The organism is Prescottella equi (assembly GCF_020171745.1).
GTDB classification, from domain to species: domain Bacteria; phylum Actinomycetota; class Actinomycetes; order Mycobacteriales; family Mycobacteriaceae; genus Prescottella; species Prescottella equi_A.
On record NZ_JAIVAH010000018.1, the window covers coordinates 57,242 to 114,912 of the forward strand.

At 67.8% G+C, this 57,671-nt stretch carries 52 protein-coding genes and 1 tRNA gene (2 of these 53 running past the window's edge); 23 read left to right on the plus strand and 30 right to left on the minus strand.

What is annotated here, in order from left to right:
- From LCL87_RS15125 to LCL87_RS15135, 3 genes are all read right to left on the minus strand, one after another.
- Positions 1–591, minus strand: partial view of a 2-keto-4-pentenoate hydratase gene (locus tag LCL87_RS15125; protein ID WP_225020988.1) — the 5' portion only. 189 nt of this gene lie to the left of the window's left edge; 591 of the gene's 780 nt are visible here — the first part of the coding sequence; its start codon is at positions 589–591; the stop codon falls past the left edge of the window.
- An 18-nt stretch (positions 592–609) separates the two neighbouring features.
- On the minus strand, positions 610–2,085 hold the full coding sequence (locus tag LCL87_RS15130; protein WP_225020990.1) for a 2-hydroxymuconic semialdehyde dehydrogenase: 1,476 nt from the start codon (positions 2,083–2,085) through the stop codon (positions 610–612).
- 104 nt (positions 2,086–2,189) lie between these two features.
- The gene (locus tag LCL87_RS15135) at positions 2,190–2,948 is read right to left on the minus strand and encodes a TetR/AcrR family transcriptional regulator C-terminal domain-containing protein (protein WP_225020992.1); all 759 of its coding nucleotides are present in this window, start codon (positions 2,946–2,948) and stop codon (positions 2,190–2,192) included.
- 121 nt (positions 2,949–3,069) lie between these two features.
- On the opposite strand from LCL87_RS15135, the gene LCL87_RS15140 reads away from it, so the two are divergent.
- Both LCL87_RS15140 and LCL87_RS15145 read left to right on the plus strand, forming a co-directional pair.
- Positions 3,070–4,827: a DEAD/DEAH box helicase gene (locus tag LCL87_RS15140; protein WP_225020994.1), complete on the plus strand. Its 1,758-nt coding sequence runs from the start codon at positions 3,070–3,072 to the stop codon at positions 4,825–4,827.
- Positions 4,827–5,384, plus strand: coding sequence for an SWIM zinc finger family protein (locus LCL87_RS15145; RefSeq protein WP_225020996.1), 558 nt, complete (start codon positions 4,827–4,829; stop codon positions 5,382–5,384). Before LCL87_RS15140 ends, LCL87_RS15145 begins: the two co-directional genes overlap by 1 nt.
- 19 nt (positions 5,385–5,403) lie before the next feature.
- Here the strand turns inward: LCL87_RS15145 and LCL87_RS15150 are convergent, their stop codons facing one another.
- Together LCL87_RS15150 and LCL87_RS15155 are read right to left on the minus strand one after the other, a co-directional pair.
- Positions 5,404–6,189, minus strand: coding sequence for an MBL fold metallo-hydrolase (locus LCL87_RS15150; protein WP_225020999.1), 786 nt, complete (start codon positions 6,187–6,189; stop codon positions 5,404–5,406).
- 126 nt (positions 6,190–6,315) lie between these two features.
- Positions 6,316–7,080, minus strand: a complete 765-nt coding sequence (locus LCL87_RS15155) for an SDR family oxidoreductase (RefSeq protein ID WP_225021001.1) — start codon at positions 7,078–7,080, stop codon at positions 6,316–6,318.
- A 131-nt stretch (positions 7,081–7,211) separates the two neighbouring features.
- On the opposite strand from LCL87_RS15155, the gene LCL87_RS15160 reads away from it, so the two are divergent.
- On the plus strand, positions 7,212–7,862 hold the full coding sequence (locus LCL87_RS15160) for a TetR family transcriptional regulator (RefSeq protein ID WP_225021002.1): 651 nt from the start codon (positions 7,212–7,214) through the stop codon (positions 7,860–7,862).
- Between the two features lie 47 nt (positions 7,863–7,909).
- Here the strand turns inward: LCL87_RS15160 and LCL87_RS15165 are convergent, their stop codons facing one another.
- Both LCL87_RS15165 and sp36 read right to left on the minus strand, forming a co-directional pair.
- Positions 7,910–8,380 (minus strand): RidA family protein, encoded by a 471-nt coding sequence (locus LCL87_RS15165; RefSeq protein ID WP_225021004.1) that lies wholly within the window; start codon positions 8,378–8,380, stop codon positions 7,910–7,912.
- Between the two features lie 5 nt (positions 8,381–8,385).
- Complete coding sequence (sp36, locus tag LCL87_RS15170) at positions 8,386–8,550, minus strand: Sp36 family protein (protein WP_005515911.1); 165 nt, start codon at positions 8,548–8,550, stop codon at positions 8,386–8,388.
- A gap of 55 nt (positions 8,551–8,605) precedes the next feature.
- On the opposite strand from sp36, the gene bagA reads away from it, so the two are divergent.
- A complete protein-coding gene (gene bagA, locus LCL87_RS15175; protein WP_510850778.1) occupies positions 8,606–9,646 on the plus strand; it encodes an ATPase BagA in 1,041 nt (346 codons plus the stop codon).
- Positions 9,643–10,782: an ATPase BagB gene (gene bagB / locus LCL87_RS15180; protein ID WP_225021006.1), complete on the plus strand. Its 1,140-nt coding sequence runs from the start codon at positions 9,643–9,645 to the stop codon at positions 10,780–10,782. The genes bagA and bagB overlap by 4 nt, the downstream gene beginning before the upstream one ends.
- A gap of 99 nt (positions 10,783–10,881) precedes the next feature.
- Here the strand turns inward: bagB and LCL87_RS15185 are convergent, their stop codons facing one another.
- Positions 10,882–11,205, minus strand: a complete 324-nt coding sequence (locus LCL87_RS15185) for a WhiB family transcriptional regulator (protein ID WP_064066863.1) — start codon at positions 11,203–11,205, stop codon at positions 10,882–10,884.
- A 326-nt stretch (positions 11,206–11,531) separates the two neighbouring features.
- Here LCL87_RS15185 and LCL87_RS15190 point away from each other — a divergent pair, with 326 nt between their 5' ends.
- The 4 genes from LCL87_RS15190 (at position 11,532) to LCL87_RS15205 (ending at position 15,358) form a co-directional block, all read left to right on the plus strand.
- On the plus strand, positions 11,532–13,835 hold the full coding sequence (locus LCL87_RS15190) for a penicillin-binding protein (protein ID WP_510850787.1): 2,304 nt from the start codon (positions 11,532–11,534) through the stop codon (positions 13,833–13,835).
- Between the two features lie 95 nt (positions 13,836–13,930).
- The gene (locus LCL87_RS15195; protein ID WP_225021008.1) at positions 13,931–14,086 is read left to right on the plus strand and encodes a DUF6131 family protein; all 156 of its coding nucleotides are present in this window, start codon (positions 13,931–13,933) and stop codon (positions 14,084–14,086) included.
- A gap of 70 nt (positions 14,087–14,156) precedes the next feature.
- Positions 14,157–14,798, plus strand: a complete 642-nt coding sequence (locus LCL87_RS15200; RefSeq protein ID WP_225021010.1) for a DUF2231 domain-containing protein — start codon at positions 14,157–14,159, stop codon at positions 14,796–14,798.
- Positions 14,795–15,358 carry a type 1 glutamine amidotransferase domain-containing protein gene (locus tag LCL87_RS15205; RefSeq protein WP_225021011.1) on the plus strand — a complete coding sequence of 188 codons (564 nt, stop codon included), beginning with the start codon at positions 14,795–14,797 and terminating at the stop codon, positions 15,356–15,358. Before LCL87_RS15200 ends, LCL87_RS15205 begins: the two co-directional genes overlap by 4 nt.
- Positions 15,359–15,361: 3 nt before the next feature.
- Here LCL87_RS15205 and LCL87_RS15210 read toward each other — a convergent pair whose 3' ends face one another.
- From LCL87_RS15210 to LCL87_RS15240, 7 genes are all read right to left on the minus strand, one after another.
- The gene (locus LCL87_RS15210) at positions 15,362–16,153 is read right to left on the minus strand and encodes a hypothetical protein (protein WP_225021013.1); all 792 of its coding nucleotides are present in this window, start codon (positions 16,151–16,153) and stop codon (positions 15,362–15,364) included.
- A 117-nt stretch (positions 16,154–16,270) separates the two neighbouring features.
- Positions 16,271–18,709 (minus strand): LuxR C-terminal-related transcriptional regulator, encoded by a 2,439-nt coding sequence (locus tag LCL87_RS25905; protein ID WP_225021015.1) that lies wholly within the window; start codon positions 18,707–18,709, stop codon positions 16,271–16,273.
- Positions 18,710–18,837: 128 nt separating this feature from the next.
- Positions 18,838–20,856 carry an FUSC family protein gene (locus LCL87_RS25910; protein ID WP_225021017.1) on the minus strand — a complete coding sequence of 673 codons (2,019 nt, stop codon included), beginning with the start codon at positions 20,854–20,856 and terminating at the stop codon, positions 18,838–18,840.
- A 63-nt stretch (positions 20,857–20,919) separates the two neighbouring features.
- Positions 20,920–22,302 carry a glutamate decarboxylase gene (gad, locus tag LCL87_RS15225; protein ID WP_225021019.1) on the minus strand — a complete coding sequence of 461 codons (1,383 nt, stop codon included), beginning with the start codon at positions 22,300–22,302 and terminating at the stop codon, positions 20,920–20,922.
- Between the two features lie 86 nt (positions 22,303–22,388).
- A complete protein-coding gene (locus LCL87_RS15230; RefSeq protein WP_225021021.1) occupies positions 22,389–24,374 on the minus strand; it encodes a YhgE/Pip domain-containing protein in 1,986 nt (661 codons plus the stop codon).
- A gap of 3 nt (positions 24,375–24,377) precedes the next feature.
- On the minus strand, positions 24,378–25,058 hold the full coding sequence (locus LCL87_RS15235) for a hypothetical protein (RefSeq protein ID WP_225021023.1): 681 nt from the start codon (positions 25,056–25,058) through the stop codon (positions 24,378–24,380).
- Between the two features lie 158 nt (positions 25,059–25,216).
- Positions 25,217–26,497, minus strand: a complete 1,281-nt coding sequence (locus LCL87_RS15240; RefSeq protein WP_225021572.1) for a metal-dependent hydrolase family protein — start codon at positions 26,495–26,497, stop codon at positions 25,217–25,219.
- Positions 26,498–26,710: 213 nt separating this feature from the next.
- Between LCL87_RS15240 and LCL87_RS15245 the strand changes: the two genes are divergently transcribed.
- Positions 26,711–27,352, plus strand: a complete 642-nt coding sequence (locus LCL87_RS15245) for a hypothetical protein (protein ID WP_225021026.1) — start codon at positions 26,711–26,713, stop codon at positions 27,350–27,352.
- A gap of 54 nt (positions 27,353–27,406) precedes the next feature.
- On the opposite strand, the gene LCL87_RS15250 is transcribed toward LCL87_RS15245, so the two are convergent.
- Positions 27,407–27,883, minus strand: coding sequence for a GatB/YqeY domain-containing protein (locus LCL87_RS15250; protein WP_225021028.1), 477 nt, complete (start codon positions 27,881–27,883; stop codon positions 27,407–27,409).
- 64 nt (positions 27,884–27,947) lie between these two features.
- Here LCL87_RS15250 and LCL87_RS15255 point away from each other — a divergent pair, with 64 nt between their 5' ends.
- The 3 genes from LCL87_RS15255 (at position 27,948) to LCL87_RS15265 (ending at position 30,211) form a co-directional block, all read left to right on the plus strand.
- Complete coding sequence (locus tag LCL87_RS15255) at positions 27,948–28,928, plus strand: metallophosphoesterase (protein ID WP_225021030.1); 981 nt, start codon at positions 27,948–27,950, stop codon at positions 28,926–28,928.
- A 55-nt stretch (positions 28,929–28,983) separates the two neighbouring features.
- Positions 28,984–29,060: transfer RNA gene (locus tag LCL87_RS15260), tRNA-Pro, on the plus strand.
- 110 nt (positions 29,061–29,170) lie between these two features.
- A complete protein-coding gene (locus LCL87_RS15265; RefSeq protein ID WP_225021032.1) occupies positions 29,171–30,211 on the plus strand; it encodes an iron-siderophore ABC transporter substrate-binding protein in 1,041 nt (346 codons plus the stop codon).
- A gap of 178 nt (positions 30,212–30,389) precedes the next feature.
- Here the strand turns inward: LCL87_RS15265 and LCL87_RS15270 are convergent, their stop codons facing one another.
- From LCL87_RS15270 to LCL87_RS15285, 4 genes are all read right to left on the minus strand, one after another.
- A complete protein-coding gene (locus tag LCL87_RS15270; protein WP_225021034.1) occupies positions 30,390–31,991 on the minus strand; it encodes an ABC transporter substrate-binding protein in 1,602 nt (533 codons plus the stop codon).
- A 98-nt stretch (positions 31,992–32,089) separates the two neighbouring features.
- The gene (locus LCL87_RS15275; RefSeq protein WP_225021036.1) at positions 32,090–33,079 is read right to left on the minus strand and encodes an alpha/beta hydrolase; all 990 of its coding nucleotides are present in this window, start codon (positions 33,077–33,079) and stop codon (positions 32,090–32,092) included.
- An 85-nt stretch (positions 33,080–33,164) separates the two neighbouring features.
- Entirely contained in the window at positions 33,165–34,352 is a 1,188-nt protein-coding gene (locus LCL87_RS15280) for a helix-turn-helix domain-containing protein (protein ID WP_225021038.1), read from the minus strand.
- 230 nt (positions 34,353–34,582) lie between these two features.
- Entirely contained in the window at positions 34,583–36,337 is a 1,755-nt protein-coding gene (locus tag LCL87_RS15285) for a cholesterol oxidase substrate-binding domain-containing protein (protein ID WP_225021574.1), read from the minus strand.
- A 287-nt stretch (positions 36,338–36,624) separates the two neighbouring features.
- Between LCL87_RS15285 and LCL87_RS15290 the strand changes: the two genes are divergently transcribed.
- The gene (locus tag LCL87_RS15290) at positions 36,625–37,734 is read left to right on the plus strand and encodes an Rv3169 family protein (RefSeq protein ID WP_225021040.1); all 1,110 of its coding nucleotides are present in this window, start codon (positions 36,625–36,627) and stop codon (positions 37,732–37,734) included.
- Positions 37,735–37,782: 48 nt separating this feature from the next.
- On the opposite strand, the gene LCL87_RS15295 is transcribed toward LCL87_RS15290, so the two are convergent.
- Complete coding sequence (locus LCL87_RS15295) at positions 37,783–38,598, minus strand: metal-dependent hydrolase (protein WP_225021042.1); 816 nt, start codon at positions 38,596–38,598, stop codon at positions 37,783–37,785.
- Positions 38,599–38,754: 156 nt separating this feature from the next.
- Between LCL87_RS15295 and LCL87_RS15300 the strand changes: the two genes are divergently transcribed.
- The 3 genes from LCL87_RS15300 to LCL87_RS15310 are packed head-to-tail and all read left to right on the plus strand — an operon-like array spanning position 38,755 to position 42,642.
- Positions 38,755–40,125: an MFS transporter gene (locus LCL87_RS15300; RefSeq protein WP_225021044.1), complete on the plus strand. Its 1,371-nt coding sequence runs from the start codon at positions 38,755–38,757 to the stop codon at positions 40,123–40,125.
- Complete coding sequence (locus LCL87_RS15305; protein ID WP_225021046.1) at positions 40,125–41,591, plus strand: aminotransferase class V-fold PLP-dependent enzyme; 1,467 nt, start codon at positions 40,125–40,127, stop codon at positions 41,589–41,591. Before LCL87_RS15300 ends, LCL87_RS15305 begins: the two co-directional genes overlap by 1 nt.
- A 49-nt stretch (positions 41,592–41,640) precedes the next feature.
- The gene (locus tag LCL87_RS15310) at positions 41,641–42,642 is read left to right on the plus strand and encodes an ABC-2 transporter permease (RefSeq protein ID WP_225021048.1); all 1,002 of its coding nucleotides are present in this window, start codon (positions 41,641–41,643) and stop codon (positions 42,640–42,642) included.
- 166 nt (positions 42,643–42,808) lie between these two features.
- Here LCL87_RS15310 and LCL87_RS15315 read toward each other — a convergent pair whose 3' ends face one another.
- On the minus strand, positions 42,809–44,275 hold the full coding sequence (locus tag LCL87_RS15315; protein ID WP_225021050.1) for a catalase: 1,467 nt from the start codon (positions 44,273–44,275) through the stop codon (positions 42,809–42,811).
- 20 nt (positions 44,276–44,295) lie between these two features.
- On the minus strand, positions 44,296–44,826 hold the full coding sequence (locus tag LCL87_RS15320) for a Fur family transcriptional regulator (protein ID WP_225021052.1): 531 nt from the start codon (positions 44,824–44,826) through the stop codon (positions 44,296–44,298).
- Positions 44,827–44,998: 172 nt separating this feature from the next.
- On the opposite strand from LCL87_RS15320, the gene LCL87_RS15325 reads away from it, so the two are divergent.
- Complete coding sequence (locus tag LCL87_RS15325) at positions 44,999–46,255, plus strand: DUF6578 domain-containing protein (RefSeq protein ID WP_225021054.1); 1,257 nt, start codon at positions 44,999–45,001, stop codon at positions 46,253–46,255.
- A gap of 65 nt (positions 46,256–46,320) precedes the next feature.
- On the opposite strand, the gene LCL87_RS15330 is transcribed toward LCL87_RS15325, so the two are convergent.
- Complete coding sequence (locus LCL87_RS15330) at positions 46,321–46,746, minus strand: SRPBCC family protein (RefSeq protein WP_225021056.1); 426 nt, start codon at positions 46,744–46,746, stop codon at positions 46,321–46,323.
- A gap of 47 nt (positions 46,747–46,793) precedes the next feature.
- Positions 46,794–47,423, minus strand: a complete 630-nt coding sequence (locus LCL87_RS15335) for a TetR family transcriptional regulator (protein WP_225021058.1) — start codon at positions 47,421–47,423, stop codon at positions 46,794–46,796.
- A 130-nt stretch (positions 47,424–47,553) separates the two neighbouring features.
- On the opposite strand from LCL87_RS15335, the gene LCL87_RS15340 reads away from it, so the two are divergent.
- Together LCL87_RS15340 and LCL87_RS15345 are read left to right on the plus strand one after the other, a co-directional pair.
- On the plus strand, positions 47,554–48,330 hold the full coding sequence (locus LCL87_RS15340) for an SDR family oxidoreductase (protein ID WP_225021060.1): 777 nt from the start codon (positions 47,554–47,556) through the stop codon (positions 48,328–48,330).
- A gap of 42 nt (positions 48,331–48,372) precedes the next feature.
- Positions 48,373–49,179 carry an IclR family transcriptional regulator gene (locus LCL87_RS15345; protein WP_225021062.1) on the plus strand — a complete coding sequence of 269 codons (807 nt, stop codon included), beginning with the start codon at positions 48,373–48,375 and terminating at the stop codon, positions 49,177–49,179.
- Between the two features lie 82 nt (positions 49,180–49,261).
- Here the strand turns inward: LCL87_RS15345 and LCL87_RS15350 are convergent, their stop codons facing one another.
- Complete coding sequence (locus LCL87_RS15350; protein ID WP_225021064.1) at positions 49,262–50,563, minus strand: HNH endonuclease signature motif containing protein; 1,302 nt, start codon at positions 50,561–50,563, stop codon at positions 49,262–49,264.
- A gap of 489 nt (positions 50,564–51,052) precedes the next feature.
- On the opposite strand from LCL87_RS15350, the gene LCL87_RS15355 reads away from it, so the two are divergent.
- From LCL87_RS15355 to LCL87_RS15365, 3 genes are all read left to right on the plus strand, one after another.
- The gene (locus tag LCL87_RS15355; RefSeq protein ID WP_225021066.1) at positions 51,053–51,838 is read left to right on the plus strand and encodes an alpha/beta fold hydrolase; all 786 of its coding nucleotides are present in this window, start codon (positions 51,053–51,055) and stop codon (positions 51,836–51,838) included.
- Between the two features lie 236 nt (positions 51,839–52,074).
- The gene (locus LCL87_RS15360; protein ID WP_225021068.1) at positions 52,075–52,416 is read left to right on the plus strand and encodes a periplasmic substrate-binding domain-containing protein; all 342 of its coding nucleotides are present in this window, start codon (positions 52,075–52,077) and stop codon (positions 52,414–52,416) included.
- 109 nt (positions 52,417–52,525) lie between these two features.
- Positions 52,526–53,125, plus strand: a complete 600-nt coding sequence (locus tag LCL87_RS15365) for a hypothetical protein (RefSeq protein WP_225021070.1) — start codon at positions 52,526–52,528, stop codon at positions 53,123–53,125.
- 25 nt (positions 53,126–53,150) lie between these two features.
- Here LCL87_RS15365 and LCL87_RS15370 read toward each other — a convergent pair whose 3' ends face one another.
- The 4 genes from LCL87_RS15370 to LCL87_RS15385 form a co-directional block, all read right to left on the minus strand.
- Positions 53,151–54,083, minus strand: a complete 933-nt coding sequence (locus LCL87_RS15370) for a formylglycine-generating enzyme family protein (protein ID WP_510850779.1) — start codon at positions 54,081–54,083, stop codon at positions 53,151–53,153.
- A gap of 15 nt (positions 54,084–54,098) precedes the next feature.
- Positions 54,099–55,040, minus strand: coding sequence for an HAD family hydrolase (locus tag LCL87_RS15375; RefSeq protein WP_225021072.1), 942 nt, complete (start codon positions 55,038–55,040; stop codon positions 54,099–54,101).
- Positions 55,041–55,045: 5 nt separating this feature from the next.
- Positions 55,046–56,584, minus strand: coding sequence for an arylsulfatase (locus LCL87_RS15380; RefSeq protein WP_225021074.1), 1,539 nt, complete (start codon positions 56,582–56,584; stop codon positions 55,046–55,048).
- Positions 56,585–56,705: 121 nt separating this feature from the next.
- Positions 56,706–57,671: the 3' portion of an AI-2E family transporter gene (locus LCL87_RS15385; RefSeq protein WP_225021076.1), read on the minus strand. It continues 228 nt past the right edge of the window; 966 of the gene's 1,194 nt are visible here — the last part of the coding sequence; the start codon falls outside the window, past its right edge — the gene reads right to left on this strand; its stop codon occupies positions 56,706–56,708.

A 57,671-nucleotide genomic window follows, 5' to 3' on the forward strand; every position in this document is an offset into this window, starting at 1 on the left:
GGCGGTGGAGCCGTCGACCGTCTGCCCGCCCGCTTCGAGGCGCACCGCGAGATCGCCGACAGACCGCACCGACTGCCACCGGCCGACGACATACGCGGCCGCGGACGTGTTGTCGGCAACCACGTCGGTGTAGGTGAATCGGAAGTCCCGGTAGCGGGAGTCGATGATCTCCATCGCCGGAGCGACCGCGTCGATGCAGTCCTCGATATCGACGGTGGGGTCGTCGAGGTCGACGTCGCGCGCCAGGCGGTATGCGATCTCGGGCTCGATCTTGGGGTGGATGAAGCGGTGGAGATCCACGGTTCCACCGTCGTCGACGGTCATGGTGTCGGTGAGCCGGCCGACGATCACGTCGGACACCCCCATCTGGGCCATCTTCGCCTTGCTCGTGAAACCGAGCTTGACGCCGACGAGCGTCTCGCCGCGGTCCAGACGACGTCCGACGAGCGCCTCCTGGATGCGGTACGCGTCGTCGACGCCCAGCTCGACGTCGTCCGCGAGGCTGAGGGTGTCGTGCACCCCCACCTGCGCGCCGTCGAGTCGCTGCGCGAGCGCCTCGATCTCGTTGCTGCTCAATGTCTTCGATGTCACGGTTATCGCTCCTGAGGGTTACAGCGCCACGCACACGTTGGTCGGCTCGGTGTAGAAGTGCAACGAGGATTCGCCGCCCTCCCGGCCGATGCCGGAGAGTCCGACACCGCCGAAGGGCGATCGCAGCTCGCGGGTGAACCACGTGTTGACCCAGGAGATCCCGACGTTCATCTTCTGCGCGACACGGTGTCCGCGTCGCAGGTCGTTGGTCCACACCGACGCGGCCAGGCCGTACTTGGTGTCGTTGGCGAGCGCGATCGCTTCCGCCTCGGTTTCGAACGGCACCAGCGCCGCCACGGGCCCGAAGATCTCCTCCCGAAGAACGGGGTCCTCGTTGGTCAGCCCGGTCCACAGCGTGGGCTCGATCCACGACCCGAACGCGAACTCCTGCCCCAGATCCGGAATCCCGCCGCCGGTCAGGGTCTTGGCCCCCAACTGCTCGGCCATCTTGAAGAAGCTCATCACCTTGTCGCGGTGTCCCTGCGAGATCAGCGGCCCGGTGGTGGTGGCGGGGTCGGTCGGGTCGCCCAGCCGCAGCCGCTCGGCGCGCTCGGCGAGACCGGTGGCGATGTCGTCGAAGATGCTGCGGTGCACGTACACCCGTTCGGTGCACAGGCACACCTGCCCGGTGTTGGTGAACACGGACTTGGTGAGTCCGGTGAGCGCCTCGTCGAGATCGACGTCGTCGAACACGATCGCGGCGTTCTTTCCCCCGAGTTCGAACGAGACCGGGCGCACTCGCGGTGCAACGGTTTTCATCACGTGCGAGCCGGTCGCGGAGGAGCCGGTGAAGGTGACGCCGTCGATCCCGGGATGTGCCGTGAGGTACTCACCGGCGGAGTTGCCACCGAAGCCGTGCACGACGTTGTACACGCCGGCCGGCAGCCCGACCTCGGCGAGCACCTCCGCCAGCAGGGTCGCGGTCGCCGGGGTCTCCTCGCTGGGCTTGACCACCACGGCATTGCCGCACGCGAGCGCCGGCGCCACCTTCCAGGTGAGCAGCAGCAGCGGCAGGTTCCACGGCACGATCACCGCGACCACGCCGAGCGGCTTGCGGACCGCGTAGTTGAGCGCCTGCCGTCCGCCCGCGAGGTCGGTCATGAACGATTCCTGACCGGCGGCGGCCGCGACGTCGGCGAAGGTACGGAAGTTGGTGAGGGCGCGGGCGACGTCGAGTTCGCGGGCCTGGGTGATCGGCTTGCCGGTGTCCGCCATCTCGGCGGCGACGAATTCCTCGAAGCGCTCCTCGATACGGTCCGCGGCCCGCCGCAGGAGTGCGGCACGTTCACGGACCGGGGTGTCGGCCCAGCCGTTGTCGAGCGCCCTACGGGCGGAGTTCACGGCGCGGTCGACCAACGCCTGGTCGGCCTCGTGCACCTGGGCGAGGACGCGTCCGGTCGCCGGGTCGACCTGGTCGAATCCGCGTCGCGGATCGGGGTCGACGAAGGTGCCGTCGACGAAGTTACGGATCCAGCCGTCGAGGATTGAAGTCATGGCTCAATGGTCGAGGCCCGTTCCATGCCGAACAAATGCCAAATCAGCTGCGTGCCATGCCTGAAATGACATACGTCGCCGACGGGGCTGCGGGAGCGGGCGGTTCAGCCCCTCGACACCTCGCGCATGATCCCGTCCAGCAGTTTGGTGAGCCCGTATTCGAACGCGCCGTCCGGGTCCGCGGGCGCCTGATAGAGCTCACCGACAGCGGAACCCACCCGCGCCGACAGCGGGAACAGACTCGGCGGCATGGCCGCCGCCAGTAACGGGCCGTACACCTGCCACCACTCCGCGTCGCTCAGTTGCCGCGTGGCGTCGAGCGCCGCAACCGCCACCCGGGCGTTGCCGGTGGCGAACTCCGACAGCACCGCGATCACCCTGTCCATCGCAAGGTCCGACAGGCCGATGCCCTCGATCGCGGCGAGGTGCTGTTCGAAGCGGCGCATGCGCCCCGGACCGAGGACGTGCCGCCAGGGCGGCACCTCGAGGAGCCAGGGGTGCGCGATCAGCTCGGCGCGGACCTGGCGGGCGATGGCGGCCATGCGTTCACGCGGCCCGAGCTCACCCGAGATCAGGATGGTGTCCTCGTCCGCGACCGCGTCGACCATGAGGACCGCGAGCGCATCCTTGCTGGGGATGTAGGTGTACAGGCTCATCGGACGCAGCCCCAACTCGGCGGCGACCGCACGGATGGAGACGCTCGCATACCCCTCCCGGTCGGCGAGAACGATCGCTGCAGCGACAACGGCGTCGACACTGACCGTCTGCTTCGGGCCACGCCTGACCGGATGCGACGGAAGCTCGTGCCGCCACAACAGGTCGACCACCTGTTTTGCCTGGTCGGCGCTGATCTCCTCGGCCACGGATCCCCTTCGGAACAAATTCGGTACGGTGTACGTTGTAACCGATACTCCGTACACCATACGTCAATTTCGGGGGTCCGCTCTGCCCAGCACACACGCCACCTATCTGCCCGATCGGCACATGTTCGCGCTCTGGACGTGGACGGGCCACCGGAGCGGTCCGGCCCCGGACATCCGGGGCGACCGCGAAAAGATCGCCCTCGCACTCCCGGTCGGCCCGGGCGGCGCGATCGAGGTAGCCGACGTGGACACCAGGCTCGTCGACACCACGACCCTCGCCGGTCTGACGCTCGATCCCGCGGGAGAGTCGCTGACAATCTGGCAGGACGCTCTGCGGGCCGCCGACCCACGCGCCGGCGCGGATACCGAAAGCCCGACCCTGCCGGTCGCAGCCCACGCGGTGCCGAACGCCTCCGGCACCGCGATCGTGTCGGCGGAACACGCCGTTCGCGTCCTGCACGGCACCGAGGCCGTGGCGACGGAACTGCTTTCGACACTGCAGGCACAGCTCCGGCCCTATCAGGCACGCGGCATCGGCTGGCTCCAGGACACCGTCGCCGCACACGGCGGTGCGGTGCTCGCCGACGAGATGGGACTCGGCAAGACCGTGCAGACCATCGGCCTCCTGCTCGGGCGCGCGGAGGCCGAGCCGCAGCTGGTGGTGTGCCCGACATCGCTCACCGGGAACTGGGCGCACGAGATCGGACGGTTCGCGCCCGGACTGCATGCGACGGTGTGGCGCGGCGGGGAGATCCCCGGCGGACCGGCAACCGTCGTCGTCGTGGGATACCCGACCTTGCGCATCCACGGCGAACTGTTGGCCGGACAGCGCTGGGGCACGGTGGTCTTCGACGAGGCGCAGGCTCTGAAGAATCCGCGCACCCAGATCTCCAAGGCCGCGCGGGCGTTGGACAGCGCAGCGAAGGTCGCGTTGACCGGGACCCCGGTGGAGAACCACCTCGACGAGCTGTGGGCGCTGGTGAACCTGGTCTCCCCCCACTTTCTCGGCCACCGGGCGCAGTTCCGGCGACGATTCGTCCAACCGATCGGGGCAGGTTCAGCCGCTGCGGCAACTCGGCTGCGTGACGCGATCGAACCGATCGTGCTCGCACGCAAGAAGATCCAGGTGGCCTCGGCGCTGCCTCCGAAGATCCACAACCACATGCTCTGCGATCTCACCGCCGAACAGGAGGAGATCTACGACCTACTACTCTCGGAGGCCGTCGACGACGGATTCGGCTCCGGTATCGAACGCCACGGTCGCGTCCTCGCGGTCCTGACCTCACTGAAGCAGGTCTGCAATCATCCCGGGCTCGTCACCGGAGAGCTGGAGTCGCTCGCCGGCCGGTCCGGAAAGCTCGACCTGTGCACGGACATCCTGGCCACCAACTTGGAAACCGACAGCCCGACACTGGTTTTCACCCAGTACCGCCGGACGGGCGAGCTCCTCGTGCGCCATCTCGCCGATCAGTTCGCGATCACGGCGCCGTTCCTGCACGGCGGGCTGAGCCAGTCCGAACGCGCCGGAATCGTGTCCGGGTTCCAGGCCGAGGACGGACCGCCGGTGGTGATCCTGAGCCTGCGCGCCGCCGGTACCGGACTGACGCTGACCCGCGCCGCCGACGTGATCCACTTCGACCGCTGGTGGAATCCCGCGGTCGAGGCGCAGGCCTCCGACCGGGCACACCGGATCGGCCAGACCCGCCCGGTCACCGTCACCACACTCACCTCGACCACCACCGTCGAGGAACACATCGCGGGCATGCACGACCGCAAGGCCGCACTCACCGATCTCGGCGACACGGCGGGCATCGCCGCGCTCGCCGGGCTGAACGACGAACAGCTGATCGAGATCCTGCGCCGCAAGAGGGAGAGCTGATGGTGGACGACGAATTCGGCTACACCCCATGGGGCAGGGACTGGGTACGACTGGCACAGCCGCTGCACCAGAGCGGGCCGGCACGCCTGCTGCTTCCCCGCGCCCGCAGCTTGGCACGCAACAACCTCGTGCAGGCGACGATCGAGGGACGGTTCGTGCACGCCTCCATCCACCGTGGCGGTCAGGCATCGGTGACCCGACTGGAGGTGGCGCCGCTGAGCAGGGCGTCGATCACCGGTATCTCGGAAATCGTTCCGGACACCACCGTGCTGACCGACGACATCCACCAGGCCATCGTCTCGGCTGGGATCTCGCTCGCACCCGTTCTCGCGGACACCGACTGCTCGTGTTCGGCGCGGTCCGCGCCCTGCCTGCACCTGCTGGCGGTCCTCTACGAGATCGCGCGCCGAGTCGACGAGAATCCCCAGACAGCCCTGGAGATCCAGGGCTATACAACTGCAGCACTGCATGATTCGGATATTCCAGCGCCCACCGCGCGCTGGACACCGGTCAGCGCGCTCAATCCGGCGGCGTTCTTCGAGAGCGCGCCGGGCTGAATCGTTCGGCCGTAGGCAGTCAGCTGCGCAGATACTCCAACTGCACCCGCACCGACTGCTCGGCGGCGGGCCACAGCGTCTCGTCGACGTCGGTGTAGACGTGTTCGACGACCGCCCGCACGTCGGCGTCGGCGCCGAGAAGCGCGAGGGCGCCGCGGACCTGGGCGAGCCGTTCCTCGCGGTGGGCGAGGTAGTACTTGGCGACCGCTTCGAGGTCGGGGAGTTCCGGACCGTGTCCGGGCAGGACCGTGCGGCCGGGGCCGAGGTCGATGAGGGTCCGCATCGACTCGAGGTAGTCGCGCAGGTTGCCGTCGGACGCGTCGAGGACGGTGGTGCCGCGGCCGAGGATGGTGTCGGCGGTGAGCACCGACCCCTCCTCCTCGATCACGAACGACACCGAGTCGGCGGTGTGCCCCGGGGTGTGCAGCACCCGCAGCGTCAGTCCGGCGGCCTCGATCAGTTCGTCGTGGTCGAGTCCGCCACCGCCGCCGCGGCGGAACTCGTCGCGCACGGCACGGACCGGGGCACCGGTCAGTTCGAAGAACCGATCGATGCCGCCGGTGTGGTCGTGGTGCCGGTGCGAGATCAGCGTCAGTACGACGGTCCCGACGCCGGCGACCCGCGCCAGGTGCTCGGGGTCGTCGTCTCCGGGATCGACCACGATGCACTCGTCGCTACCCGGTGCGCGCAGGATCCAGGTGTTGGTGCCGTCGAGCGAGTACATGCTCGGGTTCTGCTCGAGCATGACGGCCGCGACGGGTGTGACCTGGCGTAGCTGGGCGTACGCGGGGTGCTGGAGCGTCATGGGCGCGCCTTTCGTGACGGACCGACAGTGGACCCGGAAAATCCGGGCACTCGAAACCGACATCACTGTACGACCCCGAGCCACTGCCGGTCGCGCCACCCGACACCTGGTGCGGCGCAGGCGCACTCACATATGCGTGCCGCCGTCGATCCGGATCTCGGTGCCGGTGACGAACTTGCCGTCGTCGGAGGCCAGCATCGCGATCACACCGGCGACGTCCTCCGGCGGCGCGAAGCCCTCGCCGATCCACGGGTAGAGCTTGCCGATCAGGCTCGGATCGACGCCCTCGGGGAAGCCCGGGTCGCTGGTCATGCCGGACGCGATGCTGCCCGGCTCGACGGCGACGGCGCGCAGGCCCTGCTTGGCGTACTCGAGCGCGATCGCGTGGGTGAAGGAGCGGATGCCGCCCTTGGTCGCGGCATACGCGGCCATGTACGGGTGCGCGAAGTGCGCGGAGGTGGAACTGAAGTTCACCACGACGCCCTTGCCGGTCGCGAGCAGCGCGGGCAGCGCCTCGCGGGTGACCAGGAACGTGCCGGTCAGGTTGACCCCGACCACCTTGTTCCAGAAGTCGAGGGTGGTCTCGTGCGTGTGCGACGAGCGCAGGATGCCGGCGGCGTTGATCAGCACGTCGAGACCACCGAGGCCCTCGATCGCGCCGCCGATGTTCTCGCGCACCGAGTCCTCGTTCGAGATGTCCACGACCGTGGTGGTCAACCGGTCGGCGGTGCCTGCCGCTGCGGCGCGCTCACGAGTGACCTCCAGCCCGGCCTCGGAGACGTCGGCGCCGACGACGATGCCGCCCTCCTCGAGGATGCGGGCGACGGTGGCCTGGCCGATGCCGGATCCGGCACCGGTGACGATTACTCGGCGGCCTTCGAATCGCTTCATGTTCTCTCCTGTTCGCTTACAGTGGTGTGGTGCAGCCCACTGGCACAGTAAGCCTTGATGGCACGTTGTGTCACGCATTTGTTCCGAACAGAACCGGTAGTCTGCGATTCGAAACGAGTGGAGGACCCGACATGCCCGGTCTGCAGCCAGTGACGTCGCTGACCGAGCGGCGCAAGGCGGCGACACAACTCGAGATCTCCCGCCGCGCGGGTGAACTGTTCTCGACGCGCGGCGCCTCCGCGGTGACCGCCGAGGAGATCGCGGCCGCGGCCGGCATCGGACTGCGCACGTTCTACCGCTACTTCCGCACCAAGGAAGAGGCCGTCGCACCCCTGCTCGCGGGCGGGGTGACCGGCTGGATCGCGTACCTCTCCGAGGACCCGGACTCCACCACCGAGACCTCGGTGCGCGACGCGATCGAAAACGCGACCCGGCGCGCCCTCACCCCGGCCGACGACGTGGCCGAGGAGATGCTGCACTGGACACGCGGTCTGCTCCGGACCGTGCACGACGAACCGGGACTGCACGCGGTATGGCTTCGGGTGCAACACGATTCGGAGGAAGGGCTGGTCGGCGCCCTCGCGGCGCTGATGGGTCCGGACGCGGACCCGATGATCGTTCGGCTCACCGCCGCGGCCGTGAACGCCGCGATGCGCATCGCCGTCGAGACCTGGGCGGCGACGGACGCGCCCACGACCGGACCGGGCGGGCCCGCCGACCTCGCCGAGCGGTGCATGCGCACGCTGCTCGATCACCCCGCACTCACCGCCGAAAACAACTGAGCCGCAACCCCTTTCCGGGGATGCGGCTCAGCGAGTGCCGGACGCGCTCAGCGCACCTCGGCGATGATCTCCACCTCGACAGGCGAGCCGAGCGGCAGTTCCGCCACACCGACGGCCGACCGGGCGTGGATGCCGGCGTCGCCGAAGACCTCACCGAGGAACTCCGACGCTCCGTTGATCACACCGGGCTGGCCCGTGTAACCCTCGGCGGAGGCGACGAAGCCGACGACCTTGACGATCCGCACGATCGAGTCGAGCCCGACGAGGGCATCGACCGCGGCGAGCGCGTTGAGCGCGCAGGTGCGGGCGGCGTCCTTGGCGTCGGCGTCGGACACGTCGGCGCCGAGCTTGCCGGTGAGCGGCAGCTTGCCGTCCACGAACGGCAGCTGGCCGGAGGTGTAGACGTGGTCACCGGTGCGGACGGCGGGCACGTAGGCCGCGACCGGCGCGGCGACCGGCGGCAGCTCGATGCCCAGTTCGGCCAGACGTGCGGTCCACGACTGCGCAGTGTCGGTCACGGGCCTCAGCCCTTCGGACGCTTGAGGTACGCGACGTGCTGCTCGCCGGTCGGGCCGGGCAGCACCGTGACCAGCTCCCAGCCGTCGCCACCCCACTGATCGAGGATCGCCTTCGTCGCGTGCGTCAGCAGCGGGACGGTCGCATACTCCCAGGTAGTCAATTCGCTCATACCGCTGAGCCTATCCCCCGCACATTCGCGTCCCGCGACTTATAGGCTCGTGCCCGTGGCAGCACCGACAGACACAGCCGCGCAGGGGCGGCCCGACGCCGACGAGCAGGCCTGGCCGCCCGTCGCCGACGCGGCGCGCCTGCATTTCGTCTCCGGTAAGGGCGGGACCGGGAAGTCGACCGTGGCCGCGGCGCTCGCGCTCGCGCTGGCCGCCGGCGGCCGACGCGTCCTGCTGGTCGAGGTGGAGGGCCGGCAGGGCATCGCGCAGCTGTTCGACGTACCCCCGCTGCCGCCGCAGGAGACCAAGGTCGCGACCGCCGAGGGCGGCGGCGAGGTGTTCGCGCTCGCGGTGGATCTCGAGACCGCGTTCCTCGAATACCTCGACATGTTCTACAACCTGGGCTTCGCGGGCCGCGCAATGAAGAAGATCGGCGCCGTCGAGTTCGCCACGACGCTCGCGCCGGGCCTGCGGGACGTGCTGCTCACCGGCAAGATCAAGGAGTGCGTGATCCGCACCGACAAGTCGGGCCGCCAGGTGTACGACGCCGTCGTGGTCGACGCGCCGCCGACCGGCCGGATCGGCAAGTTCCTCGACGTCACCCGGGCGATGTCGGAGCTGGCGAAGGGCGGTCCGATCCACTCGCAGAGCCAGGGCGTGGTGCGGCTGCTGCATTCGGAGCAGACCGTCGTACATCTCGTGACGCTGCTCGAGGCGCTGCCCGTGCAGGAGACGGCGGATGCGGTGGCCGAACTCCAGGCCGCCGACCTCCATCTCGGGACGGTGATCGTCAACCGCAACGACACCCGCTTCCTGCCGTCCGACGCGCAGGCCGACGCCGCGAAGGGGCGGATCGACGCCGACGCGGTCCGGGCCGGGCTCGCGACGGCCGGCATCACACTGTCGGACGACGATTTCGCCGGCCTGCTGACCGAGACCATCGAGCACGCGGCCACGCTGGCCGCGCAGGACGAGAGCGCAGCTCAACTCGACGAGGTGAAGGTGGCCCGCATGCATCTGCCCGCGCTGGTGGACGGCGTCGACCTCGGGGGGCTCTACGAGCTGGCCGAGCGACTCACCGAGCAGGGCGTGCGATGAACCCGCCGCGGAAGGCTCCCGCCCTCGACCTGTCCGGCATCCTGACGAACCCGAAGACGCGGATCGTCGTGTGCTGCGGCGCGGGTGGCGTGGGCAAGACGACGACGGCCGCATCGATGGCATTGCGGGCCGCCGAGCAGGGCCGACGCGTCGCGGTGCTGACGATCGATCCGGCTCGCCGGCTCGCGCAGGCGCTCGGCGTCCAGGATCTCGACAACGAGCCCCAGCTGGTGCAGCTCGCGCCCGGTTCGACCGGCGAACTGCACGCGATGATGCTCAACATGCGGCGCACGTTCGACGAGATGGTGCTCGAGCATTCGGCCCCGGACAAGGCGCAGCAGATCCTCGCCAACCCCTTCTATCAAACCGTCGCCACCTCGTTCTCCGGCACGCAGGAGTACATGGCGATGGAGAAGCTCGGCCAGCTCGCCGCCGACGACCGCTGGGACCTGGTGATCGTCGACACCCCGCCGTCGCGCAACGCGCTCGACTTCCTCGACGCACCGCAGCGGCTGGGCGCGTTCCTCGACGGGCGGATGATCCGCCTGCTCACCGCCCCGGGCCGCGGCATCGGCCGGCTCGTGACGGGCGCGATGGGGCTGGCCCTCAAGGGCGTGTCGACGGTGGTCGGCAGCCAGATGCTGTCCGACGCGTCCGCGTTCGTGCAGTCGCTGGACTCGATGTTCGGTGGTTTCCGGGAGCGGGCGAGCCGCACGTACGAGCTGCTGCGCCAGGAGGGCACGCAGTTCGTGGTGATCGCGGCCGCCGAACCGGACGCGCTGCGCGAGGCCGCGTTCTTCGTCGACCGGCTGTCCGGCGACCAGATGCCGCTCGCGGGGCTGGTGCTGAACCGGACGCATCCGACGCTGTGCTCGTTGCCCGCAGATCACGCGCTCACCGGCGCCGATCTGCTGGACGAGAAGGCGGCCGACGATCAGGCGGCCGTGCTGACGTCCGCGATCCTGCGGGTGCACGGCGATCGTGCGGTGACCGCGAAGCGGGAGGTGCGGCTGCTCGGACGGTTCACCGCGTCGCATCCACAGGTGCCCATCATCGGTGTGCCGTCGCTGCCGTTCGAGGTGTCCGATCTCGAGGCGCTGCGTGCCGTCGGCGACCAGCTGACCCGACAGGGCTGAACCCATAGAACAGGGCGCACAGCCACGGCCGTGCGCCCTTCGAGTGTTCGTGGTGTGGTCGGTCCTACTCCCCGACGAGGGCCGACACCGGTTTCGCGGTCAGACCGCGGACTGGTGGTGACGCTGGGCTTCGAAGAACTCCGCCCAGGACTCCACCTCGGGATGCTGCTTGAGCAGGGCCCGACGCTGACGTTCGGTCATGCCTCCCCAGACTCCGAACTCGACGCGGTTGTCGAGCGCATCGGCACCGCACTGCATCAGGACCGGGCAGTGGCGGCAGATGGTGGCGGCCTTGCGCTGTGCGGCGCCGCGTACGAACAGCTGATCAGGGTCCACTTCTCGGCAGCGCGCCTGCGCGACCCACTGAATGCGCGCTTCGGCCTGCTCGTAGTCGAGCCGCGTCGCGGGACTGGTCATGTGCATTCGGTTCCCCTTCGTCCGAACGCCGTTCCCCACGGCGCCCGAAATCCTCGAGCGACCCTCGCAAATAGCACGAGAGGTACACACCACATTCCTAATCCAGTGTTAGCTGTATCACACTGACCTGAGTCAATCTAGGTAAAGGAAGCGCGAAGCGCAAGATCAGCCCGACACTTTCTGGTACGAGCGTGCATACTTCGCGGCAAATGCCCGGCTCGGGCGCGAAGTTCATCCGCGGTTCATCCGTGGCCGACAGGCCCGTCCGAGCCGTCCACCAGGGCACACGGTCCGTTCGACGTACTCTGTACAGCGTGTCGAGAGCCAAAACGATCGCCAAGCTCGCGGGATGTTCCGCACTCGCCGGTGTTCTGCTCGCGGGAGCGATGTTTCCGCTGGCAGGCGGGTTCGGATTCGCGTCGAACCGTGCCGCCGACGCCGTCGACAACGTCTCCGCCGAACTCGTCGAGGGCACCGTCCCCGCGGTCTCGACGATGACCGACGTCGCCGGGAACCCGATCGCGTGGCTGTACGAACAGAGACGCTTCGAAGTCCCGAGCGAACAGATCTCCAACGAGATGAAGCTCGCGATCGTCTCGATCGAGGACAAGCGCTTCGCCGACCACGACGGTGTCGACTGGCAGGGCACGCTGCGCGCGGCGATGACCAACACCACGAGCGGCGAGGTCCAGCAGGGCGCGTCGACGATCGACCAGCAGTACGTCAAGAATTACCAACTGCTGGTGGTCGCGCGTAACGACGCCGAACGCCGGGCCGCGATCGAGACCACCCCGGCCCGCAAGATCCGGGAGATCCGGATGGCCCTCACGCTCGACAAGAAGCTGTCCAAGGACGAGATTCTCACGAGGTATCTGAATCTGGTCCCGTTCGGCAACGGGTCGTTCGGCGTGCAGGACGCCGCGCAGACGTACTTCGGCGTCGACGCGAAGGACCTGAACCTCACGCAAGCCGCGATGCTCGCCGGCATGGTGCAGTCGAGTTCGGCTCTCAACCCGTACACCAACGTCGACGGCGTGACCGAGCGGCGCAACACGGTGCTCGACACGATGATCGCGAACATCCCCGAGCGGGCGAACGAGATCCGGGCCGCGAAATCGACGCCGCTGGGCGTGCTGCCGCAGCCCAACTCCCTGCCCCGTGGATGTATTGCGGCGGGCGACCGCGGCTTCTTCTGCGACTACGCGCTGCAGTACCTGGCCGCGTCCGGCGTCAGCCGCGAGCAGATCAACAAGGGCGGCTACACGATCAAGACCACGCTCGACCCGGTCGTGCAGGACTCGGTGAAGAGGGCCCTGGTCAAGAACGCGGACCCCAAGCTCGACGGCATTGCGAACGTCATGAACGTGGTCCAGCCGGGCCAGGATCAGCACCGTGTCCTCGCGATGGGGTCCAGCCGTACGTACGGCCTGGACACCTCGAAGGAGGAGACGGTCCAGCCGCAGCCGTACACCCTCGTCGGTCACGGCGCCGGCTCGATCTTCAAGATCTTCACGACGGCCGCCGCGATGGAGAAGGGGCTCGGCACCAACGCGGTGCTGGACGTTCCCCAGCGCTTCGAGGCGCGCGGCATGGGTAACGGCGGCGCCCGCGGTTGCCCCGCCGCCACCTATTGCGTCGAGAACGCCTCCAACAACTATCCGGCGAAGATGTCGGTGACCGACGCGCTCGCGCAGTCGCCGAACACCGCGTTCGTCAAGCTGATCCAGTCCACCGGCGTCACCCCGACCGTCGACATGGCGGTGCGGCTGGGCCTGCGCTCGTACACGGCCAACAGCTCGTCCGGTTTCGGCGACCAGAGCATGGCCGACATGCAGAAGTCGCAGAACCTCGGCTCGTTCACGCTCGGTCCGACGTGGGTCAACCCGCTCGAACTCGCGAACGTCGCGGCCACCCTCGCCTCGCACGGCAAGTGGTGCCCGCCGACGCCGATCGATTCGATCACCGACCGCGAGGGCAAGCCGGTGTCGCTGACGCAGCAGGCCTGCGAGCAGGTGGTCGACCCGGGCCTGGCCGACACACTGGCCGTGGCCATGAGCAAGGACGACGCCCCCGGCGGCACGTCGTTCGGGGCGGCGAACTCGGCCGGCTGGAAGCTGCCGATGTCGGGCAAGACGGGAACCACCGAATCCCACATGTCGTCCGGCTTCCTCGGCTTCACCAACAACTTCGCCGCCAGCGTCCTGGTGTACGGCGACTCCCCCACCCCCGGCGAGATCTGCTCCGGGCCGCTGCGGCCGTGCGGTGACGGCAACCTGTACGGCGGCACCGAGCCCGCCCGCACGTGGTTCGACGCGATGATGCCGGTGGTGGGCAACTTCGGTCCCACGACTCTGCCGCCCGTCGACGACAAGTACGTCAGGGGTTCGCAGAACGCCCAGGTGCCCGAGGTCGTCGGAATGAACCAGGACGCGGCGACGGCTGCCCTGAAGGCGGCCGGGTTCTCGGTGAACCCGGTGAACACCAAGTCGGACGCCCCCAGGGGCAATGTCACCGGCAGCGCGCCGTCCGGCCTGGCGGTGCCGGGCTCGGCGGTGACGATCTACGTCAGCGACGGATCGGTCCTGGCGGCACCGCCCGGTTCCGCCTCGCCGCGCACCTCGACGCCCGGCGGCTGATCGATCTACACCGGTGCGGTTTACGGTCCCCGCGCACGGGGTATTCACCGTGTGCGGGGACCCGCCGGGTCCCCTCGGCCGGATAGAGGTCCGTCATGATCGTTCTGGGTTTGATTCTGCTGGTGGTCGGCTTCCTGACCGGCATCTCGATCCTGTGGACCATCGGGATCGTCCTGCTCGTGATCGGTGTCATCCTGGCGATTCTCGGTGCGACGGGCCGCGCCGTCGGTGGTCGGAAGTATTGGTATTGACCCGAACGGCCGTACGGGCCGGCGATGCTTCGGGGGTTTACCGCACCGGGTTCGCGGGTAGCAGACCTGTATGAACCTTCGACATCTGTACAACCGCGCCGAGTCGGCGTCGTTCCTCGACGGCGTCAGCGCCGCGCTGCAGCACCGGATCCAGGACGGTCTGGGCCGCACGGCGATCGGTGACCGTCTCCGCGGCGACTGGCTCGGACATCCGGTCCATCCTGGTCTGGTCGCCCTCCCGATCGGGGCGTGGACCGCTTCACTGGTCTTCGACACGGTCCTCCGCGACCACCGGACGGCCCGCCGCCTCATCGGGCTGGGACTGATCACGACGCCGCCTGCGCTCGCGACCGGTTGGGCCGATTGGAGCGAGCGCGACGTCCGTCAGCGCCGCGTCGGACTACTGCACGCCGGCGCCAACGCGACGGGAATCGCGTTGATGCTCGCGTCGTTCCGTCGTCATCGGCGGGATCCGGACGCACGGGACGCGCTGGCGACAGGGCTGTCGATCGCCGCCCTCGGTGCGGTCGGGGCGGGTGGCGCACTCGGTGGACATCTCGTCTTCGGACAGGGCGCGGGGCTGGCAATGACACCCGCCAACGACGGTCCGGCATTCGATCCCGTCCTGGCCGACGTCGACCCCCGTGCCGAATCGCAGCCGACGAACGGCCATTTCGCACACGTCGGACTGCACAGGAAGGATCACCAGTGACCGAATCCCGAGCACTCACGGGCCGCACCGTCGCCATCCTCGCGACCGACGGGGTCGAGGAGGTCGAACTCGTTCGGCCGCGTACCGCTGTCGCGGATGCCGGAGCCACCGTACGACTTGTGTCGTTGTCCGCCGGGCAGATCCAGGCGATGAACGGAGACGTGCACGAGGCCGGGCGCTACGACGTCGACACCGCGGTCGGGGACGCCTCCGTCAGCGACTACGACGCACTGATCCTGCCCGGCGGTACCACGAACCCCGACCAGTTGCGTCAGGACGAGAGCGCCGTGGCCTTCGTGCGCGAGTTCGTCGAGGCCGGCAAACCTGTGGGCGTCATCTGCCACGGGCCGTGGACACTGGTCGAGGCGGACGTCGTGCGGGGCCGGACCCTGACGTCGTATCCGAGCGTGCGCACCGACATCCGGAACGCCGGCGGCAACGTCGTGGACCGGGAAGTCGTCATCGACGGCACCCTGGTGTCGAGCCGCAACCCCGACGACCTTCCGGCGTTCTGCGATGCCATCGTCGACGTATTCTCGTCCGCGTCCACGCAGGTGTGAGAACTATCCGCGGCCGACCGTCACCGAGACGCCGTCCGGCACGGCCACCACGTCGTTCGCGACCGCGCCTAAGCAGGTGAGGTTCGGGCGGCGGGGCGCGACGAGAACCGGCTTGCCGGTGAAGCCGCTGCCCGGCCCGACCGAGGTCGGTGTGCCGAGTCGCACTCGTGCCCGCGGGACCTCAGCGCACGAACCGGACGCCCCGTAGTAGCCGACGGACTGGTAGCCGAAGGGCCGCGCGAGCCGCAGCTCGTTCCAGATCTGGACGCCACCGAGCGAGCGCGGGTATCCCGTCGTGCCGTCGTCGATGGCACCCTGCCAGTAGTTGGAGCCCATCTGCTCGACACGCAGCGTGTAGGTCTTTCCCGGAACGAAGTCGAACAGTTCTCCGCGACACGTCATTCCACCGGGCCCGGGATTGATCGGACCGCATCCGGCGTACTGGATGTCGGGACCGAAGTAGCTGAAGACCGTGCGCGCGACGAGCGGTCCGTCCGCGGTGGGGCGCTCGATCTCGAGGCCGATGTAGCCGTTCTGCCAGTTCTGGAAACCGAAATGCTGGCCGACGGAGAGGGTTTGCCCCGGACCGGTCACGCCGATCTCGTCGATGGTGACCGGGAAGGCGAACCTGAAGATCCCGCGTTCGCCGCCGTTGGTCGCGAGCCAGTCGATCTGGACCAGCTCACCGGGAACCACGGTGGCCGAAGCGGTAGCCGGAGTGGCCACCGCGACAGCAGCGGCCACACCGAACGCCACCGCGAACGAACGTGCCGTCTTCGAACCGATCCACCCCATGCCGATCTCCTCCCCGTGGAGGGCTTGGCAGCCCTCGATCATGATGTTGATCTTGCACGGGGATTCGGTCGTTACGGACAGAAACGACCACACTGATCGTTCGCGCTCCGATCACCGTCAGAGCAGTCCCCTTCGGACCGCGGCTTCGATTGCCTGTTCCCTGCTCGAGACGCCCAACTTCCGGTACAGGTTGCGGGCGTGGGTTCGCACGGTGTTGACGGAAAGATGCATCTCCTTCGAAATCTCCTTGAGCGTCGTGCCCGTCCGCAGCTTCACGAGGACCTGCCGCTCGGTCGGCGTCAGGCCCGGATTGCGCCCGGCGGAGACGGAGGCGAGCTTCGCCCGCACGTGGTCGAGGAACTGATGCGGGACACCCTCACCCGGACGGATCGCGGGCAGTAGTTCGGCGACGTCGCCGGCAAAGTTCATGAATGGACGCACGATGAGATTCGACTCGGCCAACTCGAGCGCGCGACGGATCGACGTGACAGCGTCGGCGTAGCGCCGACTGCGAGCCTCGGTGACCGCCAGCAGCACTCGGGCATGGACGGCGAGAATGCGTGAGTGCGACGACTCCGACTCGAGTACCGACCTCAGGATTCGCTCAGCCGTCGAAACCGCCCCTGCCTCGAGTGCGATCAGCGCCTGCGCCACTTGGACGTCCGGGTTCTCGCCGAAGAGCTCGGATGCACCGCGCACGATGTCCTCCGCGCGCGCCGACCTGCCCGCTTGCACGAGCACAGCGACCGATGTGACGACGTAGTTGCTGGTGAATCCCTTCTGCGGACCTCGGGCCATGACCGAGAGCATCGCCCGGCAGACGGCATCCATGTCCTCGTCCGTGGCCTGCGGGAGGCAGCAGGCCCGGACGATCGCGAATGCAACCTGCGCATGATTGCCGGTCACCGGATCAGTCGTGCCGTCCGGCCGCACATAGTTCGTTCGGTTCGCCATCGCACTGTGCAACGGACTGTCGTCCAGCAACCACTCGCCTCGGTGGTACGTGCACATACAGAGGATCGCGGCGGATTGTGCCGCATCGGTGCGCTCGGTGAGGTCGTGCTCCGCCGCGTAGTCGACGGCATGCTCGGCGCGGGCCCTCATCGTCGCCAGCTCGCCCCTCGCAGCAGCGAGGATCGCGAGTCGCGCAAGGCAGCGCAGCACGAGGCGTGGGTGCCCGCCGAGATCGGCGAGCGCCAATGCCTCCTTCAGCACGCGCTCGCTCCGGGCGAACCGTCCCGAGAGCATGTGGGCAGCAGCGCATTGCACGAGTATGTAGCAGTCCAGATCGATGCCGCCGGTACCGCAGTCCGCGACCGGATCCATCGCCTCCGCCCGAATCCCCGTGCCGCCGATGAGGTCGGCCTCCATCCCCAGTGCTGCGGCGAAGCTCTCGACAGCCGGAGAATTCGGCCGCCCTTCCGGCGGAGACGCGACACAGCGGAGGTGAGCCCGGGCGGCATGCGGATCGTTCGACTCGAGTGCGACGAGGGCCCGGAGCAGCCGGACACACGAAAGGCGCCCGTTGCGCACACCCAGCGCGTCGACCACCTGGTCACCCAGCCCGTCGAAGACTGCGGCCGGACCGTACCGGTGGACGACCTCCTCGACGACGCGTTCGTCCGACACCACCGCGAGGTGCGCGAACGCTGCCAGGATGTTTCCGGACTCGGCCAGCGAACGTGCGACAACCGCGAGTGATCGTGCGTAGTGTTCCGAATCCGATTCGCGCAGCACCGCTCTCATGTGGATACGCACCAGGGGATGCCACGAGTAGGTCAGTTCACCGTCGACGACCTCCCGCCGAACCGGTACGCCCAACCGCTCACACTCGTGGAGGTACCGGTCGGCGTTCTCTCCGACGAGGTCTTCCATCAAACCGTCCGTGAACCGCTCGACGACACTGGTCGTGAGGACGAACCGCACGAGGTGCTCGGGCAGATGCGCAAGGGTCTCACCCACGACGTATCCGGACACCTGCTGCGGGCGCATCGGCAAGGCGGTGATGTCACCGCGAACATCACCACCGGTTCCCACGAGTAGTGCCGCGCTGCAGACGGCACCTGCCCACCCCGCGGTGACCTCGAGTACCGTCTCGAGATCGCCCGCGGACACCCCACCGTGATGAGCCGCGAAGATACTCGCGATCGAGTCGCGCTCCAACGCAAGCTCTTCGCAGCCGAGGAACGACAGGGAACCGTCCGACGCGTACTTGGACCACGGTAGGCCCGGTGCGTGGCGCGCCGCCACGACGAAGGTGATGCGCGAGGGCAGCGATGCGACGACAGCGGTCAACTGAGCGAGCGCCCCGTTGTCGGTCACGACGTGTGCATCGTCGAGCACGAGAACGCCGGCCGTGTCCTGCGACTCGATTCTCGACAAAGCGCCGCGTACCCTGCGCTGCAGTTGGGCGGCGTCGTTGTCGGCGGGATCCAGCGTCAGCCATGCCACGTTCCGGGCGGGCTCGGCACCCGCGCGGTTCGCGATCCAGGTCTCGAGCAAGGTGGTCTTGCCCGCTCCTGCCGGAGCACACACCAGGACCTTGGCAGCGGACACGCGCGCAACCGCCGAATCCAAGACCGCGAAGAGCCGTTCCCTCCGAGGAAGCGCCGCCGTGTTACCGGAGGACGAGAGCAGCGAGTTGAGCTGCCCTGGAATCGTGTTCGTGTACGCGCCGTTTCGAATCATCGGTTCCTTCCGTTGCGGTCGGCTGTCTGCCCAGTTCGGGTCCGGCCCGACGCGTCGGGCGCCGACGACAGATCCGCCACCAGCCGGCCGATCCGGTTCAACGCCGCAACACGGATCGCTTCGTCATCGGACGCCACCGGCGTCCGATGACCGGGTTCCACCTCCTCCGTGCCGGCCCGGAGTACCACCACGGATTTCGCCCCGACGTTCCGCTGCCTGGCCAGTTCGATGCCGTCACGCACACCGCGCGCCACCACATCCACCGCCCGCGCCTCTTCGGGTCGGCCTTCCGACGCCGCGTCCGGTGTACGGACGCCGGCGCCGACTGCTGCGAGGGCATGTGCGGCACGATTGATACCCCGCAGTCGACGGAGCAACCAGGACACGGATCGTCGCCCCCGGGTGGCGGGGTCTGCGACCAGTGTGGACGCCGCGGCTTCGATCTCGGCCAGATCGGCGTCCAGAGCGCGGACCTCGCTCAGCACCTCCACCGCCGGCACCGGCGGATCCTGCTGGGGCACAGTCTTGCCGATCAATGAGGACAACTGTGCGAGGTATCGGTCCACGGTCGACGTGAACGCGTCGCGAGAACTCGACGCGAGAACAGTGTGCGCAGCAACGATTCCCACCACCGCGCCGATGACGGTCTCCTCGATTCGCACGACCAGGAGGCCGGCACTGAACTCACCGAGGAGTTCGTACAGCCCGGCAAGCATCACCGTCATGAATACGGTCTGAAAGATGTAGTCGACGGCTACCAGATAGAAGGCGAGGAACAGGCTCACCATCACGACAGCCGTCTGCCCGAGGACGTTTCCGCCCACGACGCCCACCACGAACATGCCGGCGACGACGCCTCCCACGGTGCCGGCTACCCGCTCGCCGGCTCGCACCAGCACCTCTCCACGCGTACTGGTGCCGGTGTAGACGAGAAACGCGGTGAGGACGGCCCAGTACCACCGTTCCGAATCGACAGCGGAACCGAGTAACGCGGCAGCACTCGCTGCCACCGCGACCTGGACGGCCGACCGTGTGGTCGACGACACGCACGAGGTGTCCGTCGGTGTCGCGCCCGACAGGGGACGGTGTTCACGCGCGGCCCCTGCGCCCACGCGGTGCCCGTGCATCGCGTTCCCCAGTCGGGCCTGCGCCGCGGTGGCGCGGGTTACCAGCGCCGCGACGTCGCTCTCGATCGATTCGTGCTCGAGGTCGGCGGCCGCCGCGTCGGCCAGTGCCTCGCTCGCGATCTCCGTCTCGCATCGCACGCCGAAGACCATTTGGGAGAACGCCTGGTTCGAAATCCCGAGGACGGACTCGGCATCGTTACGATCGATCCAGTCCTCGATCAGGACGACCGTCGTCTCCACCCTGTTCAGGGAGCGTTCGAAAGCTCGATCTCCGTGTCCGCAGCGTGTCGCGATCTCCAGCGCGGCCCGTGCGGCCGACCGCAACGCCGTCACCAGGCTCTCGATCTCACGACGGGGCCGCTCGGGGAGGACGAAGGCTCGCACGATCAGCGTCACGAGCACACCCGTGCACACCCCCGCGCAGAGCAGTGGCAGGTCTGCCGTCGTGGCGTGCAGGACGAGAGTGTAGAAGTACGCGACGTACGCCACCATTCCCGCGGCGAACCCGCCCGGACCCCACCGTCTGATCCACACCGCGAGGAACAGCACTCCCACGAAGGCCACATCTGCTGCCGCGCCGAACTCCTGCAACAACGCACCGAGAGTGACCGCGGCGAGTGCCGGGACGATCAGAAACGCGGTGGTCAGGACACGGTCACGCTGCGTGGCGTTCTTGACCGCGGACGACGCCTGGACGGACACGAACGCGCCGAGGAGAACGGCGGGCACAGTGTGGTTCACGGCGTGACCCATCGCGGTGAGGATCGCGACAGCACCCGCGAGGGCCGAGACGGTGGTGACCGCACGGCGCAGCCGGAAGTATCCGGGGTCGGTGACGGTCAGGAACCTGACGAGCCTGCGTATCGCGCCGACGTCACGCGCCGTCACTGCACCTCCTCCGGTCCGGGAATGACAGGTGTGGGGCGGGACCGCCCGCCCCACACCTGCCCGTCAGTGGGCGAACGCCTGGGTGGACTGCCCCGCCCCCCGAATCGACCGCAGGCTCGCGACCACCTCGTTGATCGCAACGGCGAGGCGATAGGCGAGATCTCGACTGAAGCCTTCCCGCAACACGATACGGAGAACAGCGACGTCCTCCGCATCGGCCGGCATGGTGTAGGCCGGCACCTGGAAGCCTCGCGCACGGAGTTCGTGCGAGACGTCGAACACGGTGAAACCTGGATCGCCGACCACCTCGAACGACAGCACCGGGATCGCGGAGCCGTCCGTGATGATGTTCATTTCCTCGATCTTGGAGATCTCAGCGGACAGCATCAACGCGGTGTCCCGCAACGACTCCATGATCTGGGTGTATCCGGCCACCCCGAGACGGATGAAGTTGTAGTACTGCCCCACCACCTGATTGCCCGACCTGGAGAAGTTCAGGGTGAAGGTGGGCATGTCGCCGCCCAGGTAGTTCACCCGGAACACCAGATCCTCCGGGAGGTACTCCTTCGAGCGCCACACCACGAAGCCGATGCCCGGATAGGTCATCCCGTACTTGTGGCCGCTGACATTGATGGAGACCACGCGGGGAATCCGGAAGTCCCACTTCAACTCCGGATGCAAGAAGGGGACGACGAACCCACCGGATGCGCCGTCGACGTGCAGCGGGACGTCGGGGCCGCCGGCGTCTGCGATCTCGTCGAGAACCTTCGCGATCTCGGCGACCGGCTCCAGCTCTCCGGTGAAGGTGGTCCCCAGGATCGCGACCACGCCTATGGTGTTCTCGTCGACGGCCTCGCGCACCTGCTCCGGAGTGATGACGTAGCGCCCCTTCGCCATCGGCAGGTACTTGGGCTCGACGTCGAAGTAGCGGCAGAACTTCTCCCACACGACCTGGACGTTGCTGCCGAGAATGAGGTTGGGCCGGGTCGTGTCCTTGCCCTCGCCGGCGCGCGACTGCCGCCACCGCCACTTGAGAGCCAGTCCGGCGAGCATCACGGCCTCCGAGGATCCGACGGTCGATACACCGGTGGCGGATGCGGGGTCGGTCTCGGAGAGCCCCTCCGCGTGGAACAGGTCGGCCACCATGTTCACGCATCGCGTCTCGATCTCGGCTGTGGCCGGGTACTCGTCCTTGTCGATCATGTTCTTGTCGAACGTCTCCGCCATCAGACGGTCGGCCTGCGGATCCATCCACGTGGTCACGAACGTCGCCAGGTTGAGGCGCGAGCTGCCGTCGAGCATGAGCTCGTCGTGGATGAACCGGTAGGCGGCCTCCGGATCGGTTTCCGCCTTGGGCATTCGCAGGGCGGGAACCGGATCCGTCCCGAGTCTGCCGGTGTAGGCAGGGGCGAGGGTCTCGGCGGGGGCGGCAAAGCTGTCTGACATCTTGTCCTCCACTTCTCCGAACTGCTGATCAACGGACCGCTCACGGTCACGGGGGAACATCCTGGATGGGTTACAGCACAAACAATTCAGACCTCGATGGGTGGATACAGTCGCTCCATCGTGTACCGGCGGTTACGCCGGACGGACAGGGCACTCGCGGTGAGCGAGACGAGCAGGATGCCCACGAGGACCGCGATCGCAATCCACAGCCGCGAGTCGACCTGCTCTCCGACCGTGAGCTGGCGAAGACCGTTGACCGTGTAGGTCATCGGATCGAACGGATGGATGTACTGGAACGGCTTCGCAGTGGTCGGCACGGGATAGATGCCACCCGCGGAGACCAACTGCAGCATGAGGAATGCGAGTGTGACGACGCGGCCGACCGCGACCCCGAACACCGCGTTGAACGCCTGGATCATCGCGAGGTACGTCGCCGAGATCAGCATCAGGAACAGGACGGTGCCGAACACGTGCTTGACGTCGAGGCCGACACCGAAATGGACCACGGTGTACATCACGATCACCTGCAGGACACCGACCAGCAGGGCCGGCCAGTACGACGCCAGCACCGTCCGATAGAGCCCGACGCCTCCGACCGTGGGGCGGGACTGCAAGGGTGTCAGCAACATCCACGTGATGATGCCGCCGACGAACAGTGCGAGAGACAGGAAGAACGGCGCGAAGCCGGTTCCGAAGGTCGGTGCCACGTTGGTGAAGTCCTGTTTGAGCGCCACCGGTGTCGACAGGGTGTCGGCGGTCGCGATGCGTTGCTCGTCGGTCCAGCTCGGGACCTGGCCGGCACCCTGCTTCAGCGCGTCGGCGAGCTGGTCGGAGCCGGACTGCAGAGCCACCATGCCGGATGCGAGCTGGTCCGCACCGCCCGACAGCTGGAAACTGCCATCCGTCAGTTGCGCGAGACCCGAGTTCAAGGTCGCTGCGCCGCTGCTCAGTTCGTCGGCGCCGTCACGCAACTGTCGCACGTCGGAGGCGAGGCCACCGTTCTGCAGCAACGCGAGGCCACTCTGCAGCGGGCTGGAGGGGTCGGTGAGCTGATACTCGATCTCCCGCGCGTCGCCTCCGAGGCGTTGCAGTTCGGCACGTAGCGCGGCTGTGTCGTTCTGCAGCTGCGGTGCGGTCAACGGCGTCAGAGCGGCAACGGCACGCTGAACGACGGGATCGGGGATTCCACCCAGCAGGTCGAGCGCCGTCCTGACCACTCCCGGTGTCGAGGGCGGACTGGTTTGCGGCAGTTCGGCACCGAGCGCCTCCAGCGACTGCCGCAGCTGCGCCACCTGTCCGCCCACGTTCGTGGCCGCGGGGCCGTCGAGCGCGTTCAGCAGCGGACCGGTGACGCCGTCGACGGCCGTTGCGAGCTGCGCCGCCCCGCTCGCCAGCTGTGCGGAGCCGTCCCGGGCCGTGACCATGTTGGTCGACAGTTCCTTCGCCCCGGAGGCGAGCTGATCGGCGCCGCCCTTGGCGGTGTCGATGCCGTCGGCGAGCTGGCCGGCGCCGTCGGCCGCCTGCTGCAGGCCCGAACCGGCGCTCTCGAGGCCGGTCAGGACCTGGCCCACACCCTGCGCACCGATCGTGGTGTTGACCTGATTGATGACCTGTTCCGATGCGTCCTGGCCGATGATCGTCGCGAGGTAGTTGTTGGCATCGTTGAACGTGAAGATCAGGTCTGCCTTCTCCGGGTGATCTCCGTTGGGAGATTCGACAGCTTCGGTGAAGTTCTCGGGAATCGTGATGGTGTAGTAGTACTTTCCGCTCGACAGCCCCTTGGCGGCGTCCTCTGCCGAGACCTCGTCGAGGTCGAGTTGATGCGACTCGATCAGGGACGAGACCACCTGGTCACCCGCGTCGACACGTTGACCGTCCGCGGTCAGTCCGGTGTCGTTGTTGACGATTGCCGCCGGAATCTTGTCCACCGCGCCGAACGGATTCCAGAACGCCCACAGGTACATGGCGCCGTACAGGAGCGGCATGAGGATGATCGTGAAGATCGCGATCCGCGGCATGGTTCCGCGGAAGTACCTCTTCGAATCACTTCCCAGGGAGACACCCGCAAGCATCGCTCACCTCGCCTTCGTCATGACGCCGATGTCGCCGGCGCCGAGGAGGCCGTGCATGTCGACCACCCCACGAATCCCGCAGTGGGACGGGATCGGGTTGACGTCCGCAGTGATGACGGACTGCGATTCCCCCAGCGCAACAAGTCGTTCCAGTACCGCAGAGCGTTCGTCGTCGTCGGCGATCCTGTCCAGACGCCCCACCACCAGCAGCGGTGGCCGCCGGGTGTTCGCGACGGCGATGCGGAGAAGCAGTTGTTGGATCTCGGGGAGATCGTCGACGAAGGCGTGCAGCGCCGGGCGCTCGATCTCGCCGAACACGTCGGCGCACATGCTTTCGACACCGCTCGCATCGACGCGCGGAACCAATTTGTACCAGGGAGAATTCCAACGCAACTGCTCGGTCACGAGGTCTTGGACCGTCACCGACGGGCGCACCTCGTCGAGTTCGTTGAGGCAGGCGATCGCCGAGTTGGCGAACACCTTGGTCGGTTTGTTCGCGTACCCGAGCACGGTCAGCGACCCGCGCGTGAGCCGCATCCTCCCGCACAATGCCATCAGCAGCGCGGTTCGGGCCGCTCCTGCCTGGGCGGCGAGGACGGTCACGCCGCCGGTATCGATGTCGAGATCGAGTGGACCGAACACGTGACCCCAGGGCCCGTGCAGCTCGATCCCTCTGGCGGACACGAGGTCCCCCTCGACCTGTTGTCTGGAGGTGTACTCCCCCTCCACGAATGTCTCGACCAACTCGAACCCCCGTTTTCACGCCGTCACCGGACGACGGCACTTCGAGAAGAGCTATGCGGCTAACACTTCGAGATCGACGACGGCCCGATCCGGGCGCATCACAGAATGTTCTTGACCACTTGTCCGTTCTTGACGATCACCGACAGATTCTTCGCCGGATCGGCCAGCACACCGAGATCCTCGAGGGGATTCCCGTCTACCAGCAGGACGTCAGCCCAGGCGCCCTTCTCGATCGTTCCGAATTTGGCCTGCCGGTAGGGATCCCGCTCGCCGGCCATCCGGAACAGCTCGGCATTGCCGGACGTGAGCATCCGGAGCGCCTCGAGATTGCTGTAGTGATCGCCGAGGCGCGCGGCCATCTCGCTCTGCCTCGGTGCCAGTTGCGGCTCGAGCAGGAGATCGGTTCCCCACGCAGTCTTGACGCCGTGCTTCTTCGCCCAGGCGTAGACATGGTCGGTGCCGGAGCAGATCTCCCGATCCTTGTCGGCACGTTCCGGATCGGGATAGTGGTGATCACCGAGCGCGAACGGCTGCATCGACAGCCACACACCCTTCTCTGCCATGAGCGCGACGGTCGCCTCGTCGGCGAGGTGACCGTGCTCGATCGACTTGACGCCGGCATCGAGCGCACGCCGGATGCCCGTGACGTTGTAGACGTGAGTGGCGACGTAGGTGCCGTAATCGGTGGCCGCGTGGACAGCGGCACGCAGTTCCTCGTCGACGAACTGCACCGTATACAGCGGGTCGTACATGGAGGCGGCACCACCTCCCACCATGAGCTTGATCTGCGACGCGCCCTTCTTCAACTGCTCCCGAACAGCCGCCAGAACACGGTCCGGGCCGTCGGCAACTCGCATGAAACCGATCTGCTCGGCACGACTCTGGTTGCCGCCGAGCGCAGTTGGACACTCGTACACGAAGCCGAAGTCACCGTGTCCGCCGGTCTGGGAGATCGCCGCCTGCGAGGGGTAGATTCGCGGGCCCTCGAAGAGTCCCCGGTCGATCACCGACTTGATACTCCCGGTGTCACCGGCCATGTCCCGCACCGCGGTGAAGCCGCGTAGCAGCATGTTCTTCGCTTCAGCGAGGCCATTGAGGGCGATGTGCGCTTCCGTGCCCATCACCATGTCGACATAGGAATTGGCGTTTCCCACAAGATGTACGTGGGCGTCGCTCATGCCCGGCATGAGGACCCGCCCGCCGCCGTCCACGACAGTCGTCCTGCGGGCGGGATCGTCGCCGACCGGCGAGCCCGATACTGCTGTGATGAAGGTGTCGTCGATGAGCACGTCACCACTGACAAGATCTGCCGATGATCCGTCGAACACACGAACGTTACGGAACAGCAGACGATTACTGGCTTCCGAGGTGGCCGTCATACTCGGGACGCTAGCAGCGCTTTTCGGACATCGTTCGCCGAACGAACTCTTCCGGCCAAACCTCATCCACGATGTCACCCACTCAGAACCGGCCGACCTCCCGGGTCGACATCGACCGATCGGACGCTCGTTCCGAACTACTGAGCTCTCCCCGGCAAGTTGCGCCACGCATATGAGCCAAAATTGCCGAGGTTTCGACTTACACTGCGGCGCATGTTGATTCATCCAACTCTACGGATGCAGTCCTGGGGATTCGTGATCGGTGCAGCGCTCTTCGCCCTGGGCTCCGCTCCTGGCCTGTCGGTGCTGCTGGGAACGGCGGGTGCCAACACCGCGTTCTTCGTCGGATCGTGGTTCTTCACGGCCGCGGCCTTCACCCAGTTGGTGCTCAGCGGTTCGGCGACGACCTCCGACGAGCGAGGGACCGCGATCCGCGCGGTGTGGCTGACCGCAGCGATCCAGTTCCTGGGCACCATCCTCTTCAACATCAGCACCGGCGCCGCTCTGCACGCGCACACGATCAAGGGCGACATGCACCTCGTCTGGAACCCGAACGCGGAAGGGTCGGTCGCCTTCCTCGTCTCGAGCGGCCTGGCGGTGCTCGTCCTGTGGCGGGCGGGCACCTACTGGGAACCGCGCTCGAAGGACTGGCAGAGCGTCTGGCTGAACACCCTCGGCTCCGTCGCCTTCGGCGTGTCCGCGGCCGGCGCCTTCATCCTTCAGGACGGCACGAGTCTCGATCCGAATCTCGCCAACGTCGGCACCTTCGTCGGGGCGGTGTGTTTCCTCGCCGCCTCGGCACTCTTCCTGGGCAGCCGTCCGACGGCGGTGCCCGCAATGACGACCGCCTCGTGACCGGGCGCGTGGGCGCAGCCGATCACGAGGCGGGAAAGCCGGTCCGTACAAGACCTACAGGCGGTCCTTGACCGCCTTCGAGATCCGGGATCCGTCGGCCTTGCCGGCGGCGAGGGCGGTGGCGGCCTTCATGACCTGACCCATCTGCCGCATGCCGGGGCGCTCGCCGATCTCCTCAGCGATCTGCGCGATTGCGGTGTCCGCGACGTCGGCCAGTTCGGCGTCGGTGAGCGGAGTCGGCAGGTACTCGTCGATGACCTGCGCCTCGGCCCGCTCGTTGGCGGCGAGTTCGCCGCGCCCGGCCTCCGTGTAGACCTCGGCCGCCTCGCCGCGCTTCTTCGACTCCTTGGCCAGCACCTTGATGACCTCGTCGTCGGTGAGCTCGCGGGCCTCCTTACCGGACGTCTCCTCGGTCTGGATCGCGGCCAGGATCATGCGCAGCGTGGACAGCCGCAGCGGATCCTTGGCCTTCATCGCGGCGGTGAGGTCGGCGCGGAGCGTGGACTTGAGGGTGGGGGCGGTATCGGCCATGGGCCGAACGGTACGCGCCCGACGCGGTGTCCTGCACCTTCATTGCACACACCCGTATTCTGAAATGGTGTCTGATCTGTCGCGCCTCCTCCCGAACCGCAGCACCCTGAACCGCGCCGCGGCCGCCACCGCGGGCGCCGCCGCACTGGGCATCGGCTACGCCACCCTCATCGAGCGCAACGCCTTCGCCCTGCGCGAGGCGACGATGCCGGTCCTGGCACCGGGGTCGGCGACGCTGCGGGTGCTGCACATCAGCGATCTGCACATGATGCCGAACCAGAAGCTCAAGCAGAACTGGCTGCGCGAACTCGATCGTCTCGATCCGGACCTGGTCGTCAACACCGGCGACAACCTGTCGCACATGAAGTCGGTCCCGGCCGTCGTGCAGTCGATGGGCGGCCTGCTGGCCCGTCCGGGCCTGTTCGTGTTCGGCAGTAACGACTACTTCGCGCCCAAGCCGAAGAACCCGATGAAGTACTTCAAGAAGGAACACCGCCGGGTGCTCGGCGCACCGCTGCCGTGGGCGGACCTGCGGGCCGCGTTCACCGAGCGCGGCTGGCTCGACGTCACCCACGTGCACCGCGAACTCGAGGTGGCCGGGGTACGGATCGACGCGGCCGGGGTCGACGACCCGCATCTCGAGCGCGATCGCTACGACACGATCGCCGGGATGCCGAACCCGCTGGCGCAGCTCAAACTGGGCATCACGCACTCCCCCGAGCCGCGGGTCCTCGATCGCTTCGCGGACGACGGTTACGACCTGGTCCTCGCCGGACATACGCACGGCGGCCAGTTGTGCCTGCCGTTCTACGGAGCGCTCGTCACCAACTGCCAGCTGGACCGCTCGCGGGTGAAGGGGCCGTCGCAGTGGGGCGCGCACACGCGCCTGCACGTCTCCGCCGGAGTCGGCACGTCGCCGTACGCCCCGGCCCGGTTCTGCTGCCGCCCCGAGGCGACCCTGCTCACACTCGTCCCCGCACCGCGCGAGGAGACCACGTCGGGTCGCGGCTCCGCTGCCGTGGAAAGCGCCGTTTTGGGCCGCTGACCAGCCGATTTAACCCCTGGCGAAACGGTGTTGTAAGCTAACCGAGGTTCAACACCGGGGTGTGGCGCAGCTTGGTAGCGCGCTTCGTTCGGGACGAAGAGGTCGTGGGTTCAAATCCCGCCACCCCGACCAGTGAAGAACAGAAGACCCCGTCCGACTCGTTCGGACGGGGTCTTTCTCATTTCCGGGACCAACACCGTCCCGCCGGAAAGATCACGAAACCGGCAGGCTAGCCTGACCTAATGTTCGTTCGATCCTCCCTGCGCAAGCGGACCTCGGTTCGCATCGCGATGGTCGCCCTCGCGACCGTGTTCGCCGCCACCGCATGCGGCTCCTCCGACACCACCGCCGACGCCCCGGCCGGCAACACCGACGTCGCGACCGGCGGCCGCCTGTTCGCCACCGCCGACACCGCGACCGCGGAACTGGGCAGCGACGCGCAGCCCGGTCAGTTCCCGCGCACCGTCAAGCACGCGCTGGGCGAGACCGTCATCGAGAAGAAGCCCGAGCGGGTCATCGTGCTCGACGGCGGCGAACTCGACGACGTCCTGTCGCTCGGCATCACGCCGGTCGGCATCGCGAGCCCCGAAGGCGTGTCGGGTCAGCCGTCGTACCTCGCGGACAAGCTGGCGGGCGTCCCGGACGTGGGCACCACCAACAACCTCAACCTCGAGGCGATCACCGCGCTGCAGCCCGACCTGATCTTGGGCAGCAAGCTCCGTGCCGACAAGCTGTACCCGCAGCTGTCGCAGATCGCGCCGACGGTGTTCGGTATCCGCCCCGGCTTCCCGTGGAAGGAGAACTTCCTGCTCGTCGCCGACGCGGTCGGTGAGGAGACGAAGGCCGAGAGCGTGCTGAACGACTACCAGACCCGCGCGAACGAGGTCCGCGACAGCATCCAGGGCGATCCGTCGATCTCGCTGGTGCGCTTCATGTCCGGCAAGACCCGCCTGTACGGCAACCTGTCGTTCATCGGCGTGATCCTGCAGGACGTCGGACTGCGCCGCCCCGACATCCAGAACATCGAGGAACTGGCCGTCGAGGTCAGCCCGGAGACCATCACGCAGGCCGACGGTGACTGGATCTTCTACTCCACCTATGGCAAGCCCGACACCACCGCCGAGGCGCAGGTGCTCGGCGGCCCGCTGTGGTCCGGCATGAGTGCGGTGAAGAACGGCAAGGCCGTTCCGGTGTCCGACGAGACGTGGTTCCTGGCGCTGGGCCCCACGGGCGCGATGATCGTGCTCGACGACCTGCAGAACCTGTTGGGCGGCAAGCAGTAAGACCTCTTCACGACAGCGAGGCCCGGCACCGGATTCGGTGCCGGGCCTCGTCGTTTCCGGCGGCTAGGCCGGTGGAGCCGTGGCGCACGTGACCCACTTGTAGTGCGGCCCGCGCCCCGAGACGGTCGTCGGTGACAGCCTCGGGGCGACGATGAAACCCAGGTCCGGCCGTGTCAGGTCAGTTCTTCTTGAAGGCCTTGTCGAGGAGGATGATTCCGTCGACCGTGGGGCTGGCCCGATACACGTCCGGTGCCCATGCGACATAAACGGTGCCGGCACCCCAGGTCGGGAAGGGCTGGTCGGTGTTCACGAGGTTCTGGATCTCGGAGATCGCGTTCCTCTTGGCCGTGTCGTCCGGGGCCGAGAGGACGTTGCCGAGCAGCGCGTCCATCTCGGGGCTCTTGTAGCCGAGGATGTTGTTGGTCGAGGTACTCGAGAGCGTGCTGAACAGCCGGATCTCGGGGGCGATATCGGAGATGTTGTAGGACCCGTAGCTGATGTCGTAGTCGCGGTCCACGAAGAGCCGCTTGACCATGTCGGTCACATTGCTGGTCGTTGCGAGTGTGACGTCGAACCCGATCGCGTTGAGCTGAGCCTGCACGGCCAGTGCGATCTGCTGGGAATCGGGGTCGTTGATACCGACGTACGTGATCTTGCCGTCGTAGCCGTCGGCCTTGGCCTGATCGAGCAGCTCCTCGGCCTTGGCGGCGTCGGGCGTAATCCCGGCGGCGCCGTGCCACGTCGACCATGGCTGGAACATGTCCGTGCCGGGCATGCCCTGCCCACTCTGCGCCCGCTGATTGAGGACCTCGGGATCGACGGCGTACGCGATAGCCTGGCGCACTCGCGGGTCGGACCCTGGCCGCCCCGGTGCGCTGTTCACCTGACCGGCCATCGTCATGCTCAACGTTTCGATGTAACCGGGGAACTCGGCCTTTGCGATGTTGACGTTCTTCGTGTTGCGCAGGTAGATCATGTCGATGTCGCCCGTCTTCAGGGCATCGATCTTGGGCTGCTCGCCGGCGAGCGCCACGAACTTCACACCGTCCAGCTGCGGGGCGCCGCCCCAGTAGTCGGGCCGGGCCTTCAGCTGCAATTCCTGTTGCGGTTGCAGGCCGGCCACCGTGAACGGGCCCGCGCCGACCGGCGTGAACTTGTCACCCTGCTGCGATGTCGGCGAGACGATCATGCCGTGCCCGTAGGCGAGCATCGCCGGGAACGTGCGCCATGGCTGGGCGAGGGTGAAGACGACCGTCGAAGGATCCTGCGCGACGGTGCTCTCAACCATCTGCGTGTACAGCTGTGAGTTGGCACCGCGGCGCTGGTTGTAGCGGTTGATGCTCGCGACGACGGCCTCCGCGGTGAGCGGAGTGCCGTCGCTGAACGTCACGCCGTCACGCAGTTTCAGTGTCCACGTCCGGTGATCGGAACTTTCCTCGATCGACTTCGCCAGCTGCGGTTGGAAGGTCCGCGATCCGGTGTCGTAGCGCATCAGCACGTCGTACACCGCGGCCATCTCGGTACCGCCCGTCGCGCCGGCCGGCTGCGTCACCGTCGGGTCCAGGCTCGCGACAGGCGCGTACGACGCGAAGCTCAGCGTCCCACCCTTCACCGGGGTGCCGCCGTCGCCCTGCTCGCCCAGGATGCCGGACGCTGTCGTGGTCGCGGCGGACGAGTCGCCCGCACTGTCCCCGTCCGCGCCGGCACACCCGGCGAGAGCGACGGCGCCGGCCGCGACCATCGCCAGCATCCGGCCGACCCTTCTCGAATACTTACTCACGAAGCAACCTCCACAGATTCGGAATTGGCGGTCGGGGCACAGGCATGGGCAAGGCCACGTCGACCAGGCAGGTCGGGGGGGCAAGATCCAACGGGATCTCAGAGCAGGGCGCGGCTCAGGTATGCCAGACGGGTCTCGTTGGCCGTGCGGGACACTGCAGCGTGCGGGACAAGGGAATTGAACCCGTGAAACGCCCCGGGCCACACGTGAAGCTCCACCGGCACGCCGACGTGGGAGAGACGAGTCGCGTAATCGACCGCCTCACTCAGCAGCACCTCACTGCTGCCCACATCGATGTAGGCCGGCGGCAGCCCGGACAGGTCCTCGGCACGGGCAGGGGACGCATACGGGGAGACGTCCGGCCCACCGGCCGCGTCACCCAACAGTGCCGCCCAACTGTTCTGCAGCATCTTCCGGAAGTTGGTGCTGTGCAGATCGGTCGCGTGAATCGACGGTCCCTGCAAGCGGTCGTCCAGCATGGGGCATCCGAGGATCTGATGACTGATGACCGGCCCCTTCCGGTCGCGTGCCAACAGAGCCGTCGACGCCGCGAGGGCCGACCCGGCGCTCCCACCCATAACGACGATGCGCCGGGAGTCGATCCCCAGGGCCTCGACATTCTGCGCCACCCATTGGAGCCCGGCGTAGCAATCCTCGACGGGGGCCGGATGCTGATGCTCCGGGGCGAGCCTGTACTCCACCGACACCACCACAACCTTCAGCGCCACAACCAGATCCGCAAGGGACTCCGCTCCGTAGAAGCGGTCGCCGGCGACCATCGCGCCGCCGTGAATGTGGTAGATCACCGGCCACGGACCGCCCCCCTCCGCCGGAGACATGATCAGGAGCTTTATGTCGGGCGCCCCATCCGGCCCCGGAACCTGCCGCTCGTCGACGACCACAGCCCCGCCGCGCGTCAAACTCTCCGTACTCGGCCGCCAGGACGCCATGAGAGCCCGGGACTCGTCGATGCTGCTGGGCCCGTCCTCGGTGCCGAAGATGTCGGCCGGAAGATGGGTCAGGCCGACCTCGAGTTCGGGGTCGTACGGGGCACGGATTGAAGCTGCTCTACCCACACTCGTACTCAATTGCTCTCCTCGATATGACGATTCGCGATGGAACACATCATCAGCTACCGAGTGAGCGCGAGGCGACCGCCAACTGTCGGGGATGTCAGGCCAGATGGCGACGAATGGCTGTTGCCTCCCGAGAGCTGCTCACCGCCGCCGTCCGGGGCGACGCGCGCTCGTCCACCGAACTGCGCAACAGTTGCAGGGCGTGCAGCGCGATGCTCGCGCGCAGCGTGTCGGACGGTGCGGCGAAGTTCCAGCCCAATTTCCGTTCGGCCCGCGTGATTCGGGCGGCAACCGTGCTGTGGTGCATGTGAAGCGATGCAGCGGCCTGGCGGAGCGAGCCTGTGCGACACAGCGCGTCCACCGCTTCCAGCTCGAGGCGGCCTCCGTCCGTCGCGGCGAGTTCCGCGAGCGCGACGACGTCCGGGTTGGCGGCCAGCCGGTCCGACGGTACGTCTGCCAGCAGCGCCAGCGCACCGAGCTGGTCGTGATCGACCACAGCCGAAACCGTTCCGGCCTCGGCGAATCTCAAAGCGAGCTTTCCCTGCAGCCACGACTGCCGCGCCAGGTGGGGTAACACGGCGCCACCGACACCCGCCAACGTGTGCGGCGCGAACGGGTCCCCGGGCGCTCCGCGGAGGTCCGAGACCACCGTCGACGGATCCGATCGGGGTTGGAGGATGGCGGCCGCGAGCGAGCCGACCGCGGCCACTCGGGTCCGTCCCACCGCCGACGGGCCGCGGGAGACCAACGCCGCGGCGGCCGCATCGGCGTCCTCCCCGCCCGTCGTCGCCACCGCAACCACTCGCACCGGCCGGTACGGGTCGAGGCCGAGCAAGCGGATTGCCCGCGCACGGTCCTCCGGGGAGTGGGAGCCGGAGATGAGCACCTCGGTGAGCGCCGGATCGGCGATGTCCCGTGGTTGCAGCCGTTTCCGGTGCGGCATCAGAGCACACGCAGCCAGGGTGAACCGTTCGAGGATGAGGTCGTCCAATTCGTCGGGCGTACCGGATCTTTCGAGCCACACTGTGATGCCGTCGGCGCACCGACGCGGACTCCGCACATCCGGACAGCCGTCGTCCAACCGATCACCGTTCGGCGCAAAGCGCACGACGGCGCCGTCGGGGCGGCTGATGCCCGCTACGCACTGGGCCAGCGCCGCGGTGGCCCGCGTCAACGCACCGATCGGGACCTGCCGCTCGACGAGCCGGTCGAACGCCGCGATCACCCGCACCGCCGCTTCCGCCCCGGCGTCCAGACCCGACAACTTCGCGAGCAGCCTGTCCACGCCCAACCTCCTGCTGAGAAGTGCCGCATCCGGCGAGCCGCGGTGGCGGGCGCCATGGACATTCTGTATCAGCTGAACGGGTCCCCGATGCCGACGCGACGGTCGCACCGGCGAGCAAGTCCGCCGCCGCCCGTCCCGAACTGGATCGGCTCTGCCGAATGCGTGAAGTTCCGACCCGCGCGAGGCCCTTCCGTAGACGTTCGCCTATTTCGGCACTGAAGGATGATCGACTACGGCAGGAACCGATCGTGGAAGCTGTTCGCGAACACGCGATGCGGATCGTGCGCGTTGAGCGACGCTTTGGCCGCCGCGAAGTTGCCCGACGCCGGGATCCCGGTCGTGTAGGCAGCCGGGAGGGTCTGGCCGAGCCACTCGTCGTCGCGGTAGCCACCCTGGTCGGTGAAGCCCCAACCCTTGGCCCACTCGGAGCGGAACGTCGCGTAACTGCCCGAATAGTTCTGGGCCATCCAGCGTTCCATCTCCCGGAAGTACTCGGCCGCGCCCGGCGTACCCGGCAACGTCACGACGTTCATCCAGATGCAGGTGTCCCACTCCGGATGGTCCGGGCGCGGGCGCACGGCCGACAGGTTCGGCGGCCCGGCCGACTCGACCAGCACCTCCGCGTCGTCGTCCACCTTGCACATACGAACCTCGAAGGGCCCGTTGATCGGGTACCTACCCTGCGCCGCGAGCGCCGACATCCGACCGTTGTGCCACGTGGTGAACTCGTTGATGACGCGCTGGATGTTGGCACGCTTGGTGACGACGACACCGCCGCCCGCGGTGACCCGCATCGTGGTGTGCCGCAGGTAGAACAGCACGTCCTTGGACCAGCCCCACAGATCGTCGGTGTCGGTGAGTGCGAGTCCGGCCTGCACGGCCGCCAGCTGTCCGATACCGAAGGCCGGGGTCGCGGCCTGGATCCCGCCCGCGACCTGGCCCAGCAGGTCGGTGAGCGGCTCGGGGAGGTTGTCGGTGAAGAAGTAGTTGTAGGGCCCGAACACTTCCCGGGACTCCGGCGGCTTGATCGGCGCCGGGCTCCAGATCTTGAGCCACGGCTTGTCGGTGAACGGGAACCAGATCGCCTCGACGCGTCCCGACTGCTCGACGAACCGTTCGTACGTCCGGCCCGGGGCGCCCGTGGGCGCGAACATCTCCTGCCACGGAATGTCCATGATGCTCTGGCAGCGCAGTCGGGTGTTGGCGCCGGCCTGCAGGGTCACCGAGGTGACGAAGCTGCGGCCCAGATGGGTGAGCAGCGCGGTGATCTCGGGATCCGCGCGGGTGAACTCGCGCAGCACGTAGCGGCCGGACGTCGCGTCCCACACCACCGCGGTCATGGCGGTGACGAGATTGGACAGCGACCCGAACGACTGACCGGGGGTGACCGTCTCCCCCGCGGCCGGGTAGGTGGCGCCGTGCGCACCGATCGCGAGGATGCCCGCGATGGACAGGTCGCCGATCGCCGGCGAGTTCGCCCAGCCGAGCCCGTGCTGCTGCAGCGCGGTGAGGATCGACTCGAGGCTGGCGCCGCCGCCGGCCGTCACCGTCGCCGGGGTGCCGGTGGGGTTCACGGTCACCGAGTTCAGGTGCGTCATCGTGTTGACGAGCAGGGTCTTCTCGACGTTCTCGCCGGGCACGACGGTGAGCGGGCTCCACCCGTGCATGGTGCCCTTCGCGCGGACCCGGTAGCCGTTGTCCTTGGCCCAGTTCGCGATCCGGACCACGTCGTCGGGAGTACGGGCCGTCGCGGTCCACACGGCGTCGAATCGGATGTCCTTGGCCCAGTTGACGTAGCCCTGCTGGGCCAGCGGAATGTCCTGCGGGAAGGCGGGCGGGACGGGCAGGTTGGACACCGGCCCACCGGCCGAACCCGCGGATCCGGCCGGCGGCAGGGCGAAGGCCGGGCTCCATCCCATCCCGGTCAACGCCGCAGCACCCGCTGCGACGCCGGCGGCGCGGCCGAGGAACCCCCTGCGGGACACCTCGTTACGCGGCTTGCTCGTCAGGCTCTCGTTCCGCCCAGATTCCACAGGTTCGACTCCGCTCGTCTCTCGGGGAAGGCGGCCGCACCGGCTCGCCGCGCACTCTGGGAGTCAAACTAGAACAAGTTCGATTCCAATGCCAGTGGTTCCGTAATTCTCGTCGGCTCAGTGAGACCTGCGCGTTGACGGCGTCACACCCCCTCACTACTGTCCGCAGAAAATGAAACCGGATTCCAGGGAGAAGCAGTGACGGCTGAGTGCACGTTCGTCGAGGCCGGAGGCGTGCTGTGCTGACGCCCTTCGACGACTACCCCATCCATCAGACGCCGCTGCCGGTCGCGCACGCGGGAGACGGGCACCCCAATCACTACGACCGCTACTGGTTCAACGGCTACGCCGAGGACGTCTACTTCGCGGTCGGACTCGGGGTCTACCCCAACCGCGGCATCATCGACGCGTCGTTCAGCGTCGTCCACAACGGGGTGCAGCGCTCGGTGTTCACCTCCGGACTCGCCCCCCTCGACCGCACCGAGACCAAGATCGGGCCGATCAGCATCGAGGTCGTCGAGCCGCTGCGCGTGAACCGCATCAGGGTGGACGCCGAGGAGTTCGGTCTGGTCGCCGACCTCACCTACCGGGCCCGCACGTCGGCCCACGAAGAGCCACGACAGACAATGCATTCCGGCTCGTCGATGATGATGGACGTCACCCGTCTCACCCAGCTCGGCACCTGGAGCGGCACGCTGCGCAGCGGTGACGAGAACATCTCCCTGGACCGCCGGGTCTTCGGGACCAAGGACCGCTCGTGGGGCATCCGGCCGGTCGGCCAGCCCGCACCGGCCGCACCCCAGGCTCGCAAGCACCAGGTGTTCTTCCTGTATGCACCGCTGCACTTCGAGGACCAGTGCCTGCACTACATGGTGTTCGAGGACGAACGCGGCTCCCGCTGGGCGGAGACGTCGGTGGTGCTACCGGTGATCGGCGACGACGGTCCGGTCGTCGGCGCGGATCTGCCCGTAACGCACGTGCACGTCGAGCACGAGATCCGTTGGGCGCCTGGTCTGCGACGTTCCGACGGGGCGACGCTGCAGGTGCGCGGCGGCGACGGGGACGCCGGTCGGATCGAACTCGAGCCGCTGCTCACCTTCCGGCAGCGAGGTGTGGGCTATTCCCACCCGACCTGGGGCCACGGCAACTGGCACGGCGACTTCGCCGTCGGCGGTGAGGAATTCGCCGTCGAGGACCTCGACAACACGGCCCCGGAGAACATCCACGTCCAGCAGGTCATGCGGGTGCAGTGGGGCGACCGGCAGGGTCTGGGCATCCTCGAACAGCTCGCAATCGGCCCCCATGCACCGAGCGGGTTCGAGGGCTACTTCGACGGTGCGCGCGCATAGTTCCGGACAGTCGACCGTCGGAAGCCACCTTTCGGGGTGGCTTCCGGCCTATTCGCCCCCCGTCTGAACCGAGTTCCGCAGTGCGTCGGTGATCGCCTCGGGTGCCCCGTCGATCGACCACAGCGCGAGACCGACGGCGACGAGCGTCAACGCCGGCCCGAGGAAGGCCCGCTCGAACCCGCCGCCGGCTCGGATCGCGAGGAACGACGGCAACTTCAGCTCCCACCAGCGGCGACCGCCGAACGGAACGAACGGCGCCAGGAACGGCACCCCCTCCTTGGTGATCATGTCGCCGAGGCAGTGCGTCGCACACCCGAGTGCGACCGCGACACCGAGCCCCGTCGACCCCACCTGGTCCGGAAACCACTGCCACGTGAGGATGGACAGGAACGCCGAGACCGCGGTGACGATCAGCCACCCCTTGTCCCGCGCCCAGCCCCCGAACAGGCCTCGGAGCGCGAGTCCCAGCGTGAAGAACAGCGTGACGATGATGGCGGGGCGGCCGAACTGCCCCACCAGCGCCGAGATCCCGGCCCCGAGCCCCACCGCGAACAGCGCGGTGTGGGTGAACGTGCGGTGCCCGCCGCGCCGGTTCGCGTCCTTGCGGCCCTTCGTCACCCGGTACACACCGAGGGACAGCGTGTCGATGCCCGCGGCGAGGGCCTTCGAGATCGGTCCGAACGAACGCGCGACGGTGGACTGGGTGGTGTCCAGGTCCGGCAGCAGCGCGGCACCCGCGCAGACCCCCGCGAACGCGAACGTCTCGGCGGTGGAGGTGGGCCCACCCCAGTCCGTCGGGAGCAGATCCGCGACGGCGAGACCGACCGCGGCACCGGACATTGCATGGGTTGCACCCATCACCATCTGGGACAGCACCTTTCGAGCAAGAACAGCACAACATCTACGACGGAGGGGCCCGACGCGGCAGCCTCGGACCCCTCGCACCAAACGCTAGCAACGCCCACCGACACGCCGCACGAACCGCCTGCTCAGGCGGGATACTCACCTAGATTCGACGCCATGACGGTCTCGAGCACCTCCGCGCCCGCGGCGAATCGGCTGAGCCCCGCGACGATCCGCGGCTATGCGCTGGGATCGGTCGGCACCGGCGGTTTCGCGACACTCCCCGGCCTGGTTCTGGCGTACTACCTCACCGACACACTGGGGGTCGCGGCCGCGGTCGCCACGTTCGTCGTGTTCGCGCCGAAGGCGCTGGACGTGGTGATCAACCCGGCCATCGGCGCGCTGAGCGACGCGTCGGCGCGCCGCACCGGCAGCCGCCGACGATTCCTCACGATCGGCGCCGCTCTCCTGCCGGTGTTCTTCGCCCTCACCTTCGCGGTGCCCGACGGCGTCGGCGCCGCGACCGGCGCGGTGTGGGTCGCGGTGGCGTTCATCGCGTCGGCGGTGGCGTTCAGCCTCTTTCAGGTCCCGTACATCGCGATGCCCGCGGAACTGACCGACAGCTACCACGAGCGCGCGCGGCTGATGGCGTGGCGAGTCGCCGTCCTCGGCGTCGCGATCCTGCTGTTCGGTGCGGGCGGCCCACAACTGCGTGAGATCGGCGGCGGCGGACACTGGGGCTACCTGGTGATGGGTGTCGTCGCCGGTGCGGTGCTGGGGCTCGGCATGTTCGCGGCGTCGCGCATCGCACCGCGACGTCCCCCGGCGGACGTCGTAGCGGGCGAGGAGGCGTCGTTCACGGCGTCGCTCCGGGTCGTCCGTTCGAGTCGTCCGTTCCGGATGCTGGTGACCGCGTACGCCCTCCAGGCCTTCGCGACGGGCACCATGCTGGCGTCGGCGCAGTACACGGCAACCTACGTGCTGGGCAACGAGGATGCGGTGTCGATCCTGTTCGCGGCGCTGGTCGGGCCGGCCATCGCCGTGATGCCGTTGTGGTCCAGACTCGTCCGAACCTGGGGCAAGCGGCGGTCGTACCTGCTGGCGTCGAGCCTGTACCTCGTTGCCGGTATCGCGCTGCTGGGTCTGCTCGCCGGCACCGGCTGGTGGGTGTACGCGGTGGTCGCGGTCGCCGGCGTCGGCTACGCGGGCATTCAGATGCTGGGCATGTCGATGCTGCCCGACGTGATCTCCGACCACGAACGCCGTGAGGGCGGCACGGTGCGCGCGGGCGCGTTCAGCGGCGTGTGGACCGCAGTCGAGACGATCGGTCTCGCGCTCGGCCCGGCACTGGTGCTGGCGATCCTCGCGATCACCGGGTTCGTCTCGTCCACCGGCGACCAGCACGCCGTCCAGTCCCAGACCGCACTCGACGGCATCGTCGTGGCGATCTCGGCGGCGCCGGCGATCCTCACCGCGCTCAGCATCGTCGCGCTCTTCCGCTACCGGCTCGACGCCGAGGACACCCACGCACAGAACGGAAGCCACTGATGCAGTTCCGGACCGATCCCACCGAGATCCTCGCCCGGCTCGACGCACTGCGCGCCGCGGACGCCCCGACGTCGGGCGGACGCCTGCTGTCGTACGTGTACGACCCGGGCGTCACCGAACTCTCCGATCTCGCGGGTGCGGCTGCGCTGCGGGCGCAGTCGCTGAACGGGTTGGACCCCACCACGTTCCCGTCGATCGCGGTGATGGAACGCGACCTCGTCGCGCTCGGCCGGGACGTGCTCGCCGGCGGCGATCCGGACGTGGTCGGCAGCGTCACCAGCGGCGGTACCGAGAGTTGCATGCTCGCGGTGAAGTCGGCGCGCGACGCGTGGCGGTCCCGCACCGGCGCCGAGCACCGGCCGACACTGCTGATCGGTGCCACCGCGCACGCCGCGTTCCACAAGGCCGCGCACCACTTGGATCTGAAGCTCGAGGTGCTGCCGGTCGACCCGGCCACCGCGCGGGTGCGGCCCGACGACGTCGCCGCCGCATTGTCCCCGGACGTCGCGCTGGTGGTGGCGAGTGCGCCGTCGTACGCGCACGGCGCGCTCGATCCGATCGCCGAGATCGCGGAAGTGTGTGCGGCCCAGGACGTCGCGCTGCACGTCGACGGCTGCATCGGCGGCTGGGTGCTGCCGTGGTGGCCCGGCGCGGACACCCGCCGCTGGGATCTGACCGTCCCCGGCGTGACCAGCCTGTCGGTGGATCTGCACAAGTACGGCTACGCCCCGAAGGGCGTGTCGCTGCTGCTGTTCCGGGACCGCGACCGGCACCGCGCGCACTGGTTCGCGACCACCCGCTGGCCCGGTTACGCGGTGGTCAACCCGACGCTGCTCGGCTCGCGCAGCGCGATGCCGATCGCGGCCGGATGGGCAGTCGCGCAGGCGTTGGGCGTGCAGGGATTCGAGGAACTGGTGGCGCCGATGGCGCGCGCGACCCAGCGACTCCGGTCTGCGATCGACGACATCGACGGCCTGCGCGTGGTCGGCGACCCGGTGGGCCCGCTGCTCGCGGTCGCCACCGACGAGTCGGCGCCGGCGGAGCGACGCGTCGACCCGCATCGCTGGTCCGACGCCGCGGCCGACGACGGGTGGGCGTTGCAGCCGCAGCCGCGGCACACCCAGTCCGACGGCACGGTGCTGCCGCGCACGACGCACCTGACGATCACACCGGTCACCGAGACCGTCGTCGACGACCTGTGCGCCGCGCTGGCGAAGGCCGCCGACCGGATCCGCGGCGTCGCCGGGGCCAGTGCGCCGGACGAGTTCGTGGCAGCCGCCGCCCACATCGACCCGGCCGAACTGACCAGCGAGATCAGCGCCGGGGTGCTGGCGCTTGCCGGGCTCGATCCCAAGGCCGGGCTCGACGGCCCCAAAGCCGACATCCTCGCCCTCGTCGAGGAACTGCCGCCGCCGGTCGCCGAGCGGCTGCTGATCGAGTTCCTGGCCCGGTTCCTCGAGCCCTGAGGCCAGGGCACCACTTCCCTGCGCGTCCCGCGATGGGCACACTCGATGTATGGCAGCGGAAGCGCGGTCAACGGAGGTCGCCCCGCCCGATCGCGGGTCGATCGTGCGGGGCACCGTGGTCCCGGCGATGGTCGGGTTGCTGATCGGCGCGATCTTTGCGGCCGTGTTCCTCGCGGCGTTCCACGACCCGAAACCGCACGAACTACCCGTGGCCGTCGTGGGCCCGCCACCGGTCGTAGCCGCGATCGCGGCGCAGTCGGCGGCGAACGGTGACGCCTTCGACGTTCGCCCGTACGACTCCGCCGACAAGGCCCGCGACGCGGTGCAGACGCACGAGGTGTTCGGGGCCTTCGTGGCCGGAACCCCCGCAGCGAACCTGATCGTCGCCGGCGCGAACGGCCCGTCGGTCACCGAGGTGCTCACGCACGCGTTCGGTGCCGCGGCCGGGGCGTCCGGCGCGACACTGACGGTGACGGATGTCGTTCCGCTGTCGGCGGGCGACTCCCGCGGATTGTCGGTGTTCTATGCCGCGTTCGGCGTCGTGCTCGCCGGGTTCCTCTTCGGTTTGACGAGCATGCAGGCCGGCCCGCGTCTGCCGGCGCTGTGGCGGGCCGTCAGCGCGGTGGCGTTCGCTGTCCTGGTCAGCCTGGTCGTCGCGTGGCTCGTCGGGCCGGTCTTCGACGCCCTGCCGGCCTCGTTCCTCATGACCGGCGCCCTCGTCGGACTGCTCGCCCTGGCAGTCGGCGCCTCGACCGCGGCCCTGCTCAAACTCTTCGGGCCCGTCGGGATCTTCGTCGCGGCCGTCGTGCTGCTGGTGTTCGGCAACGCCACCAGCGGCGGCATCCTGCCCGCCCAGTTCCTGCCCGGCTGGCTCGAACCGCTGACGCACGTCCTTCCGGTCGGCGTCGCAGTCCGGGCCCTCCGCGGAGCCGCCTACTTCGACAACGACGGCGTGACGACGGGCATCGTCGTGCTGGCGGCCTGGATCGTCGGCGCAGTGGCCGTCTTCGCGATCGCCTCCGTTGTCCAGGATCGCCGTCGAGGGGCATGATGGAGACAGGCGCTCGAGTCTTTGGGAGGCGGTTATGGACACTCTGCTTCTGTGGCTGGCAGCGACGGTCATCTACTGGTTCGGGTTGCTCCCGTAGGCAGTGGCGTGACCGACGAAGGGCCCGTTCCGAGAACGCTCCGGAACGGGCCCTTCTTACGTCACCGGGTCACTTCAGGCCCGCGCGCACGCCTTCCTCGATCTTCTTGCCGAGTTCGGCGTCCACGTTCTTCCAGTACTCGAAGACGCGACCGAGCACCGGCTCCTGCACCCCGCCGAGCACGTGGCCGACGACGTTGCTCACCAACCGCTCGCGGGCGGCGTCGTCGAGCACCTCACGGACCAGCGTTCCGGCCTGGGTGAAGTCGCCGTCCTCCGGGTGCTGGATGTACCCGGCACGCACGGCCTCGCCGTCGAAGGCCCACAGGCCCTCGTCACCGGCCGCCGACGGATCCGCGTGCGGCCCACCGAACGAGTTGGGCGCGTACACCGGGGTGTCGGCAGTGTTGAACGTGTACCGCATCGCGCCCTCCTTGGAGTAGGAGTTCACGGGCGCCTTGGGCGCGTTCACCGGCAGGTCGGCGTAGTTGGTGCCGATCCGGTAGCGGTGCGCGTCGGCGTACGAGAAGACGCGGCCCAGCAGCATCTTGTCGGGGCTGAATCCGATGCCCGGCACCACGTTCGACGGCTCGAACGACGCCTGCTCGATCTGCGCGAAGAAGTTCTCCGGGTTGCGGTTGAGCGTCCACTTGCCGACCTCGATCAGTGGGTAGTCCTTCTGGGACCACACCTTGGTCAGGTCGAACGGGTTGAAGCGGTAGCCCTCCGCGTCAGCGACGGGCATGATCTGCACGTTCATGGTCCAGCTGGGGAACTCGCCCCGCTCGATCGCGTTGTACAGGTCGGCGCGGTGGTAGTCCGGGTCCGAACCGGCGAGGGTGTCGGCCTCGGCCTGGGTGAGGAACTCGATGCCCTGGTCGGTCTTGAAGTGGTACTTCACCCAGAAGCGCTCACCGGCCGCGTTCACCCACTGGTAGGTGTGCGAGCCGAAACCGTCCATGTTTCGCCACGACTTCGGGATGCCGCGGTCGCCCATCAACCACGTCACCTGGTGCGCGGTCTCCGGGCGCAGCGTCCAGAAGTCCCACTGCATGTTGTGGTCGCGCAGACCCGAACCCGGCAGCCGCTTCTGCGACCGGATGAAGTCGGGGAACTTGATCGGGTCCTTGATGAAGAAGACCGGCGTGTTGTTGCCGACGAGGTCGTAGTTGCCTTCCTCGGTGTAGAACTTCATCGCGAAACCGCGCGGGTCACGCCAGGTGTCGGGGCTGCCCTGCTCGCCGGCGACGGTGGAGAACCGCACCAGCGACTCGGTCTTCTTGCCGGGCTGCAGGAACTTCGCCTTGGTGTACTTGCTGACGTCACCGGTGATGACCAGTTCGCCGAAGGCGCCACCGCCCTTGGCGTGCACGATCCGCTCCGGGACCCGCTCGCGGTTGAACTGCGCCAGCTTCTCGATCAGGTAGTGGTCGTGCAGCAGAATCGGGCCCTGCGTTCCCGCGGTGAGCGACTCGTCGTCGCTGGCAACGGGGATTCCGAAGTTGTTCGTCGTCGGACGTGATTGTGCGGACGTCATTTTGCGAAGCCTCCTTGGCGCTATTGGGCTGTGGCTGTCTTCGAAGTGATCGACCCACCCGATCCGGGCACATCGTCTTGATTCTGTGAGCTGGTAACGGCCTGTGCCCCGGTTTTGGCCGAATCGTGTCGGCAATCGGGACAGAGACCCCAGAACACGACCTCGGCCTCGTCGATCTCGAAGCCGTGGTTGCTGGAGGGCTCCAGGCAGGGAGCGTGGCCGACGACGCAGTCGACGTCGACGACCGTGCCGCACGAGCGGCACACCAGGTGGTGATGGTTGTCCGCGGTGCGGGTCTCGTACCGCGCCGGCGAGCCCGCGGGCTCGATGCGGCGCAGCAACCCCACCCGGACGCAGGCCCCGAGCACGTCGTAGATCGCCTGGGTCGAGACCGATCCGAGCTGACGACGCACCTCGGTGGCGATCGCGTCCGCATCCGAATGCGGATTGGCGGCAACGGTGTTCAGAACCGCAACGCGTGGAGCCGTGACCCGCAAACCCGCGCCGCGTAGCCCGGCGCGAGGGTCGAAGTCGTGCTCTCCTTGTTGCATGACCCCAGTATGCCCCTTTTCTGGAATAAGTCAAAAGAACGACTAGATCCAGATCTTGCTCCGTTGCACGACGGGTTTCGGCGGGGTCGCGGCTCCGCTACGCTCGCACGCAAGGTAGCCCCGCGCCCGACGGCGTCGCCCGTCGGTTTTCCCGAGTGCGTGGGGTTCGACGATGACAACCGCATCGGCCCATCGCACACTCGCCGTGTTCGTTCCCGGCTGGATCCTCGACGACCGTTCCCTCGCCCCGCCGGCAGTGGGCGACCTCGTCGAAACGGTCCTCACATTCGACGACGCACACACTCCACCCGCGTCGTTTGCGCAGACCTTCCGCGCCACGGCGCGTCCCACCTACGGGCGCATGCCCGGAAGCGATCCGGAGAGCGGCCTGCGCTGGCTGCACGAACTGTCCGGCGACGGCTGGGCCGCCAACTGGTGGGCGAACCGGCCGACGACCGGCCGAGTCGAGGTCCACGGAACCCTCTTCGCCGACTTGACCATGGGGCCCGACAGTCCTCCGCCGGTGCGCGGACGCGTACGGCGGGTGCGCGTGGTGAGCCAGCGATTCGACAGCACGCCGAGCGGTACCCGTCGCATCGCCGGAACCGAACGCTTGACCGAGGTCGAGGCGACACCGCGTATCTTCTGGTCGAGTCAGAAGCCCGAAACGGAGGGCGACCCGTACGTCCGGACGGGTGTACTCGTCGACCTCGATCTCGACGACGTCCCGACGACCGACTCCCGGTTCGTCGCCGGCGCTGTATCGATTTCCGGAACCGACGTGTGGGTGATGGACCGAGCCGATCCCGTTCTGCTGCACATCGATACCGCCATGACACCACCCCGGGTCGTCGAATACCTACTACCCCTGACCGCCGAGAAGCCGCGTGAGATCTGGACCCGCGCCGTCCACGCCGACTCGGACGGCTGCTGGATCACGTCCGACCACGACGTGTTCCGCTGCGACCGGGAGGAGGACGGGTCGTTGACCGTCGAACGCGCATGTACCGAGGGCGGGCGGAGCGTCGTTGCCGAGGGACATCTCTACCTCCTCCGCCCGACCGAACCGGGGATGCACACCGACCGCCGGCACGGGACGGTGCGCGTCGACCCGCCGCCGCATCCCGTGCGGGCGCTCGACGATGCACGGCGGCTGATCGCGGTCGACGATCCGGCCACCGTCGCGCGGGTACGGGCCGCCGCCCGTCGGGCCGACATCGCCCGCGGCGCCGACGGCACAGAGTGGATCGCGCACCGCGGTCTCACCGCCCGATCGTTTAGGGGGACAATCGAACCGGTGGACCTCGACGACCGCATCCGCGGGCGCGTCCACTGGATCGCGCCCGACCCGTTCGCCGACCCGGCCAACAGGGCCCTCGTGGCCTTCATCGAGATACCGAAGCCCGCCTCCGACACCCCGCCCGAGTGACACCGAAGGGGCCCTTCGTGCGCTGCCGGCGTACGAAGGGCCCCTTCAGCCAAGGCCGGGGTCGATCAGGCGAAGTGCGCCTGGACCGCCTGCAGACCGGCGACGTAGACGCCGTCACCGAAGATCTGCTCGACGGTGGCGACCGCGTCGTCCTCGGACTCGTAGGTTGCGCTCCAACGGATCTCGGACTTGTCACCCTGCGGCGTCACCGCGAGGGTGGCGACGTAGTCGCGGATCGGGAGCATCGGGTCGAGCACCTCGTAGCTGTAGCTGCGAGCCTCGGGATCATGGGCGACGAGTTCTTCGCGCGCGACGACGCGGCCGTCCACCGAGAAGGTGCGGATCGAACCGACCTGCGTCGGATCGCCCTCGAGTTCCGCCGGCGGGACGCTGGGATGCCAGGCACCCAGGCCGTCGAAGGCGCCAATGTGCGACCAGACGCTGTCCGCGTCGGCCGCGACGACGATGCTGCGTACGAGTGAGCGAGCCATGTGAATCTCCGTTTCTGCTGTCGAACCTTTTTCGATGGGGTTGGGGGTCAAACGTTTCGGGGCGCCTGCTCGACGTCCAGGCGCAGCACCGCCAGCGCGGACGCCGCCAGCTGCGCGACATCGGCGGGGCCGGCGGGGTCGTCCGGATCGCAGGTCACCCAGTACTCGATCGCGACGGTGAGCGCACCGAGCAGCATGTGCGACAACAGTCGGGCGTCGATACCTGCCGGGTCCAGGCCGGCCCGTTCGGCGAGGAGGGGCCGCAGGTCGTCGGCCAGGTCGTGGGCCGCCACCATCCAGCGGGCCCGGATGCCGGGCACCGACGTCATCATGACGAAGAGGTCGCGGATGGAGACGAGGGAGGCGTAGCGGTCCTGCCGCAGGCACTCGACGAACGCCTCGTGCACCGCGGTCGCCACCGAATCCGTCAGCGGGCGGGCGGCGAGATTCTCCGCGAAATCCCGGATGCCGGAGGTGAGCACCGGCGTGAGGGTGTCTTCCTTGGCCTCGCAATGCCGGTAGAACGTGCGCACCGAGATCCCGGCGCCCTGCGCGATGTCCTCGACCGACGTCGCATCGAAGCCGTCGGCGATGAACAGTTTCGCGGCGGCCGCCGCGATGTCCATGCGCACGGCGTCACGTCGCCGCTCGGCCAATCCCCGCTGGTCGCGTTCCACGAAGCACCTCCGAATGTGTCTTGACACACACTAGCAGGGTGGCACAGACTGGCACCCTGGCACAGATTGGCACCCATTTCGCGACGCCGATCACCGCTCCCGACCTTCCCCCGAGACGAAAGGGCGCCACATGCCCCGCACATTCCTCGTCACCGGCAGCGCCTCCGGAATCGGCGCCGCTACCGCCTCCTACCTGCGCGAACAGGGCGCCCGCGTGATCGGCGCCGACCTGCGCGACGCGGATATCACCGCCGACCTCGCCACCGCAGAGGGCCGTGTGGCGCTGGTCGAACAGGCCCGCGACCTCACCGGCGGACGCCTCGACGGCGTCGTCGCGTGCGCCGGCGTGGCGCTGTTCGATCCGCTCACCATCAAGGTCAACTACTTCGGTGCGGTGGCGACGCTCGAGGGCCTGCGCCCGCTGCTGGCGGCGGGGACCGATCCCCGCGCGGTGGTGATCTCGTCGGTTGCGTCGCTGCACCCGTCCGATCCGGCGATCGTCGACGCCGCCCTGGCCGGCGACGAGGCGGCCGCGGTCGACGCGGCGCAGTCCGCCGTCGACAGTGGCGCCGGCGCCCTGGTCTACGGGTCGTCGAAGGCAGCGATCGCGCGGTGGGTGCGCCGCACCGCGATCACCCCGGAGTGGGCGAAGGCGGGTATCCCGCTCAACGCGATCGCCCCGGGCACGATCGTCACCCCGATGATCCAGGCGATGCTCGACACTCCTGAGGGCCTCGCCGCCATCGACGGCGCCGTTCCGATGCCGCTGCACGGCCACGCCCGCCCGGAGCAGGTTGCGCCGCTGCTGGCCTGGCTCACCTCTCCCGAGAACTCGCATGTGACCGGTCAGGTCGTGTTCGTCGACGGTGGCGCCGACGCCGTCATGCGCGGCGACCAGACCTGGTAGTCCCACAACACCATTCGACCGGGGGCACGGAAAGGAGCGATCGTGACGACATTCGATCAGCCGACTGACATCTCGCCGGCGGAGCGCGCCGTGCCGCCGTCGATGGTCGACCGGATGACGGTCATCCTCGACGCGTTCGGTGGCTTCTCCTCGCGGGTACCGCTCGAGGAACTCGCCCGGCGCACCCGGTTGCCCCGGTCGACGGTGCACCGGATCCTCGACTCGCTGCTGCGTCTCGGCTGGGTCGAGCACTCCCCCGGCGGCTACCACCTGGGACCGCGCCTGCACCGGCTCGGCGGCGGCGAGGGCCATCACGGTGAGATCCGCGCCGCCGCTGCGCCGGCGCTCAACGACCTGCACCACCGGACGGGACTGGTCGTGCACCTCGGGGTCCTCGAGGGCACCGACCTGCTGTACCTCGACCGGGTCGGGGTGCGGCCGGACTCTCCGTCGAATGTCCGTGTCGGGGGCCGGGTTCCGGCGCATGCCACGGCCGCCGGCAAGGCGATCCTGGCGAGCCTGGTCCCCGAGCAGGTCGACGAGACCTACGCGGGTACACCGTTGCGGCGCTGCACGAATCGGACGATCGCGGATCTGCCGGCGTTGCACCGCAATCTGGGTTGCGTCCGGGCCCGGCGCGGCGTGGCCTTCGCCCGCGACGAATCGGCCACCGGGGTGATGTGCGTAGGCGCGCCGATCCGCGTCGACGGCGGGACCGTCGCCGCGGTGTCCCTTTGCGGAAAGTCCGCCGACGCCGCCCGACTCGAGCGGTGCGCGCCGCTGGTGCTCGACGCGTCGCGGGCGGTCGCCTCGGCCCTCACCGCCTCGGTGCGGTTGCTCTCGGCGTGATTTTCGCCGCAATGGCCGGGCATTTCGGCGTACTCGGCCATCCCGCTATGGCCGGCACCCAGTTCGGGTGCCGGCTGCAGCGTCACGCGGCATGTGGTCCCGCCCGGTTGTGGGCGGGGATGGGTTTCTTGTAGGGATCCACTGTTGATGGTGGTGTGAACCACGGGTGGCGGTCTGCGCCGATCTTCACCTGCCAGTGCGAGTGGTGCAGCAGCGTGTGGTGGTAGCGGCAGAGTAGGACGAGGTTGTCGAGGTCGGTGGGTCCGCCGTCGGTCCAGTGGATTACGTGGTGGCCTTCGCAGTGGGCGGGTGGTGCTCCGCAGCCTGGGAAGGCGCAGCCGTGATCGCGGGCGACCAACGCCCGGCGCTGCTTCTTTGACACCGCCCTACTGGTGCGGCCCAGATCGATCGGTACGCCGTCGCTCATGACGATCGGAGTGAGGTGGCAGTCGCAGGCGAGCCTGCGGGCGGTCGCGATCGAGAGTGGTCCCATGTGGGGCAGGCGTGCAATGTCTTTGTCGCCGAACAGGTCCGGATCGCCATCCGAGCCTGTCCACTCGTGGTCCGCGCCGGTACGCGCGAGGTCCTGCGCGTTCACGTGCAGGGATAGATGGGGTCGCTCGCCACCCTCGATGGGGGCCTCGCCCGAGTCGAGATAGCGGCGCAGAATCTCGGCGAACGCATCGGCCCGCTGATGTGCCGGGGTGCGGGCGCCGGCGGGGTCGTCCATCGGGTTGCGCGGCTTGGTCAACGTCGACAGGGCGGTCAACAGCATCTCTCCGGTGACTGCGTCGAGATCACCCTTGACTGCAACTCGCCCGTTCAAGGTCTTCGAGGCGTGGAACTCGTTGCGTTCGGTGTCCTCGCTCGGCGGGAGTTCGTCGGATTCGAAGATCCGCTCCAACCTGGAGATGCAGGTGCGCACAGTCATGGTGGTGGCTGTGGGTCCGGTAGCGCTGTCCAGCAACACCTTCCGACACGAATCGAGTGCCTCGTTCGGCATGCCGCGGGGTGGGGTCTCGCAGAACTTCCCGATCAGAGCGGCATGCTCGGCAGAGATGGCGCCGGCGTTGAAGGCGTCGGCGATCTCGGGTTGCCGGCCGAGCATGCGCCCCAAGGTCAGGATCCGTGTTGTGGTCGACACTTCCAGCAGCGTGTTGGCGGCCAGCCACTGCTTGACGCTGCGGAACCCGAGGGTGTCGAACGAGACTGCGCGCTCGTCAATTTCGGCAACGGCAGCCGCCCGCAGGGCGTCGAGTTGCTCCATTGCGTGGCAGATGTCGAGCGCGGTCTGCAGCAGCAAGATCTCGGGCAGCGCGCCCATGTCCTCAGGCCGCGGCGCCGTGACTGCGACGAGCGAGTTGTTGAGTCCCCCCGGATTCATAACCCGAGCTTAGTTCGAACATATATTCGAGTCAATAGGCAGACATCTCGCGCGAGACATCTCGCGCGGCGGACGGCGCCGCCCCGAAGCCCTCGACAAGCAACTACTACGAAATGTAGTAAAACGGCCCACCGGGACGTCGTCGGCGGATACGGTGGACGAATGGGGATACCAGGGGGGCCTGATCCGGCCACCGTCGACGTACCGTCAGACGAGTGGCACGACCGCGAACAATCCAGTGGGACAACAGATCCGAAGCCACCGAAACCGCCACGCAGGATATTCCGTGCGCTGCGGTGGATCTTCATCGGTCTGCTCACAGTAATCGTTGTCTCCGTTGCAGTTTCAGCAGCAGTCCATCGATGGCAGACGCCACGCGACAAGCAGTCCATAGAGCAACTGATCGGCCCCGAGCATCGGTATGTCGAGGTCGACGGGCATCGGATGAGCGTTGCGGTTCAGGGATCGGGACCGCGAACCGTCGTCCTCATGCCCGGCTTGGGCACGCCGGAACCAATTCTCGGTTTCGCGCCCCTGGCAATGCGCCTGGCCGAGCAGAACACCGTCGTCACTGTCGAGCCTTTCGGGCTGGGTTTGAGCGACGGCACCGACACCCCGCGCACCAGCGAGGCGATCGTCGACGAGACCCGGGCCGCGCTCCGGGAACTGGGACTCGAAGGACCCTACGTCCCGATGCCCCATTCGATTTCGGGTCTCTATGCGATGTGGTGGACCACCCACTACCCGGACGAGGTCGCCGCAGTGGTGGGCCTGGACGACGAGCGCTACACGTCCGACAGCGCCCAGGGCTCCCCGGACTGGCCGAGTTGGATGTCGGTCGTCAACGCGGTCGGGGGTACCCGAGACCTGATCGCTCTGGACAAGAGCACCGACTATCTGGGCCTGGTGGCCGACTACCGGGAGAGTCTCGGCGACGCGGCCGAGTACACGCCGGAACAGCAGGACCTGTACCTGCGTGCGTACTCATGGGTGTTGAACCCGACCCTGCTGGACGAGATGGCCCGCGAAGCGGAGAACGTGCAGGCCGCCGAGGGCGCCGTGTTCCCGCCGACACTGCCCGCTCTGTCGTTCCTCGCTGCCTCCACGCTCGAGGTGGAGCCGGAATGGGAACCCGCGCACCACGCCGCGATCAGCAACCCGGCTATCCAGCAGGTCACGATCATGGACGGCCACCACTACCTGTTCCATGCCCACGCGGCGGAGATTGCCGAGATGACACAGCATTTCCTCGACGAGCATGTGCAGACTCGATGACATCATCAGACGCTGGCAGCGGCAGGATAAGTCCGGCAACTGGATTCACTGGATGGACATGGGATTCGCCACCATCGACGGGGCGTGGCGTTGACGGCCACCGCGACGTGTCCACTGATTGTTCGGCAAAAGTCGGCGATGCCCCTCACGACATGGGGGCATCACCGGCATCTCCGGAGGTGTTCGCGAAGGGCTAGGTCAACTGCGAGTGAAGCGGATTTCCTCGGGAGGGCTTGATGGGCTCGCAGATCTCCGGATCGCGCGGAGGAGCGCAGATCGGCGAGGAAGCGCCGTACATCAACCTGTACAGCAGCATGGCGAGCGACTCACGCAACAACGCAGGCGGTTTCGCCGATCCCCGGATGGACGAACTGATCCGCGACGTGCAGACCGCACCTACCGACGACGACACGCGCGCCGCGATCGGCCGAGTGCAGCAGTACGCCGACGAGACGGTGCCCTACGTCGTCTGGGGTCCCGCGACGGTGCTGACCGCGTGGGACACCGATGTCCAGGGCGTCAAACGCAGCATCACCGACATCATGCTCTTCGACGACGCGTGGATCTCGCCGAGCTAGCGGGACGATTGCAGTCCCCCACCGGTCCGATCCCGGGTGCGGCGCGACACGGCGGCACCGCTAGCGTGAGGCCTTCGCGTACCTTTCTCCGGGGGGACAGATGTTCGTAATGAATCGAGGGTTGCGCCGGGCGCAGTGGCTGGCGGTCGCGGCGGTCGCGACCGTCGCCGTCGCGGGGTGTGCCACGGAGGTGACCGAGACACGGATAGCCAAGTCGGGTTCCAGCGCCGCCACCACGGCCACGGCACCGATCAGGAAGTCCGATACCGTCGCCACCGACCTCACCACGTGGGCCGCCGAGTTCTGCACCGCGTACACGTCGTTGCTCGAGACCCTCACAATCCTCGACCGGGACGACTCGTTCGACGCCAAGACCGTCGCCCGCGTCCAGCACTCGTTCGACGCGAGTCTGCCCGCCCTCGACACCCTCATCGACATGCCTGCGCCGCCCGTTGCCGACGCCGCGGAAATCAAACCCATCCTCGATGCCAGTCACCGTGTGTGGAAGACGATCATCGCCAAGATCGCCGTCGTACTGGACGCCAACCCGAAGGGACTCGACGCGGCGGGGGTGCAGGAGATGGAGGAGGTGGTCAAGCGGACCGAACCGGCGTTGAGCCCGGAAGAACGCGCCGAGTTCAAAGAATTCGGCCGACGAATCGGCGACCTCCACGTGCCCGAGTGCACCGCGGCGTTCGGTACTCCGTAGCGGACGGATCGGCCCCGCGAGGGGTCTACACGAGGTCCGCGACACACCGGAACCCGATGTGGCTCATGCCCGTATCGATCATGTGCGGCCGGCGGGCGGCGGGCCGGTAGCGGCGACAGTAGCTGTCCGCGCACAGGAAGGACCCACCCTTGATCACCTTGCGGGGCACCCGGAACTGCGGTTGCCGCGGGTCGTAGCTGCCTTCCATTCCCGGCCCGCGCGGGTTCCGCGGTACGCAGCACGACGACTGCCCACCGTGACCTTCGGCGTACCAGTCGTCGGTCCATTCCCAGACGTTGCCGGCCATGTCGTACAGCCCGTACGGATTCGGCGGGTACGACGCCACCGGCGCCGTGCTGCCGTATCCCGGATCCGCACGCCAGGGGAAGTCGCCGTGCCAGAAGTTCGCGAGACGCCGTCCGGCCGACTCGGCCCCGTCACCCCACGTGAATTCGGCGCCATCGAATCCGCCCCGTGCCGCCGCCTCCCACTGCGCCTCGGTGGGCAGTGCCCGTCCGGCCCACTCGGCGTAGGCCTGCGCGTCCTCGTACGCGATGTGCACGACGGGGTGATCGCTGCGGCCGGCGAGCGTGGACCGCGGCCCCTCCGGCCGACGCCACGACGCCCCCGGCGTCCACCGCCACCACTGGTCGATGTGGCGCAGGTCCACCGGACCGGGCGTCCCGACGAACACCATCGAACCCGGCTGCAGATTCTCCGCGGGTGCGCCCGGAAACTCGGCGGGGTCCAGCGGACGCTCGGCGACCGTGCGGTATCCGGTCGCCGCGACGAAGGACGCGTACTGGGCGTTGGTGACCTGCCGAACCTCGATGGAGAACGTCTCGACCTCCACCCGGTGCGCCGGGCGCTCCTCCGGGTAGTGGGCGTCGGATCCCATCGTGAAGATCTGGGCGGGAATCTCCCGGAGTTCGGTCAGGGTGGCGGTACCGGTCGTCACGAGATTCCCTTCGGCTCAGGAAGTGCCGGGCGCGAACACCTCACGCCAGTCATCCTTCATGCTGACCACGGTCCAGTCGTGGCGACGCGCGTGGTCGAGGACGTCCTCCGCACCGGCGACGTAGTCGAACTCGCGGTCGGCGTCGTCGTGCAGGATCACCAACCGGAGTGCCGACGAGTCGGACGCGCCGGAGAACGCGAGCATGGGGAGGTCGCCGTTGGAGTTGCCCACCGACAGGATCGGGCGCCGCCCGATCCGGCTCCAGATGCGCACCGGCTTCTCGGGCCCGTCGTCGAAGAAGTCCATGGCCGCCTTGTAGAGCAGGTCCGATCTCCCCTCGCCCTCACGGTAGGAGATCCCCAGTGCACTGCCGATGATTCGTTCCGGGGACACCCCGTACAGCTGCCCGGCGATCGGACGCATGAAGTCCCGGTCGCCACCCGAGGCGATATAGGTGGTGAACCCGTTGGCCTCCAGGTAGCGCAACAGCTCGACCATCGGGGCGTAGCCGCAACGCCGATACGGTCGGTCCAACGTCGGGTGGGCGGCGTCGCCGAAGAAGCCGCTGACGCGGGCGTCGTAGTCCTCGACGGAGATCTCGTCGAATGCCCGAGTGACCGCGGACATCAACAACTTCAGATCACTGTCGTCACCCCGATAGTGCTTCACCATGGCGTTGCCGAGCCACTGCAGATCGTTCTCGTGTGCCGCCTTCCACGGCTGCACCGACCGCAGGGACGGGTCCTGTTCGGCCATGTCGGCGAAGCGGCGGATCGTGAAGTCCAACTGGATCGGCATCGGTTTCTCGCACCACAACGTGCCGTCGTTGTCGAAGACCGCGACTCGTGAGTCGGGCTCGACGTAGCCGGGTCCATCATCGTCGGTGACCCGATCGACGAATTCGACTATCGCGGAGCGGGTTTTCCCGTCGGACCACAACTCGAGTGGCTCGGTCATGGACATCAATCGCGCGCCAGGAAGCTGTGCAGCTTCTTCACCGCATGGTCGATCGTGAAGGTGGCCGGCTCCTGCCGTGGCGGGAACTCCTTGAAGGTGTCGAGGAACGCGGTGCCGATCGCTGTCCCGTAGAAGGCGATGTAGTCGTGGTCGAGGAACCAGTCCCAGTAGGTGTTCGAGGTGGTGTCGGCGCGCTCGAACGGGTCGGTCCGCAGATTGAACAGCTTCGGCACCCGCAGTTCCGTGAACGGCTCCGCCCAGATGCCGAGCGTGCCCTGGGCCCGCTGCTCCATGAAGACGATCTTCCAGTTCTCGAACCGCACACCGAGCACATCACAGTCGTCGGAGAAGTAGACCATCCCCCGGCGCGGGCTCTTGTCCACCTCCCCGGTGAGATACGGCAGCAGGTTGTAGCCGTCGATGTGCACCTTGAACGTCTTGTCCTCGACGGCGTGCCCCTCCTTCAACTTGTCGACGACATCCGGATCACCGGCCGCGGCAAGGAAGGTCGGGAGCCAGTCGTGATGTTGGACGATGTCGTTCGACACCGACCCCGCAGCGATCCTGCCGGGCCACCTGATCACCTGCGGAACCCGGAACGCGCCCTCCCAGTTGGTGTCCTTCTCGCTGCGGAAGGGAGTGGTCGCACCGTCCGGCCACGTGTTGGCGTGCGGGCCGTTGTCAGTGCTGTAGATGACGATCGTGTCGTCGGCCAGGCCGAGCTCGTCGAGGACATCGAGCACCGAGCCGACGTTCTTGTCGTGGTCGATCATGGTGTCGTGGTACGGCGACTGCCAGATTCCGGACTGTCCCACACTTTCCGGCTTGGTGTGGGTACGCAGGTGCATGTGGGTGAAGTTGAGCCACACGAAGAACGGCGTCTCCGCCTCGTGTTGCCGCCGGATGAAATCGACACAGGCGTCTGCGATCTCGTCGTCGATCGTCTCCATCCGCTTCTTGGTCAGCGGGCCGGTGTCCTCGATCCGCTGCTTGCCGACGCGGCCGAAGCGTGGATCCTCGGTGGAATCGTCCTCGTCCGTGGCCCAGGAGCGTAGGACGCCGCGGGGTCGCTGCAGGTTGTACAGCCGCGGGTACTGCTCCTCGCTCGGATAGTCCGGGAGTTCGGGCTCCTCCTCTGCGTTGAGGTGGTACAGGTTGCCGAAGAACTCGTCGAATCCGTGCACGGTCGGCAGGTACTTGTTGAGGTCACCGAGATGGTTCTTTCCGAACTGTCCGGTCGCGTACCCGAGGGGCTTGATCAGTTCCGCGATCGTCGGATCCTCCGCCGAGAGACCGATATCGGCGCCCGGCATGCCGACCTTGCTCATCCCGGTTCGGTAGACGCTCTGCCCGGTGATGAACGACGCCCGGCCCGCCGTGCAACTCTGCTCGCCGTACGAGTCGGTGAATCGCATTCCCTCGTCGGCGATCCGGTCGATGTTCGGGGTCCGATAGCCCATCAGTCCGTCGCTGTAGCAGCTGAGGTTGGTGATCCCGATGTCGTCTCCCCAGATCACGAGAATGTTCGGCTTCGAATCCGGCATCGCGCATCTCCTCGTTCGCTCCGCATATCGTTCCGTCCGTGCCAGATCAGGTTGCGCCCGCTATCGAATGTCCACATCACCCGTTCTGGATGAGACTCGGACCACCACGAAGGCCCTCGTGTCACGTGGCCGGCACGACGGGTTCCGGCACCGCGCTCGGGTTGCCGTTCTCCGTTGCAGGAGGAGGATTTTCGACCTTCGGTGACTCGGGCCCATCCTCCACCTTCTCGCCGATCAGGACATTGACCCAACGGGTGGCCGGGTCGATGTCGAGCAGCATCGCCTTGACCAACAGGGTCATCGGAATGGCGAGCAGTGCACCCAGCGGGCCGAGCACCCAGGCCCAGAACACCAGCGCCAGGAAGGTCATCGTCACGCTGATTCCGACGGCGTCGCCGACGAACTTCGGCTGGATGATCGACTGGATGACGAAATTGATCACGCTGTAGACCACGATCACCCACAGCATGAGACCCGGTCCGCCGTCGAGCAGTGCGAGCAGCGCCGGGGGAATCACACCGATCACGAAACCGATGTTGGGAATGTAGTTCGTGATGAACGACAGCAGTGCCCACAGCACCGGGAGCGGCACCCCCATCAGCCACAGCGCGCCGCCGTCGAGAACGGCAACGATGAGGCCGAACACGGTGGAGACGACCAGGTACTTTCGGGTCCCGGCAGCGAAAGTTGTCAGGGCATAAGCGATCTCGGGCCTGCTACGGGCGACGACCTGCATCTTCTTCCCGATGCTCATCCCGTCGAACGCCATGAACAGCAGCAGAGCCAGGATGAAGAACAGATTCGAGAACACCCCGAGGAGACTCTGCAGCGCCGATTCGATCAGCCCGACGACCGTGCCCATGCCGACGCCGCTCAGCGCGTTGTGGATCTGCTCGGAGCTCACGCCCGCGCTCGCGAGCGCGGACCGGAGACCGTCCAGGAGATCGTCGGCGGCGTCCGCATATTGCGGCAACTGCGTGGCGAGTTGCGCGGCCGACAGCGCCAACGCCCCGACCAGGCCGATCAGGATCAGATACACCGCGATCAGAGCGATGAGCATTCCGACCCATGCGGGGAGCCTCCGACG

What these genes read in the sequence shown, in the direction of transcription:
- LCL87_RS15380 (WP_225021074.1), bottom strand. Translation starts at nt 56,584, where the DNA reads ATGCCGGATTCGAAGCCGAACATTCTCGTGATCTGGGGAGACGACATC.
- LCL87_RS15195 (WP_225021008.1), top strand. Translation starts at nt 13,931, where the DNA reads ATGATCGTTCTGGGTTTGATTCTGCTGGTGGTCGGCTTCCTGACCGGC.
- LCL87_RS15320 (WP_225021052.1), bottom strand. Translation starts at nt 44,826, where the DNA reads ATGCAACAAGGAGAGCACGACTTCGACCCTCGCGCCGGGCTACGCGGC.
- LCL87_RS15245 (WP_225021026.1), top strand. Translation starts at nt 26,711, where the DNA reads ATGTTGATTCATCCAACTCTACGGATGCAGTCCTGGGGATTCGTGATC.
- gad (WP_225021019.1), bottom strand. Translation starts at nt 22,302, where the DNA reads ATGTCAGACAGCTTTGCCGCCCCCGCCGAGACCCTCGCCCCTGCCTAC.
- LCL87_RS15250 (WP_225021028.1), bottom strand. Translation starts at nt 27,883, where the DNA reads ATGGCCGATACCGCCCCCACCCTCAAGTCCACGCTCCGCGCCGACCTC.
- LCL87_RS15210 (WP_225021013.1), bottom strand. Translation starts at nt 16,153, where the DNA reads ATGGGGTGGATCGGTTCGAAGACGGCACGTTCGTTCGCGGTGGCGTTC.
- LCL87_RS15300 (WP_225021044.1), top strand. Translation starts at nt 38,755, where the DNA reads ATGACGGTCTCGAGCACCTCCGCGCCCGCGGCGAATCGGCTGAGCCCC.
- LCL87_RS15155 (WP_225021001.1), bottom strand. Translation starts at nt 7,080, where the DNA reads ATGAAGCGATTCGAAGGCCGCCGAGTAATCGTCACCGGTGCCGGATCC.
- LCL87_RS15365 (WP_225021070.1), top strand. Translation starts at nt 52,526, where the DNA reads ATGAATCGAGGGTTGCGCCGGGCGCAGTGGCTGGCGGTCGCGGCGGTC.
- sp36 (WP_005515911.1), bottom strand. Translation starts at nt 8,550, where the DNA reads ATGAGCGAATTGACTACCTGGGAGTATGCGACCGTCCCGCTGCTGACG.
- LCL87_RS15355 (WP_225021066.1), top strand. Translation starts at nt 51,053, where the DNA reads ATGCCCGGCTTGGGCACGCCGGAACCAATTCTCGGTTTCGCGCCCCTG.
- LCL87_RS15140 (WP_225020994.1), top strand. Translation starts at nt 3,070, where the DNA reads ATGTTCGCGCTCTGGACGTGGACGGGCCACCGGAGCGGTCCGGCCCCG.
- LCL87_RS15160 (WP_225021002.1), top strand. Translation starts at nt 7,212, where the DNA reads ATGCCCGGTCTGCAGCCAGTGACGTCGCTGACCGAGCGGCGCAAGGCG.
- LCL87_RS15325 (WP_225021054.1), top strand. Translation starts at nt 44,999, where the DNA reads ATGACAACCGCATCGGCCCATCGCACACTCGCCGTGTTCGTTCCCGGC.
- LCL87_RS15340 (WP_225021060.1), top strand. Translation starts at nt 47,554, where the DNA reads ATGCCCCGCACATTCCTCGTCACCGGCAGCGCCTCCGGAATCGGCGCC.
- LCL87_RS15350 (WP_225021064.1), bottom strand. Translation starts at nt 50,563, where the DNA reads ATGAATCCGGGGGGACTCAACAACTCGCTCGTCGCAGTCACGGCGCCG.
- LCL87_RS15185 (WP_064066863.1), bottom strand. Translation starts at nt 11,205, where the DNA reads ATGCACATGACCAGTCCCGCGACGCGGCTCGACTACGAGCAGGCCGAA.
- LCL87_RS15200 (WP_225021010.1), top strand. Translation starts at nt 14,157, where the DNA reads ATGAACCTTCGACATCTGTACAACCGCGCCGAGTCGGCGTCGTTCCTC.
- LCL87_RS15130 (WP_225020990.1), bottom strand. Translation starts at nt 2,085, where the DNA reads ATGACTTCAATCCTCGACGGCTGGATCCGTAACTTCGTCGACGGCACC.
- LCL87_RS15150 (WP_225020999.1), bottom strand. Translation starts at nt 6,189, where the DNA reads ATGACGCTCCAGCACCCCGCGTACGCCCAGCTACGCCAGGTCACACCC.
- LCL87_RS15310 (WP_225021048.1), top strand. Translation starts at nt 41,641, where the DNA reads ATGGCAGCGGAAGCGCGGTCAACGGAGGTCGCCCCGCCCGATCGCGGG.
- LCL87_RS15305 (WP_225021046.1), top strand. Translation starts at nt 40,125, where the DNA reads ATGCAGTTCCGGACCGATCCCACCGAGATCCTCGCCCGGCTCGACGCA.
- bagB (WP_225021006.1), top strand. Translation starts at nt 9,643, where the DNA reads ATGAACCCGCCGCGGAAGGCTCCCGCCCTCGACCTGTCCGGCATCCTG.
- LCL87_RS15360 (WP_225021068.1), top strand. Translation starts at nt 52,075, where the DNA reads ATGGGCTCGCAGATCTCCGGATCGCGCGGAGGAGCGCAGATCGGCGAG.
- LCL87_RS15295 (WP_225021042.1), bottom strand. Translation starts at nt 38,598, where the DNA reads ATGGTGATGGGTGCAACCCATGCAATGTCCGGTGCCGCGGTCGGTCTC.
- LCL87_RS15230 (WP_225021021.1), bottom strand. Translation starts at nt 24,374, where the DNA reads ATGCTTGCGGGTGTCTCCCTGGGAAGTGATTCGAAGAGGTACTTCCGC.
- LCL87_RS15240 (WP_225021572.1), bottom strand. Translation starts at nt 26,497, where the DNA reads ATGACGGCCACCTCGGAAGCCAGTAATCGTCTGCTGTTCCGTAACGTT.
- LCL87_RS15330 (WP_225021056.1), bottom strand. Translation starts at nt 46,746, where the DNA reads ATGGCTCGCTCACTCGTACGCAGCATCGTCGTCGCGGCCGACGCGGAC.
- LCL87_RS15255 (WP_225021030.1), top strand. Translation starts at nt 27,948, where the DNA reads ATGGTGTCTGATCTGTCGCGCCTCCTCCCGAACCGCAGCACCCTGAAC.
- LCL87_RS15265 (WP_225021032.1), top strand. Translation starts at nt 29,171, where the DNA reads ATGTTCGTTCGATCCTCCCTGCGCAAGCGGACCTCGGTTCGCATCGCG.
- LCL87_RS15145 (WP_225020996.1), top strand. Translation starts at nt 4,827, where the DNA reads ATGGTGGACGACGAATTCGGCTACACCCCATGGGGCAGGGACTGGGTA.
- LCL87_RS15375 (WP_225021072.1), bottom strand. Translation starts at nt 55,040, where the DNA reads ATGACCGAGCCACTCGAGTTGTGGTCCGACGGGAAAACCCGCTCCGCG.
- LCL87_RS15315 (WP_225021050.1), bottom strand. Translation starts at nt 44,275, where the DNA reads ATGACGTCCGCACAATCACGTCCGACGACGAACAACTTCGGAATCCCC.